Below are 57,445 nucleotides of genomic sequence, written 5' to 3'. Positions count from 1 at the left end.
GATCAGGGCCGGGTAGACCGCGGCGGTCACCTCCGCCGCCACGGCCGGGTCGACCGCCCACAACGTCGCCACCACGTGCCGGTAACCGGTGTAGCTCAGCGCGGCGGCCAGCGTGATCGCCTCGTCCGGGACGTGCAGGCCGCCGGTCGCGGTACGGCACGCCGAAAGGAAGGCGAAGTCGCCCGCGTAACGGTTCGCGCTGAGCCGCAGGACGGTCAGCGTCCCGTCAGACAGTTCCAGGCCGGCCATGGACGGGTCGGTGATGTCCTGGTAGCCGTGGCAGCTCAGGTGGACCCAGCGGTGCTCGGCCATGGCCTGCTGGACGGACCCCATGGTGGCGTTCCGGCCCTCGACGACGGTCAGGCCGCCGGGGAACCGCTCGTTGAGGAAGTGGTGTTCGCGCGCCACGTCTTCGACCAGTTGCAGCTGGTCGGGCACGTCGGGCACGCCCACGAACAGCAGCCGGTCAGGCCCGGGAGCCGTCTCGGACGGGGACGGTCGGAGTGCCTCGCCGAGCGCCCGCAGTGTCGGAGTGTAGGAGGAGACGACATGATCGAGAACCGCGCGGCCGTCGGCGGCTGCGTGGTAGCCGGCGCCGTGCAGCGGTAGCAGGGTCAGCAGACCGGTCGGGCACCACCACAGGCGGGGCGGCACTTGGCCAGGGGCGACGGGAGAAAGCCGGAGAGCCGTCAGGACAGGGCCGGCCACGCTGTCCCACAGCCACTCCATCGTGGAGCGCAGGACGTCGTCACGCTCACGAAGGGCACGCGCCCGCGCTTCGAGGGCCGCCGTGAACGGCAGCGTGGGGTCGAACTGCCCCTCGGCCTGGAGAACTCGCAGGTAGTGGAATGTGCGCCGGGACACTTCGTCGGCGGTGAGGCCAGGCAGTTCGACCACGCGAACGCCGTCCGGCCTGACGACGAGCGCGTCGCACCGCCATCGGCTCACGTTGACGACGACCACTGGCCCGTGCCTGGCCGCGCTTAGCAGAGAGCCCGGTGATGGCGGGCGCAGGAAATCACGGAACTCGTCGAGCTGCCGCACGCGCTCGACCAGGCCGTCCCATTCCCTGGCCAGCGCTATCCGCCGGTCGGCTTCTCGCGTATGGCGGTTTCCCGTATCAGCGGTCACTCGTCAGGTCCGCCCGTTCCGGTTTCCGTTCCAACCTCGATAACGTACTGTACGACGGCACCGGCGGCCGTCGTCAGCGGGAGAATCCCATGGACCTGCAGTCTGATCAGGATCTCATCGGCGACATCCCGCTCTATCTGACGCCCGCCAGCAAGTCGGTGGAGTCGGCGCCCAACAAGATCGCCCTGGGCTTGATCAAGCTACGCAAGTGGCAGGTTCACCGCCTGGCACCGCTTGCCGCCGGCTTCGACCGGCAAGACGCCTACCTGGTGCGGGTCAACTACGAATTCGACATCGCGCCCGATGTCCCGCCTCCGCTGTGGGCCGAGGTGCAGTTCGAGTTCATGCTCGAGGAGGTCACCGTGGTCGACGCCATGCCGCGCGCGGTGACCGCCCCCGCCGCCGCCAGTTCGTGGACCCTCACCGGGGAACTGCAATTCGCCCGTCGCGACGGAGACGGCCACGGATGGCCGGCCGGCTCGCCGGCGGCCGCCATCGCTCTGCCCGCGATCTCGCCGGACATCGAATGTTTCGGCGTCGGCGGTGAACTGGTTCGCTGGCGGCACACCGGCAAGGTGCCTCCGGGCACGCACACCGGCGTGTTCGCGCTGCTCGTACCGGCACAGCACGACACACTGCCGGTGACGGCGGAAGGCACCTACTACGTGCGAACCCCTCCCGATCTCCAGCTGCGCCCCACCGGCCGCCGTGACGCCTTCGACGTCCCCCTGCGCTCACGGCATCGAGCCACCGGGACGTCCCCAGCCAAGGACGCCGGATCCCGAGGTCGCGGACCCCGGGTCTTCGTCTCCTACGCGCAGGAGTCGCGCGCCCACAAAGACGCCGTCCGCGATCTTTGTACGCTGCTGCTGGACCAAGGGCTGGACGTCCACTACGACCAGCAGGGCCTGGACAAGCGACGGAACTGGGACCGTTGGATCAATACGCAGATCCAGCGAGCCCACTACGTGATCGTTGTCGCCTCACCCGCCTATCGTGAGGCGGGGGACGGGTCCCTGCCCGAGGGGGTTCGTCTGGGCGTGCGGTTCGAATACGCGCGCCTGGCCGACCTGCTCCACCGATTCCCGGACGAGTGGACGGAAAAGATCCTGCCCGTCGTCCTGCCCGGGCGCTCTCACGAGGAGATCCCGCTGAGCTTCCTGCCGGGCCTCGCCGACTACTACCCGGTTACGGACATGACCGAGCAGGGCGCGCGCAAGTTGCTGCGCGTCCTGCTCCGTCAGGCCGACACGTCATGAGCCGTCCGGGGACGGGTGGCCCAGAGCGTTCAGCCGCTCCCTGACCACGGCGGCGCGGCGGTCCCCGATGTCCTCCAGCAGCTTCGCCGCGTGGCGCAGGTGGGTCCGCGCTTCGGTGACCCGCCGCGACAGCAGCAGCGCGCCGGCCAATCGTTCGCACGCCTCCGCCTCGTAGTATCGGTTGCCGACCGCGCGGTGCAGGCGAAAAGCGGCGCTGAAGTGTTCCACCGCCTCCTCCAGCCGGCCGAGCCCGGCCAGCGCGGTGGCCAGCGCGCTGCCGCTGTGGGCACGGCCGTAGTCGTCACCGAGCGCGTCGAACAGCCGCAGCGCGCGGCGATGATGGTCGACCGCCCGGTCCGGAGCCCCCGCGCCCAGCGCCGCGCGCCCCAGCAGATTCAGCGTGCTCGCCTGGCCGGCTCGGTCGCCGACGTGCTCGTATAGAGCCAGGGCGCGTGCGGCGCACTCGGCCGTCCGCGCGTGCCGGCCGAGTCGCACGTAGACCCCGCCCAGTCCGTTCAGCGCGTTGGCCTGGCTCTTCTCATCTCCATGCAGGCGAAGCGCGGCGTTGTACTCGCGGCAGGCGTCGTCGTATGCGCCCATCTCGTTGTAGGCACGCCCGAGTGACTGGCGCAGCCGTGCCTCGACGACGGTCTCACCGGCCTGTCGCGCGGCCCGGACGGCCGCCTCATGGGTTTCGGCCCAATCCGACCATCGTGCCGTCAGATAGGCGTAGTTGGACAACGTCCAGGGCAGCTGCCAGGCGTAGCCACGCCAATTCTCACGCTGGGCGAGTCTGGTCGCGGCGAGGAAGTTGTCATACTCGGCCGCGAACACGCCCATGGCATCGTCGCCATCGTGGAGCGGGGGCACCAGCTCTGGGCGTGCGCAGGGCGGAACGGGGATGTCCCGTCGATGGGAGTTGATCAGACGGTCGGCCCGATGAGCCAGGTGGAGGTAGTGGTTGAGCAGGCTGCCGAGCGCGATGGTGTGCCGGTCCCGCCGGGCCTTTTCCAGGCCGTATTCCCGGATGAGGTCGTGAAAGGCGAACCGCCCGCCTCCGGTCGGCGCCAGCAGGTTGCGGCGCACGAGATCCTCGAGCCCGTTTCTGGCCGCTTCGAGGGAGAGTCCGGTGAGCGCGGCCGCGGCCCGCACGTCGAGGTCAGGTCCCGGATGCCGCGCGAGCGTACGGAACATCCAGGCCGTCTTCGCGGGCAGCGCGTTGTAGGACAGGGACACGGCCACCCGGACGTCGGCTTCGCTCGCATCCGCCAGGCGCAGCGCGTCCAGCGCCGCGTTCGCGGCGTCAAGATCCCGCAACAGGGATCGCAAGGGCCGGGTGGGCTCCACGGCCGCCTTGGCGGCGACGATGCTCAGGGCCATCGGCAGTCCAGCGCAACGCCGTACCAGGCCGTCCATCGAGGCGCGGTCATCAGCCCGGTCCGGTCCGACGTAGCCGGCGATCAGCCGGCGGGACTCCGCGGCCGTCAGGAGGGGCAGGCGGCGCTGGTGCGCGCCGTGCCGGATGACCAGTCCGTCGAGCCTGTCCCGGCTGGTGACCAGGGTGAAGCACTCAGCGGATCCCGGCAGTAGCGGCAGGACCTGCGCGCTGTCGCGGGCGTTGTCGATGAGCAGCAGGATCCTGCGGCCGGCCAGCAGGCTACGCAGCAGGGCCGATCGGGCGTCCAGCTCCGCCGGGACGGCGCTCGCGGGGCCTTGCAGGGCCACCAGAACCATGTGCGCGGCGTCGGCCGGATCCACCGGTGGCCTGCGGCGGTCGAAGCCGTGAAGATCGACATAGATCTGGCCGTCGGGAAATCGATCCTTGACCCGGTGGCCCCAGTGCACCATCAGCGCGGTCTTGCCGATGCCCGGGGCGCCGTCGAGGGCGCAGATGGTCGCGGTGCCCGGTCGTCGATCGTCCACCAAGCCGGTGAGGAAAGCGATCTCGGCCTCGCGTTCCACGAAGTGACGTGTCGAGGGAGGCAGTTGACGCGCCACGACATGCTGGATCGGTGGGGCGCCGGTCAGGTGCAGGTCGCCATAGATAGCGCCGGATTGGACCACGACCCCGACCGACGAGGAGACGACGTTCGTGATGTCTTCCACAATGGCCTCTCCTTATGCAGCCGCGCACAAATCACCACGTCGGGAAAAGGGAATATAGATCACCATTTATGAAATCATGTCGTCGGTGCCCGGACCAGGGCACCGAATTCTGCGGCAATGCCGATGGTTTCTGTCACACCGGCTTGCGCACCTCGACACGAGGGTTATAGGAATAACGGTCAGGACAGGTGGTATGCGAGATGGCGATGTCGGGCGAATCGGAGCCGGAAAGGCTCGTCACCGCTCCGGACGCTGGCTCCGATGAGGCGGGCGAGCTGCTCGGCGAGTTATGGCACCGGATCGAGGCGGGTTCCGGTGGTGACGCCGGCGCCGTGCTGGACGAGACCGCGCTGCGTATCGCGGATCGTTTGCTGCGCGTGACGGCGACCTCGTCCGGGGAGACACCGGTGGAGGTGGTGCACGCCATCGCCATAATGCGGGTGATCCGCTTCCTGTCGGGGGCGGGTGATGACGAACGATCGCCGGCGCTTTCCCTGCTGACAGAGGTTTGGCGGGCCGTACCGGAACTGGTGTCTGACGATGTGTTCGCGGCGCTCGGTGCGCGAGCCGACGATGGTCTGGCGCTGCTCGGCAGTGAACTTCTCCAGCGGGCTCAGCTTTCCGCGGACCGGAGCCTGCTTGACCAGGCCGTCGACGTGCTGGAGGAGGCGGTGCGCGCCGAGCCGGCCGGCGACGAGCTCGCGGGGCGGCTGTCCAACCTCGGCCTGGCCTACCGGCTGCGGGCCGAAAGGTACGGCGTCGGCGACGACCTGCGAAGCGCGCTGGCCGCGGGTGAGCGGTCCGTCTCGGTCTGCCCCGAGGGCGCGTTCGAGCAGGCCGGGTGCCTGGCCAACCTGGCCGACTCCTTTCTCGCCCGGTTCGAACGCGACAGTGACCCGCGCGACCTGCGGCAGGCGCTGGCGGCCTACCGTGCCGCCGTGGTCGCCGCACGGGACGGCCACCCACTTGAGGTTGTGGTGGCCGGCAAACTGGGGATCGCGTTGAAGGAGCGTTTCGTGATGTCCGGCCACCAGGAGGACATCGACAGCGCCGTCGATCTGTGCGCTCGCGCGGCTGCCTCCGTCGCTCCGGGTGACGTTTTCTATGCCCAGTGCCAGACGAATCTGGGCAGCGCGCTGGCCGTGCGCGCCACCTGGAACAACCTCCGCGGTGACATCGAAGCCGCCGTCACCGCGTGCCGGAACGCTCTCGACGCCACCGCCCCGGGCGAACCGGCCGCGTCGGTCCGGTGGTCGAACCTGTCCGCTGCCCTGCACGACCGCTATGAGCTGCTCAGGGCTCGTGACGACCTGGACGACGCGGTCGCGGCCGCGCAGTCGGCTCTCGCCGGCGCGGGCCCGCACACCCCTGAACACCGGGCCCTGCTGTTCGCCAACGTGAGCAACATCCTGCGCATCCGCGGTGATCTGGACGACGACCGGGCCGACCTCGAAGGGGCGGTGGACAGCGCCAGGAGCGCGGTGAAACTATCCCCGACCGGACATGCGGAACGGGCAAATCGCCTCAATAACCTTGGTACGGCGCTGCTGAGCCGGTTCGAGGCCGAACAGCGACAGAATCCCGGCACGGGCGCCGCCGTCGACCTCCTCACCGAAGGCATCGCGGCGCTCACGGAGGCGACGCGGGACGACGCCCGCAACTCCAACCTCGTCGGCAGCCTCAGCACCTTGGGCCTGCTCCTGCTCAAGCGCTTCCAGCACGCCGGCGCGGCCGACGATCTCACCGCCGCGATCGAAGCCTCCAGCGCGGCCGTCGCGGCCTGCCCCGCGGAGCATCCCCTGCTCGCCGGCATCGCGTTGAACCTCGGCTCCGCCTGGCGGGAGGCTTTCGAGCACCGGGGAACCGACGCCGAACGCGCCGCGGCGATCCGTTCGTGGCAGTCCGGCACCGTCGCCGCCACCTCCCCTTCCGTGTTCCGCCTGGCGTGTGCCCGCCAATGGGCAGAACTCGCCGCCGAACAGCGTCTGTGGCACCTGGCGGCAGAAGGGTACGGTCATGCCGTCGCCCTGCTTCCGGTGGTCTCCTGGCGGGGCCTGCGGAGGCTCGACCAAGAGAACGAGCTGATGCGCCAGGCCACGGTGAGTAGGGACGCGGCAGCGGCACTGCTCGCCACGGCGGATCCGGCGACCGCTCTCGCGCATCTTGAGCAAGGACGCGCCGTTCTGTGGACGCAGCGACTCGACCTGCGAAGTGGCCCGGCGGCACTGCACCACACCGCACCCGAACTCGCTGAAGGTCTGGACCGGGTCCGGGCCGCGCTCGATGGTGTCAATGCCGTCGTGACGCCGTCGTTGCGGCAGCACTGACGGGTAGCTTCACGACATTTCTATTGTGAGGACTTCTTCCGGGGTGTCGGGCTGTCCTCGCCCGTGGCCGTCCATTGCCGGCCGATGGTTGCGAGGGACTTCGGGGGTGGCACCTGGGGCACCTCGTATCCGATGGCCTCGACCCGTTCCGCCTGTACTTTCGTCGTGGACACCCCGAACTGCCTGTCCCGCTCGGCGATCAGTTCCGGGTTCGACTGGCCGTCGCCGGTCAGGGACCACATCAGCAGCGGCTCGCCCAGGGGCACCGGGGTGGTCGGGTCGGGCCAGGTGTGCCACGTCTTGCCCCAGGTGGTGAGCAGGTTTGTCATGAAGTCCAGCTCTTCCTGGGGGGTCATGGCCGGGGCGACCAGTCCGCCGCCCAGCACCTCGTAGGTGTGCGGGTGCCAGTACTTCTTCTCCTCGTCCGGGAGGGATCGGAAAAGCTCGTCGGACACGATGTACTCGACGCCGAGCAGCTTCGCCCCTGGGCCTGCCGAGTCGTACAGGAGGCACTGGTGCATTCCGTGGTCGCCTTCGCCCCGCATCCCGCAGTAGTGCATGGTGGTCACCTGGACCTCGGGGTTGTTCTTGGCAACGTGGAAGCCGCAGAAGAAAAGGTCGTGGTTACTGATCGGGCCCATGACCTTGCCGGCCTCTTGACGGTTCATCTGGTATTCCCCCTCGAGAACGTGCCCCGGCTCTCGCCGGTCCGCTGTTCCTACCCCGGCCGGCGCATCTGACCCTGGTCAATCGAACAGCAGCCAGAAGAGGGCGATGAGCACGCAGATGACTCCGACGTATTTCTTGGTGGGTTCACGGCCCAGCCAGGCGCTCCAATTAGTAGGAATTATGTCCAGTTTGCTGGGTGAATACAGATGCATGATGCCGGAGGCTTCTCCGCCTTCCACGGAATGGAAACAGTGCGTACAGTCATAGTCACCAGGCGAGCGATGGAGGGACTGCGTGGGCAAGAGTGGCGGAGGGTCGTCCAGCGCCGCCGAGACCACTTCGAGCACCCCGCTGGTGGCGGTTGGCGACATCGGTTCCGAGGAGGCCTTCCTCGCCGCGATCGATGAGACCATCAAGTACTTCAACGACGGAGACCTCGTTGAAGGCACCGTCGTCAAGGTCGATCGAGACGAGGTCTTGCTCGACATCGGCTACAAGACCGAGGGCGTCATCCCCTCCTCCGAGCTTTCGATCAAGCGTGATGTCGACCCGGCCGAGGTCGTCGAGTTGGGTGAGCACGTCGAGGCCTTGGTTCTCCAGAAGGAGGACAAGGAAGGCCGTCTGATCCTGTCCAAGAAGCGCGCGCAGTACGAGCGCGCCTGGGGCACGATCGAGAAGATCAAGGACGAGGACGGCATCGTCGTCGGCACGGTCATCGAGGTCGTCAAGGGTGGTCTCATCCTCGACATCGGGTTGCGCGGCTTCCTGCCCGCCTCCCTGGTCGATATGCGGCGGGTCCGCGACCTGCAGCCCTACCTGGGCCGCGAACTCGAGGCCAAGATCATCGAGCTGGACAAGAACCGCAACAACGTGGTCCTGTCCCGCCGCGCCTGGCTCGAGCAGACCCAGTCCGAGGTGCGCCAGACCTTCCTCAACACCCTGCAGAAGCGTCAGGTCCGCAAGGGCGTCGTCTCCTCGATCGTCAACTTCGGCGCCTTCGTGGACCTCGGCGGCGTCGACGGACTGGTCCACGTCTCCGAGCTGTCCTGGAAGCACGTCGACCACCCGTCCGAGGTCGTCGAGGTCGGCCAGGAGGTCACCGTCGAGGTGCTCGACGTGGACATGGAGCGCGAGCGCGTCTCCCTCTCGCTTAAGGCGACGCAGGAAGACCCGTGGCAGCAGTTCGCCCGTACCCACCAGATCGGGGAGGTCGTGCCCGGCCGGGTCACCAAGCTGGTGCCGTTCGGCGCGTTCGTCCGCGTCGAGGAGGGCATCGAGGGCCTGGTTCCCATCTCCGAGCTGGCCGAGCGCCGCGTCGAAAGCCCTGAGGAGGTCGTCCAGGTCGGCGACGAGATCTTCGTGAAGATCATCGACATCGACCTCGACCGTCGCCGCATCAGCCTGTCGCTCAAGCAGGCCAACGAGGGCGTCGATGTCGAGTTCGACCCCACGCTGTACGGCATGGCGGCGACCTACGACGACCTGGGCAACTACATCTACCCCGAGGGCTTCGACGGCGAGACCGGCGAGTGGCTTGAGGGCTTCGACAAGCAGCGCGAGGAGTGGGAGCGGCAGTATGCCGAGGCCCAGGCCCGCTTCGAGGCGCACAGGTCGCAGGTTGAGAGGGCACACAGAACAGAAGATCGAGCCTACGGCAATGGCCAGGACTACGCGCCAGATGGGCCCCGCCATGCTTCAGAGGGCGATCACGCGGACACGTTGCCTTTCGCTGGCGCCGAGACTTGGGATATTGCGCCGCTAGATGTCGCGGATATTCCACGCGCGCTCGCTTTGGCTGTCGGCGGTCCAGAAGTGGCGGTCACCATACTAATGTCTGCACGAGCCCTCGAGTCGAGCTCGGAACATTCCGATTATGCCTACTCGAGGAAAATTCTCCGCGATATTCGCATTGCTATAGAGATGGCATCGGAATTGTGGGCTCCCAGCATAATACCCGTCTGGCTGCAATCTCATAATAGTTTTCTTGCGGGTGGGCGGCCGCTGGACGTCCTGCTTCGAGGCGGAATAGACGACGTACTGAATGCCTTGGATGCCGAGATATCAGGGACATTTTCCTGATGTTAGTATATCGCGTATTTCCGCAGCTGGCCGACGCCGACCCTGGCGGAGAGGGTCATGCACTGTATCTCCATAAAGATCAAGGCGCCGGAAGGCTGGATAATCAAGGCCATTATTCCGTATGGTATTTCGCGCTGGAACAAAGTGGCGCGATAGGCGAAGCGTTTGGCAATCTGTCGGCCTGGTCGGACGAAATGTTCTCATTTCCGAAGCTGGCGGGTAGTCAACGTTCACTAGCCACGTACGCGCTTCCCGACGACTCGTCATTGCTCGATCTTGACGACGCCCATAACCTTCTGAGCCGTGGTCTTCGGCCGACTCAAGTGATGGAGCGAAATCGCTCAGCGACCCAGAGTTGGGCGCTTCGGATATTTCTGGAACGCAACGGTAGCGGTAGCCGGTGCTGGGACGGGGTGCGCTGGTGGAGTTTCCATCGCCCATCATGGAGGATTGTCGGCTACTGGGGTGACGAGCCGCCACGGCTGGTCAAGGTTGAATCACTTGGCCTGGAACATGAGGCAGTCATCGACGCGGCGCGCGCCTTGAACAAGTTAATAACGTACAAGGACGCCGTCCCTTCAAGCGTTTCAGATTTGGGCCCTTCGAGCTTGATCGGCGAGCGGTGAAGGGCTTGATTTGTTAAGCAGCGCGGCTGAGCCCGGAAGGCTCACTCCCGGCGGCCGAACGGCGGCGTGTCCGTCAGCGACCATGTCACGCGGTGATGGAGCACTTCTCCAGGGGTCAGGCGGGTCAATGGTGACATGGTCTCGGCCTCGACCAGCCGGGCGGTGGGGCGCAGCCCGTCCAGGCCGTCAAGGTCATCGTCGGTCGGATACTGCATCCAGATGGCGATCTCGGATCCGCCGTCGGGGTATGCGGCTCCCTCCCGCACGTCGAATCTCTGGGTCAAAGTGATCCCGCCCGGGGCGACGACGGCCAGCCAGCCGGCAGTGCCCCCGACGCCGATCTTGCCGACCACGTCGCGAACCGGCACCCGCCCCAGCCCCGGGGAGACCCGCTCCAGGGCCGGCGCCCCGTCGGGGGCGAACAATGTCACCGGCGCCCGGTGCCGCTCGGTCAGCCCGATCCACACCCCGGACCGGTCGTCGCCGTGCGCCTGGAACGACTCCGTCTCGAACTGGGTCACCGTCCACGCCGCCCATCTCACCGGCCGGTCGCTGACGTTCTCCAGCTCGCTGTCGACCACGATCGTCGCCTCGTCCCGCGCCAGGGTGATGGTGCGGGTGATGGCCAGGCCGGTGCGGGGGTCGTCGCCGCTGCGCATGCGGACGCGCAGCTCGGTCCGCTCCAGCACGGTGTAGGCGCCGGCGTCCAGGACCGGGTCGGGCGGTCCCGCCCACTCCTGGTCCGACGCCCACCCCTGCGGGGCCGGCCACGTCTTGTCCCCGCCCCAATTCGCCCAGCTGCTGAAACCGGTCGGGGCGGGGAGCCGTGCGGCGGCATCGGTGAGCGAGAAGGCCGCGTCGAGCAGCTCGGGGTTGCGCCACAGCCACTCCCTGCCGCCCGCGTGCAGGGAGATCATGCGGCCGCCGAGACCCGGCAGGACGACCGCGCGTATCCAGGGACTGACGAGCTGGATCATCAGCTCGGCGAGGGGACCAGGCAGACCTTGCCGGTCCGCCCCGAATCAGCCAGGCGGTAGGCTTCGTCGGCCTTCTCCAGCGGCAGGATGTCGGTCACCAGCCGCTGCGGGCTGAGATCCCACCGGACCAGGCGGCAGGCGAGCTCCTCCATGGCCGGCAGGGAGGTCACCCAGGAGGCGTACAGGGTCAACTGGCGGTGCAGCAGCAGGTCGGAGACCTCCGTCTCCAGCCGGCCGCCCTCTCCCACGAGCGAGACCCGGCCCCACTCCGCCGCGCCGCGGATCGCGACGCCGCGGCCGGCCGCCGAGCCCGAGCAGTCCATGGTCACGGTGCAGCCGCGCCCCGCGGTCACCTCGTCCAGCGCCTCGGCGACGCCGTCGTCGGCGGTCAGGACCTCGTCGAACAACTCCAGGGAACGAGCGTGCGCGACGCGCTCGGGCGAGCGCTCCACGCCGATCACCCGCGCCGTGCCCAGCCCTCGGGCGATCATGGCCGCGGCCAGCCCGACCGGGCCGAGGCCGACCACGAGCAGGTCGTCGCGGCCGCTGACCCCGGTGCGCAGCAGCCCTTCGTAGGCGGTGCCGAACCCGCACGCGATGAGGGCGCCGTCGACGAACGACAGCTCATCGGGCAGCGGCACCGCCGTGCTCTCCTCGACGAGGACGTATTCGGCGTGGCCGCCGTCGCGCTGCCAGCCGTACGCCGACCGGTGCCGCGGGTCGGTGCAGCTGATCATGTATCCGCGGCGGCAGTTGGCGCACCGGCCGCAGCCCACGATGTGGTAGACGATGACCCGGTCGCCCACGCCGAATCGGCGGCAGCCCGGGCCGGCCTCCACGACCTGGCCGCTGGGCTCGTGCCCCGCGACGACCCCCTTGTAGGCGGGCCCCTCCTGCCCGGCGTGGGTCTTGTGGCCCCGATAGATGTAGGAGAGGTCGCTGCCGCAGATGCCGGACGCGCCCACCCGTACGAGCAATTGCCCGGGACCGGGGATCGGCACCTCCACCTCGCGCAGGACGGCGGTGAAGTCGCCGGGCAGGAAGACGCCTCGCATGCTCATGTGGTACGAACTCCGTTCCGCCGGGACAGCAGCACGTTGATCAGAACGGCGCCGACGATGATGACGCCGCGGACCACGTCCTGGAAGAAGGCGTTGACCCCGAGCAGGACGAGGCCGTTGCCGATGATGGTGATGAAGGCGACGCCCAGGAGGGTCCCGAGCAGCGATCCCTTGCCGCCGGCCAGGGAGGTGCCGCCGATGACCACCGCGGCGATGACGTCGAACTCCAGACCGACCGACGCCCCGCCGTTGCCGGACCCCAGGCGCGCGGCCAGCAGCAGGCCGCTGAGCGCGGCGAGCAGGCCGGTCGTCGCGAACAGGAGCACCCGGATCCGGAAGACGTTGATTCCCGCGAGGCGGGCGGCTTCGGCGTTGCCGCCGACGGCGAAGACCGAGCGGCCGTAGGCCGTACGGTTGGCCACGAAGAGGAACACGCCGAAAAGGATCGCCATGATGATGGCCGGGGTGGGGATCCCGAGGATGCTTCCGGCCAGCAGATCGAGGAACCCGTTGGACTCCATCGGCACCGGCAGGCCGTCGGTGATGTACTGCGCCAGCCCGCGCAGGCCACTCCACAACCCGAGGGTCGCCACGAACGAGGGGATGCCCCACCTGGCCCGCAGGAAGCCGGCGCCGGCGCCGAGGAGCAGGCCCACGGCGAGGCACAGCAGGACCGCGAGGGCGAACGGGACGTGCCACTCCCCGGCGGCTTTGGCCAGCAGGACGGAGGAGAACGCCACCGCCGGGCCGATGCTGATGTCGATCTCACCGGCCACGATGACGAGGGTCATGGCCCACGCCACCACGCCGATCGTCGCGGCGTCGCGCAACATGGCCAGCTGGTTGGTCACGGACAGGAACCCCGGCGCGGTGGCGGCGAGGATCACGAAGAGCACCACGATGGCCCCGATGAGGCCGATCTCGTTGAGCCGCTGCGTGCTGCGTCCCGCCCGGGTCTGCCGTTCGGCCACGGGCGGGGCTGTGGGCTTGGTCGTGCTCATATCTCTCATTCCTCCGCAATCGCGATGGCCAGGACGCGATTGAGCTCGATCTGTTCACCGCTCAGCTCGGCGACGGCGCGCCCGCCGCGCAGGACGACGACGCGGTCGCAGACGTCGGCCAGTTCCTCCACCTCACTGGAGACGAAGACCACCGCTCGCCCGTCGTCCGTCAGCCGGCGCATCTGGTCATAGATCTGGCGTTTGGCCTCCACGTCGACGCCGCGGGTGGGTTCGTCGAGCAGCAGCACGTCGCTTCCCGCGTGCAGCCACCGGGCCAGGACGGCCTTCTGCTGGTTGCCTCCGCTGAGGGTGCCGATCGGCGTGCCGGGCCGCGCCGTCTTGATCGCGAGGCGGTCGATGAGGGCCCGGGCGGCGCGGCGCAGGGCGCCGCGATCCAGCACGCCGTACCGGCTCACCTGCCGCAGGTCGCTCATGACGATGTTCTCGTCGACCCCCATCAGGGGCACGATGCCGTCCCGCCGCCGGTTCTCCGGCGTGATGCCCAGCCCGCGGCGAAGCATGGCGGCGAATGCTCCCAGTGGGACGGCCTGGCCGCGCAGGCGTATCTCACCGGCCTCCGGATGGTCGAGGCCGGCCAGCGCGTGCAGTGTCTCGGTACGGCCGGAGCCGAGCACCCCGGCGATACCGAGGATCTCGCCGGGGCGGATGTCGATGTCGAGGCCGTTCAGCTTGCCGGTGCGCAGGCCGCGCGCGGACAACACCGGCGCTGGGGCGCCGCTCCCGCACGGCCACGGCCTCCGGCGCCGTGCCGAGCATCATCGTCACGATCCCTTCGGTGGAGGCCGAGCCCACGGGCAGGGTCTGGACGATCCTGCCGTCCCTGACGACCGTGGCGGTGTCGGCCACCTGCCTGATCTCGTCCATCCGGTGGCTGACGTAGACGACCGCGACGCCCTGCTCCGCCACGTGCCGTACGACGCCGATCACCTGCCGGACCTCGTCGGCGGCGAGGGAGCTCGTCGGCTCGTCGAGGATGAGCAGCGCGGGCCGCTGGGCGATGGCGCGGGCGATCTCCACCAGCTGCTGGCCGGCGGCGCCCAGGGAGCCGACCGGGCTGTCGACGCCGATGTCGACGCCGATGCGCGCCATCGCCGCCTTCGCGTCGGCGCGCATGCGGCGCAGGTCCAGCGCGCCGCGAGTGCGGGGCCAGGTCCCAAGGAACAGGTTTTCCGCGACGCTCATCTCGGGGACGAGGCTGAGCTCCTGGTAGACGGTCGCGACCCCCAGGGCGGCGACGTCCCTGGTGCCGAGCCCCTCGATCGAGGTGCCCCCGATGAGTGCCTCCCCGGAGTCGAGTCGCTCGGCTCCGGAGAGGATCTTGATCAGGGTGGATTTGCCGGCGCCGTTCTTGCCCAGCAGCGCGCGGACCTCACCGCGTCGTACCGAGAAGTCGACGCCGTCGAGTGCGGTGACACCGGGATAGCGTTTGGTGCCGGAGCGCACCTCTGCGGCGACGTCGGCGTTCGACATGGGGAGCCTTCCTGGGGGTCTGTCGTGACGGGTTCTCCGTGCTGGGGCTTACGGGATTCCGTCGCTGTGCTCGGCCAGCCACTTCTCGTTCGTGGCCTTGTCGTCGGCCGTGTAGAGGATGGGCTCCACCGGGATGACGAACGCGTCGTTCTTGGCGCCCTCGGACGCCTTGCGTGCCGCCTGGTAGGCCAGGTTACCCACGGTCTGGGCGGGGACGTCGATCTCCGCCTTGAGGATGCTGCCGTCGACGAGGGCCTTGGCGATGTCGACGGTCATGTCACTGCCGAAGACGACCGTCTTGCCGATCCGGTCGCGCGTGGTGACGGCCTTGACACCGGCCAGCGTCCCGCCGCCCGCCACCGCGTAGAACGCGTCCAGCTCCGGGTTGGCGGTGATGATGTTCTCCGCGACCGGGGTGGCCTTGTCGACGATCGCGCCCTCCTGGTCGGCGACGTACTCGGCGCCCGGCACGGACGCGGCCAGGCCGTCCTTGAAGCCGCGCTTGCGCTCCTTGCAGACCTCCACGAAGTCGCAGTTCAGGACCGCGATCTTCGGCTTGTCGATCTTCTGCGCGGTGAAGTACGCGCCCGCCTGCTCACCCAGCTTCTTCCCGAAGACGTACGGGTCGGAGAGGACGTAGCCCCACACGTACTTCTTGGCGTCCTCGTCGTTGATGCACGTGTTGTAGCAGACGACCGGGATCCCGGCCTTGGACGCCGCCGCGATCGCCGGCGTGGACGCGGTGGCGGACACCGCCGAGGTGATGATGGCGTCCACGCGCGAGGCGACCAGCGTCGACATGAACGACGACTCCTTGGCCGCGTCGCCCTGCGCGTTGTTGCCCAGCAGCTTGAGCTGCGAGTCGGCGGCGGCGGCCGTCTCGATGCCCTTCTTGACGCCGGCGTAGAAGCCCTGCGAGTCCAGATAGATCACGCCGACGCGCAACTGCTTCTTCGCGTCCGAGGCGTCAACGGAGTCGGAGTCGGTGGCCTGGCCGCACGCGGCGAGTAGCGCGCCGGCGGCCAGGAAGGTGACGCACCGCTTCACCTTGAGTCGAACTGATGCCACGAATGGCCTCCCATGAGTCTGTCCCCGATCGGAGACGGGCGCCCTGCGCCACGTCCAGATGATGCGGTCGGCGTAACGTGGCTGTCAATAAATTGTCATATAAAAATACTTATCGTAGAGTGCCGGTGTGAGTATCCACCCCGGACAACCTTCGGGTTCCTGCGCGGTGGTGACCGGTGCCGCGTCCGGCATCGGCGCCGCCACCGCCCGGCTGCTGGGCGCGACCGGCATGCCCGTCCTCGTCTGCGACGTCTCCCCGGCCGGGGAGGAGATCGCCGCGGCTGTCGCCGAGGCGGGCGGCACGGCACAATTCCTGGCCATGGACGTCAGCGACGAGAGCGCGTGGAACGAACTGCGTCGCGTCGCCCACCGGGAGTACGGTCCGGTCCGGCATCTGGTCAGCAACGCCTACGTCGTGGACGCGCGGCCCGTGCACGAGCTGAGCCTGGCGTCCTGGAACCGCCAGCTGGAAGTGAACCTGACAGCCGCCTACCTGGCCTTTCGCACGCTACACGAGGATCTGAGGGCGACGTCGGGGGCGGTGGTCCTGGTCTCGTCGGTGCATGCCCTGATCGGCCTGGCCGGCCATCCGGCGTACGCGGCGGCCAAGGCCGCGCTGGTGGGCCTCGGCCGCCAGCTGGCCGTGGACTACGGCCCGGAGGTGCGCGTCAACACCGTGCTCCCCGGGCCGATCATGTCCCCGGCCTGGGACCGCGTGCCGGACGAGGACCGGCGCCTGAGCGTCGAGGCCACCGTCGCCAAGCGGTTCGGCGAGCCCGGCGAGGTGGCGGCGGCCATCCGCTTCCTGCTTTCCGATGAAGCGTCCTTTATCACCGCCACCACCCTCGTCGTCGACGGTGGCTGGAGCGCAACGAAGAAGTCCGCCTGAGGGGATTACCGGGAGAGCATGAGCACCTACAAAGGACGCGGCATCCACGGCCAGGTCGTCGAGATCATCGGCCGGCGCCTCGTCACCGGGGAGTTTCCGGAGAACGGCCGCATCGACCTGGTGGAGCTGGAAGCCGAGCTGCAGGTGTCCCGCACCGTCGTGCGTGAGGCGCTCAAGGTGCTGGCCAGCAAGGGGCTGGTCGACTCCCGCCAGAAGCGGGGCACGGTGGTGCGCCCGCGCGGCGAGTGGAACCTGCTCGACCCCGACGTCATCAGCTGGGAGTTCGAGAACCGGGGCAGCCAGATGCTCAGCCAGCTGGCCGAGGTGCGGCAGATGTTCGAACCGGCCGCGGCCGCCCTGGCCGCCGTCCGCCGCGGCGAGGCCGACCTCGCCGAGCTCGAGGGCGCCCTCCAGGACATGAGCGCGGCCCGGACTCCGGCCGAGGCGGCCTCCGCCGACCTGCGCTTCCACCGGGCCGTGCTGGCGGCGACGGGCAACGAGCTGCTGGTCCGCATGGAGGTCGTCGTGGAGTCGGTGCTCGCGGAACGGGACCGCATCGTCCACGACGTGGTGACCGCCGACGACCCGGTGCCGAGCCACCGCGCCCTGCTCGACGCCATCAGGGCGGGCGACGAGCAGGCCGCCAGATCCTGTGCGCTCGCGCTCCTCGACAAGGCCATGGCCGATGTCGACCGCGCCGCGCTCATTCGGGGAGACCGGTGAAGATAACGCGCGTCGAAACCTTTCTGGTCCCGCCGCGATGGCTGTTCTGCCGCGTCGAGACCGACGAGGGGCTTCTCGGCTGGGGCGAGCCGGTCATCGAGGGTCGCGCCCAATCGGTCCGGGCGGCCGTCCACGAGCTCGCCGAAGTGCTCATCGGCGCGGACCCGTTGCGCATCGAGGACCACTGGCAGGTCATGACCAAGGGCGGCTTCTACCGCGGCGGGCCCGTGCTCGCCAGCGCCGTCGCCGGCCTCGACCAGGCCCTGTGGGACATCGCCGGCAAGGCGCGCGGCGTCCCCGTGCACGAGCTGCTCGGCGGTCCCGTACGCGAGTACGTGCGCGCGTACGCCTGGATCGGCGGCGACGAACCGGAGCAGCTCCGGGAGGAGGCGCAGCGCCAGGTCGAGGCCGGGTTCTCCGCGGTGAAGATGAACGCCAGCGGCCGCATGTCACCGATAGCCGGCCCGGGTGAGCTGGACGCGGTCGTGGCCCGGGTCGCGGCCGCGCGCGAGGCGCTCGGTCCCGGCCGTGACGTCGCCGTCGACTTCCACGGCCGGGTGTCCTACCCCAACGCGCGGCGGCTGCTCACGCTGCTCGAACCGCTCGCCCCCATGTTCGTCGAGGAACCCGTGGTCCCCGAGTCCATGGCCCAGGTGCGCAGCCTCGTCGAGGCATCCAACATCCCGATCGCTCTGGGTGAACGCCTCTACTCGCGGTGGGACTTCCTGCCCGCCATGCAGGCGGGCGTCGCGGTGGCCCAGCCCGACCTCTCCCACGCCGGCGGCATCTCGGAGGTCCGTCGCATCGCCGCCCAGGCGGAGGTGTTCGGCGCCCTGCTGGCGCCGCACTGCCCGCTGGGGCCCATCTCCCTGGCCGCCAGCCTCCAGGTGGCGTTCGCCACGCCCAACTTCCTCATCCAGGAACAGAGCATCGGCATCCACTACAACGACGGCAACGAACTGCTGGACTACCTCGTCGACCCCGCGGTCTTCTCCTTCACCGACGGTCGCCTCGCCCGGCCGGTGGGCGCCGGTCTGGGCATCGTGGTCGACGAGGCCCGGGTGCGCGAGGCCGACCGGCGGGGCCACAACTGGCGCTCCCCGATCTGGCGCTATCCCGACGACTCCTTCGCAGAATGGTGACCGCTGTGGAACTGCTCGATCTTCTCCGGTCGCGACGGCTGCTGGCCATCGTCCGAGGAAGCGACCCGAAGGCGGCGCTGAGCGCCATCGACGTGCTCGCGGAGGAGGGCGTGACCCTGATGGAGGTCTCGCTCAGCGGCGCCGACGCCCTGACGGTCCTCCGGAAGGCCGCCGCCGGGCTGGCAGGCTCCGGCGTGCACCTCGGCGCCGGTACGGTCCTGACCGCGCGGGACGCCGTCGCGGCCAGGGACGCGGGTGCGGCGTTCATCGTCACCCCCGGGCTGGGAGACGGTGTGACCGAAGCGATCCGCCTCGGCCTGCCCGTGCTCGCCGGGGCGCTCACCCCCACCGAGGTCATGGCCGCGGTCAGGCAGGGCGCCGACGCCGTGAAGCTCTTTCCGGCCTCCGCCGGAGGCGCCCCCTACCTGCGCGCGCTGCGCGATCCCTTCCCCGCCGTGCCGTTCGTGCCCGTCGGCGGGGTCGGCCTCGACAGCGTCCAGGGATACCTGGAGGCCGGTGCCATCGCCGTCGGCCTCGGCTCGCCCCTGCTCGGCGACGCCGCGAACGGCGGCAGCCTGAGCGAGTTGCGCCGTCGCGCCGCAGCCGCGCTGGACCTGGTCGGCCCGCGGTGAGAGCCGAGGTCCTGACCATCGGCGAGGCGATGGCCGCCGTCCGCTGCGCCGGCCCGCTCCGCCTCGGCGGCGCTTCCCGGATCTCCGTCGCCGGCGCTGAGTTCAACGTCGCCATCGCCCTGGCCCGGCTCGGACACGCGGCGCGCTGGGCCGGGGCGGTGGGAGAGGACGAACCGGGCGAACTGGTCCGGCGCACCCTCCGGGCCGAAGGCGTCCTGACCGACGCCGTCATCCGGCGTACGGACGCGCCGACCGGCCTTCTGCTGCGCGACGTGGCGCCCGGAGGCCGCGCGCGGGTGAGCTACTACCGTACGGGTTCGGCCGCCTCGGCCCTCTCCTGGGAGGACATCCGGCCCGCCGCCGATCACGGTTTCGCGGGCCTGCACCTGACCGGCATCACCCCGGCCCTGGGACCGGCGCCGCTGGCGGCCGTCACCGTGGCCGCAGACCAGGCCCGCAATCGCGGATCCTGGGTCAGCCTCGACGTCAACCACCGCTCGCTGCTCTGGACCCGGGACGCGGCCGCGCGGGCGCTGCGCCCGCTGCTGCCGCAGGTCACCGTGCTGATCGCCTCCGACGACGAACTGGCCATAGTGGCGGACGGCGACGGCGAACGGGATCGGGTGGAGGCCCTCCTGGACGCCGGTGTCGAAGAGGTCGTGATCAAACGCGGCGCCGCGGGCGCGAGCTACCGCGACGCGCGGACGTCGCTGGACGCCCCCGCTCTCGCGGTGCCCGTCGTCGACGTCGTCGGCGCGGGCGACGCGTTCACCGCCGGATATCTGTCCGGACGCCTCGACGGGCTCGACGCGCACGGCCGGCTCGAACGGGCGACCCTGCTGGGCGCGGCCTGCGTGGCCTGCGACGGAGATTGGGAAGGCCTGCCCACCCGCGACGAACTACCCGCCCTCCGCCTGCGGGCCGGGGATACCCTGCGATGACTGTGACGCGACCCGTCATGCTGGTCGAAGCGGGCCTCGAACTCGGTGAAGGCCCCCGATGGCTCGGCGACCGGTTCGTCATCGTCGACATCCTCGACGGGGTGTTGTACGAGGTCCCCGGCGGACCCGGCGAACCGCTGCGGCCGCTGCTGCGCACCTCCGGCGAACCGCTGGGCGCGGTGGCTCCCATCGAAGGCCGCCCAGGGCACTGGCTCGCGGCCGTCGGCGACGGCATCGCCGTCCTGGACGGGGACGGGGCGGCCGACTGGCTGGCCCGCCCCGAGGCCGGCAAGAACGGGCGCTGCCGCATGAACGACGGTGCGGTCGACCCCAGCGGCCGGTTCTGGGCGGGCAGCATGGCCTATGACGGCACGCCCGGCGCCGGGAGTCTGTACCGGGTCGACGTCGACGGCACGGTCGTCGCCGCCCTGACCGGCCTGACCATCCCCAACGGACCCGCGTTCTCCCCGGACGGCGCCACGCTCTATCTGGCCGACAGCGCGAGGAGCGTCATCAACGCCTACCCGCTGGACATCGACACGGGCGCACTCGGCGCCCCCGAACCGCTCATCCAGCTGGACGACGGAAGCCCGGACGGGATGACGGTGGACGACGAGGGCTTCGTGTGGACAGCTGTCTGGGGCGGCTCCCGAGTACTCCGCGTCAGCCCGGACGGCACCATCGAGCGCACGATTCACCTGCCATGCCGCCAGCCGTCGTCCGTGGCGATCGGCGGACCGCACGGCACCCAACTGCTGGTGACATCCGCACGGCACGGCCTCGACACCCCTACGCCCGCCGACGGAGCGATCTGGACCTGCGACGCCGAGGTGACCGCCCCGCCCACACGTACGGCAGTCCTGCGACGAGAACCGCAGCTGCCGCAGAAGTAGCCCAAACCCTACGGCGGGCCCCAGCGGCGGACGCCACCTCACCCTCCACCGGCCGGTTGGGCCGACTGGTGGAACCGGAGGAGGTCTTCCGCCACTACGTCATCGACCGGCACGCCCTGCCCGTCTTCCGCTACGCCTCCGAACCCGCCAACCCCGGCCCCGAGCCCGGCGCCGACGAGTTGGCCGCCCAGCGCGCCTGCGATCACGGTCGCCTCCACTGGCCGCCCGGCCCGCTACTGCGGGACCGCCTGCGCCAGGCCGCCCAGGCCGCCCACCGCGCCCGCCGCCGGGCCACTATTTTCCGCAGGTGGTTACCGGGGCGGGTGCGCGGTCGGTCAGGACTGCTGTGTCCTGCCGCTAGGGCAGCGGGGTGACCCGGGAGTTCTGGAAGGTGCTTTGCAGCCACCGGCCGTCGCGCTTGACATAGACGTTGATGTTCCGCGTGAGCGAATCCTCGCGGCACTCCGTCTCCGCCACTGGCACAAAGCAGGTCTTCCGGACGATGACGGCGATATCGCGCTCGACCCAGTGGACGGGTTGTTCGTCGAGGACGCGAATCCGCGACTTCTCGATGTACTTGTCGAAGTAGTACTGCATGGCCTTCGCGATACCCTCCCTGCCGCTGAGGTGGTCCCCGTTGAAGGTGACCACGTCCGAGTCCTTGTGGAACGTCGCGGCGAACGCCGCCCCGTCCTCGTTGAACCAGGCCGCGTGCTGCTGGGCAAGGTTCTTGTCGATAGCGGCCTTGTCGGCATCGCGACGCTTGGTCTCAGCGGGCACATCGGTGGCGGTTGGTATGGACTGCTGAGCGGCTGCCGAAGCCGCCGCCGGCGATACCGCCAGAGCGGTGACCGCGATGCCCAGTGCGAGCAGATGCTTCATCTGACTCCTCCAGAGAATAGGTAGCCTATCTACGTGTAGGCAGTCTACCTATTGATTCCCCTGCCGCGGCGCGGCGGTGCGAATTGCCACGAAACTGTCAGTCCCGATTCGCCATCAGCTGTCAGCGCGCTGGTCATACCGCTCGTCATCGATCGCTCTGATCGCCGGGCGGCCTCTGCGGGAGTTGACCGATCGGGGCCTGATTCACACGGTGCCCGGCCGCGCCTGTTTCACTGGCCCCGCCGAGGCTGGGCATCCCCGTCCGCTCTATCAGCGGATCGCCGCGGAACTGGCCGGGCAGATCTTTTCAGGGGAGATCCAGATCAATCACCCGATCCCCGTACGCGAGGACCTGAGGGTGCGGCACGGCGTCTGTGATCACACCCTTCGCGAGGCCGTCGAGCTGCTGGAATCCCTTGGCTGGGTGATCTGTGTTCCCTACCGGCGTCCCGTGGCCGCGCCGCCCACCTGCTGGCCGGTGTCCCTGGACGGATCGGCCGTGCCGTGATCGGGTATGACGCTCACCAGAGGGATGACCTGGACAGCCTGAGTTGCCGCCTGTTGCCGGGACTGGGAACTGTCGTCGCAGCCGACCGCCACGAGGGCGGCCAGTGCGGTGATCGCCCACAGGGTGGTCGCCGCTTTGGTCGCTGTCCTGGTCATGTACGCTCCGCTATCCGCAACAGGACGGATACACCAGCAAATTTGCGTACATGCCAGCTCCCGCGAAGCAGGACGACATACTTTAGGGCGGATTTTCGGCGTCGTACTCGCCGGGCGGGCTGCCGCGCGGCAGCAGGTGTTTGGCCACCCGGGCGGTCGGCGTGCGGGGGAGCGCGTCCACCGCCTGCCAGAAGCGGGGCACCTTGAATGCGGCCAGTCGTTCGCGTGCCCACGCGTGGAGGTTGGCGAAGTCGAGTTCCCCGTTCGCGGGGACGATGAACGCTTTCACTTCTTCTTCGGACAGTTCCGACGGGACGCCGATGACCGCGCATTCGAGTACGTCCGGGTGGGCCGTCAGGACCTCCTCGATTTCCAGGGGGGACAGGTTCTCGCCGCGGCGGCGTAGGACCTCCTTGCGCCGGGATACGAACGTGTACACGCCGTCGTCGTTGACGGTCACCAGGTCGCCGGTGCGCAGCCAGCCGTCCTTGGTGATGACCTTGGCGGTTTCTTCGGGCATCTCCCAGTAACCCGGTGTCACCGCGGGGTTGCGGAGCAGTAGTTCGCCGTCGTCTAGGCGGGCGTGGTTGATCGTGCCGAGCGTGGGGTGCTGGCGGACCGTGCCGAGCGTGCCGTACGGGCGGGAGCCGCGTGGCCAGATGAGGCCGTAGGGGGACTCCGACAGGGCGTAGCCGACGACGATGCGCAGGCCGAAGCGGGTTTCGATCTCCAGCTGGCGGTCCTTGGCGGGGGCCGGGCCGGTGTAGCAGAGCCGGAGTGGGGTGTCGGCGTCGGCGGGGAGTTCGGGGCGGCGCATGAGGATCTCCAGCATGGCGCCGATCGCGTTGAACTCGGTCGCGCCATGGCGGCGGGCGGCGTCCAGGAAGCCGCTGGCCGAGAAGCGTTCCAGCAACACCAGCCCCGCCCCGCAGGCCAAAGAGCCGAGCACCGAGTAGGCGGGGGCGTTGATGTGGAACAGCGGCAGCGAGGTCATCAGGCGGTCCTCGCGGGTCAGGCCCATCCAGAACGGGAAGCCCTCGCCCGCCAGCGCGTACGCCCGATGGGTCTGCATCACCAGCTTGGAACGCCCGGTCGTCCCCGAGGTCGGGATCAGCGTGGCCAGGTCGTCCGGCCGGACGTCGACGCTGAGCTCCGCGCTGGTGCCGGTCAGGTCGCCGATGTCCAGCCGGGGCACGCCAAGCTCCCAGGGGCCGTCCGTGACGAGCGCCCGGGGGCGGGTCTGCGCGGCGATGCCCGCCAGCTCCGCCGTACTGCTCGCCGGGTTGACGAACACGGCGATCGCGCCCATCGACGTCAGCGCCAGCCAGCACAGCAGGTACGGCGGGGTGTTGCGCCCGGTGACCAGGACGAGATCGCCGCGCCCGATCCCGGCGGCGCGCAGCGCGGCGGCGGTGCCGGCCACCTGGCCCGCCGCCGCCTCGAAGGTGAGGGTCCCGGCGTCGGTGCGCAGCCAGACGCCGCCCGGGTCGCGGTCCGCCGCTGCCCACAGCAACCCGGGAATCGTGCCTACGCCGACCGCCGGATGTCCTCGATGATCGAATCGACCAGCACCGTCTGCACGGTGTGATCCAGCACGCCGTTCTCCCGCAGCTCCACCACGGCCGGAACCGGGTCAGGATCGGCGAACAGCTGCGGATCGCTGTAGTCGACCGGCCGCCCGGTCGGGTCGATCGTCCACCACGACGCCTCCAGCGCGATCCCGTTCGGGTCGCTGAAGTAGATCGACCGCAGGAAACCATGATCGATCACGTCGGTGACCTCGCAGTCATGCGCCTTCAGCCGATCGCGCATGCGCTCCAGCGCCGCCTCGTCCGGCAGGTACAGCGACAGGTGATCGAACTGCGAGGCCTTCTCGTACGGCACGCCGGCGGGCTTCGCGTAGGTGTCGAGATCTTTCCCGGTGAACTCGAAGAAGGCGATCGTGTTGCCCGGCGCCACCTCGAAGAAATAGTGCCGGAAGTCGGGGGTGGCCAGCGTGGTCACCAGTCGCGCGTCCAGAACCCCGTGCCAGAACCGCACGGTGGCGTCCATGTCCGGAGTGACCAGGGCGAGATGGTGCACGCCACGCCAATGCATGGTGTCGGGTGTCGCAGCCATGCTTCGACGCTACGCCGCCGCACACGATCTGGGGAGACGCAACCGGTAGAAATTTCAATCAAATCCGCGTCAGTTGGGTATGGGACCCTCCTCGGTGAGCGCCTCCAGCATCTCGGTGAGGTGGGCGACCTGGGTTTCGAGGCCGCGGACGCGCGCCTCCAGCTCGACGAGCGTGGGGGTCTGAAACGCGTTGCCGATCTGCCTGCTCATCGACCCTCCGGCGGTGCATATCGTAAGCACGCGGGGCAGCGTGCGCGGGATTCCCTATACCCCAAATATCCGCCTTCGCACCTCAAAGCGAAAGGTCAGGCGGTTGCGGGTTACGCTGGCTTCATGGTTGATCTCCCGTCGCGTGAATGGCGCGTCGCACCGTCGATCATCGTGCTCAAGGTCATCGGCGCCGCCCTGCTCGCCGCCCTGGCCCTCACCGCCGACGGTCGCGGCCTCTTCCTGGCCGGAATCGCCGCCCTCGGCGTCGCCGGCCTCGCCGTCCGCGACCTCCTGGCCCGGGTGCGCCTGGCCGCCGACACCCACGGCGTCACCGTCGTCACCGGCTTCTCCGGCCGCCACCACATCCCCTGGCCCCAGATCGAACGCATCCGCGTCGACTCCCGCGCCCGGTACGGCACCCGCATGCAACTCCTCGAACTCGACACCGGCGACAACATCCACCTGTTCAGCAAGTTCGACCTGGGCGAACCGGTCGTCCCCGTCGCCGAGGTCCTGATGCGCATGCGCCCCTGACTCAGCTCAGCCGGCGGCGTCGCGGAGTAGCGTGAATGCCCGGTCGGCGTCCGCGACGGCCTCCGGATACACGTCGTCGGCGGTTTGCCCGGCCACGATTCTTTGCCAGTTGGTCCGGGCGAGCACCCGTTCGACGGCGATCACTTGTGCCGCCTGGATTCGTGCCGTGATGTCACCGCCGAGGACGGCGGCCAGGGCCTCCTCGTTGTCGAGCATGTACTGGGTGACCCGTGCGGCCAGACTCGGTGTGGTGAACACCAGGCGGTGGAAAGCCAGAACCACGGGATGGTCGTTGAGGCCTGTGACGGGGTCGCGGCGGTCGAGGCCGGCCCGGAAGTCCCGGTGCAGTGCGGTCAGCGGTGAGATTCCGGGCTGGCGGTCGCGCGCCACCCGTGCGGCCTCACCTTGGTGATCGGCGATCCGGTGCAGGACCAGATCCTCTTTCGCGGGGAAATACCGGAAGAGGGTCGGCTTGGAAACCTCGGCGGCCGCGGCGATGTCGGCGACCGAGACCGGGTCGAAGCCGTGGGCGAGAAACAGCGAGATCGCCGCGTCGGCGATGGTGTCGCGGGTCCGCGCCTTCTTGCGGGCCCGCAGTCCAGTCGGTTCAACCACATGAACAGGGTAACATAAGTTACCGGGTTGCGTTTTTAACCGAGTAACGGTTTGATGCTCGCTATGACGGATGTTCTTGTGGTGGGCGCCGGGCCGACCGGCCTCACGCTCGCGTGCGACCTGGCCCGGCGTGGCGTCGCGGTCCGCATCGTCGATCGAGTGCCCGAGTTCCCTCACGGTTCGCGCGGCAAGGGGTTGAGCCAACGCAGCCTGGAGGTGTTCGACGACCTCGGCGTGGTCGACCGGCTGCTGGCGTTCGGGGGTACGCACCTGCCCCATCGCAAGTATCGAGGCGCGGAAGTCGTCGCCGAGATCGACCCGGAGGCCGACCGGGTGGCGACGCCGGACATCCCCTACCCGACCGGTCTGATGATCCCGCAGTGGCGGGTGGAGCGGACGCTGCGCGAGCGGCTCGCCGATCTCGGCGTCGCTGTCGAACTCGGCGCCGAGTTGCGTGCGATCAGCCAGGACGCCGACGGCGTGACCGCGACTGTGGGAGAAACGCGGATCCGGGCGCGGTACCTGGTCGGCTGCGACGGTGGCCGCAGCACCGTACGCAAGGCGATCGGCCTGCGTTTGCACGGCGAGACGCCGGACGTCCAGCTCATGGCGGTCGGTGACGTCGAGGTCGAGGGACTCGGCCGCGACGCCTGGCACCAGTGGCTCACCGGCGACGGCGGGATCATGCTCTGCCCGCTGCCCGGCACCGACGCCTTCCAGGTCCAGGCTTCGCACGAGCTTGGCCCGGACGGAATACCGCTGGAGCCGACGCTGGAAACCTTCCAGCGGACTTTCGACCGCATCGCCGGAATCCCCGGTGTGCGCCTGCACAATCTGACCTGGCGCTCGAGCTACCGCGTCAACGTCCGGATGGTCGACCGGCTCCGCGTGGACCGGGTGTTCCTCGCCGGAGACGCCGCGCACGTGCATCCCATCGCCGGTGGCCTCGGCATGAACAGCGGCATCCAGGACGCCTACAACCTCGGCTGGAAACTCGGCCTCGTGCTGGCCGGCAAAGCCAAGCCGGGCCTGCTCGACACCTACGACGAGGAACGGCTACCGACCGCGAGCTGGCTGCTCAACATCACCTCGGAGCTGCTCGACGCGGTCCTCGCCGCGATCAAGGAGTCCGGCGGCGGCATGGACGCCGTAGCTTCGCAAGAACTCACCCAACTCCAGCTCGGATACCGATGGAGCCGGCTGTCCCGCAACGCCGCGAGCCGACCCAACGGACCACAAGCAGGCGACCGGGCACCAGACGCCCCCTTCTCCGGCACGCCGAAACGCCTGTTCGACCTCTTCCGCGGACCCCATTTCACCCTGCTCGGCCTCGGCGAACGCTCCACCGCCGCACTCAACGACCTCAAGACCGACATCGTCAAGCCCTACCTGATCGGGCCAGGCGGCCTCATCGACGACGCTGGGCACGCGGCACACGCATACGGCCAAGACGCCCAGATCCTCGTACGCCCGGACGGATATGTCGGCCTGATCGCCGACGCGGGCGACACATCAGCGGTCGCCGACTACCTCCGCTCCCTGTAAAGCGGTCACGTTAGGAGGCCCTCGGCGGGAAGGTTCGCGCCGAGGGCCGGGTCCGGTCAGGCGGTTGTGCAGGTGGTGCCGTTGAGGGTGAAGGTGAGCGGGTTGGCGTTGGTGCCGGAGTAGCTCGCCTGGAAGCCGAAGGAGGCGGTGCCGCCGTTGGCGTTCAGGGTGCGATTGTGGTCGACGTTACGGGCGGTGACCTGCTGGCCGGACTGGGTGACGGTGGCGTTCCAGGCGTTGGAGATCTGCTGGTTGCCGGGGAAGGTCCAACCCAGGGTCCAGCCGGTGATGGTGGTGGTGGATCTGTTGGTGATGGTGACTTCCGCGGTGAAGCCGGTGTTCCAGGAATTGGGGCGATATGCGACCGTGCACCCGGTGGTCGGCGAAGGAGAAGGAGACGGGCTGGGACTTGGCGACGGCGACGGCGACGGCGAAGGTGAGGGGGAGGGGGAGGGCGAAGGTGACGGCGAGGGTGACGGGGATGGGGAGGGAGATGGGGAAGGCGAAGGGGAGGGGCCGCCGTAGGTCAGGCCGTAGCCCTGGGGGAAGAGTGGGGTTTTGCCGTCGCCCGCGTTGATCGGTTGCTGGCTGGCGGAGTTCATCCACGTCATGGGGAGTTTGCCCGTCGGGGCGTAGTCGCCGAACAGGACGTCCGCCACCCCGCGGCCTTCGGTGCCGGGAAGCCAGGCCGCGACCAGCGCCCGCCAGTTCGCGATCTGCGCGGCGATGTCCATCGGCCGTCCCGAGACCAGCACCACGATCACCGGGACGCCGGAGGCCTGGAGGCGTTGCAACGTCGTCAGGTCGGTGCTGTCCAGGCCCATCGCGCCGGTCCTGTCGCCGTTGCCCTCCGCGTACGGAGTCTCGCCGACGACGGCGATGGCCGCCCGGAAGGTCGAGTCGATGCCCGTCCCGGTCTGGTTGTACGTCACCTGGGTCCCGGATCCGACCGCGTCGCGAATGCCCTGCAAGATCGTGGTCCCCGGCGTCGTGTTCCCCGAGGAGCCCTGCCAGGAGATCGTCCAGCCGCCGCTCTGGTTGCCGATGTTGTCGGCGCTCTTCCCGGCGACGAAGATCTTCCCGCCGGTCTTGGCCAGCGGCAGGACGTTGCCCTGATTTTTCAGCAGAACCTGGGACTTGCGCACCGCTTCCCGGCCCAGGGTCCGATGCGCCGCGTTGCCGACGGTGCCGGTGAGGCTGCGGTCGGTCAGGGGACGCTCGAAAAGGCCGTACTCGAACTTCTTGGTGAGGATGCGGCGGTTGGCGTCGTCGATCCGGGACATGGGGATCCGGCCCGCCGTGACCTCCTGCTTGAGCAGCGTGATGAAGCGGCGGTAATCGGTCGGGACCATCACCATGTCGATGCCCGCGTTGATCGCCGTGGTGACCTCGGAGGCCGTGAAGCCGACCCCGCCCTCGATCTGGTCGATGCCCGCCCAGTCCGAGACGATGAACCCGGTGAAGCCCAGCTCGCCCTTGAGCACGTCGGTGAGCAGGTAACGGTGGCCGTGCAGCTTCGTGCCGTTCCAGCTGCTGTAGGACACCATCACCGAGCCGACCCCGTGCTGCACGGCGGCCTGGAACGGCGGCAGGTGGATCGCGCGGAGCTCGGCCTCGCTGATCTGGGTGTTGCCCTGGTCGTCGCCGCCGGTGGTGCCGCCGTCGCCGACGTAGTGCTTGGCGGTGGCCAGGATCCCCTTGCCCTGCAGGCCGGTGATGATCGAGGTCATCGGGCTGACGAGCGCGGGTTCCTCGCCGTAGGACTCGTACGTCCGGCCCCAGCGGTCGTCGCGCGCCACGCACAGGCAGGGAGCGAACGTCCAGTCGATCCCGGTTCCCGCCACTTCCTCGGCGGTCGCCTCACCGATGCGCCGCACCAAATCGGCGTCCCGGGTCGCGCCCAGGCCGATGTTGTGCGGGAAGATCGTCGCGCCGACCACGTTGTTGTGGCCGTGCACCGCGTCGATGCCGTAGATCATCGGAATGGCCAGCGGCGTGCCCAGGGCCTGCCGCTGGAAGTTGTCGTACATGTCCGCCCATGACGTGGCGTTGTTCGGCGTCGGAGCCGACCCGCCACCGGACAGGATCGAACCCAGTCGATATGTCGATATATCCGACACAGGGTTGATCGCGCCGCGGTCGGCCTGCGTCATCTGCCCGGCCTTGTCGTCCAGCGTCATCCTGGACAGCAGGTCGTTCACCCGGGTCGCCACGGGCAGGCTCGGGTCCTGGTACGGCAGCGCCGCCGCCGTCGCCACCCGGCTGGGCACGACGGTCAACGCCGAGCCCAGGAGCACGCTGACCAACGCCAGCCGTGCGAGGCGGAATGTCATGGATCCTCCCTAGATATCCCGAGGACCGTACGAACGCGGTAGTTAAGGGTCAATGAAGAGCGCGTTCCACTCGCGGTGACCTGCTGCTATCCCGGAAAGTTTCACGGCATGATCGGGGAATGCGCATCGTCGAGGTGGAGTCCACCGAGTTGTTCACCGAGGGCCCGCGGCAGATCGTGCGGATCACGCTGGCGGATGCCGTGCCCGGGGTGCCCGTGCGGGTGGCGGGAGCGGGGGTGGCGGGCGAAAGCCGTACCGGACAGGGGGAGACCGTCGAGGTGGCGGTCGGCGCCGAGCACCCGGTGGGGGCGCGGGTGCCGATCATGGTCACCGCCGGGGACGCGGAGGCGGCCGGGGAGCTGGTGGTCGCGGAGCCGGGGTGGACGGTGTGGATGGTGTCGCATTTCCACTATGACCCGGTGTGGTGGAACACCCAGGCGGCGTACACGGCGACCTGGGATCACGCGGGGGAGGCCGCGCAGGCCCACCGGTCGGGGTTCCAGCACGCCGGGTTCGAGCTGGTCAAGCTGCATCTGGCGACCGCGAGGCGCGAGCCCGACTACAAGTTCGTGCTGGCCGAGGTGGACTACCTCAAACCGTTCTGGGACGCGCATCCCGAACATCGGGCCTATCTGCGGCAGCTCGTCCAGGACGGCCGGGTCGAGATCATGGGGGGCACCTACAACGAGCCCAACACCAACCTGACCAGCGCCGAGTCCACGATACGGAACCTCGTGCACGGGGCCGGGTTTCAGCGGGACGTGCTCGGCGGGGATCCCAGGACGGCCTGGCAGCTGGACGCGTTCGGGCACGATCCGCAGTTTCCCGGGCTGGCCGCGGACGCCGGGCTGACGTCGAGCTCGTGGGCGCGCGGGCCTTTCCACCAGTGGGGGCCGATGCTCGGCGGCGGGGATCCGGCCAGGATGCAGTTCCCCGCCGAGTTCGAGTGGCTGTCGCCGTCCGGCCGCGGCGTGCTGACGCACTACATGCCCGGCCACTACAGCGCCGGCTGGTGGATGGACTCGGCCGCCTCCCTGGAGCTGGCGGAGGCCGAGGTCTACCGGCTGTTCCTGAAGCTCAGGACGGTCGCCGCCACCCGGAACGTGCTGCTGCCCGTCGGCACCGACTACACCCCGCCCAACCGCTGGATCATGGACATCCAGCGCGACTGGAACGCCCGCTACGTCTCCCCGCGCGTCGTCTGCGGTCTACCCCGCGAGTTCTTCGCCGCGGTACGGAACGAGCGCGATCACTTCACCCCGCAGACCCGCGACATGAACCCCATTTACACCGGCAAGGACGTGTCGTTCATCGACACCAAACAGGCGCAACGCCACGCCGAGGCCCAGCTCGTGGACGCCGAGAAGTTCGCCACCCTCGCCGCCGTGAGCGAGGGCGCCCCCTACCCGTACGCGGAACTCGACAAAGCCTGGCGCCAGCTGGTCTACGGCGCGCACCACGACGCGATCACCGGATCCGAGTCGGACCAGGTCTACCTGGACCTGCTCACCGGCTGGCGCGAGGCCCATGACCTGGGCCGGGACATCCTCGCCCGCTCCCTGACCGCGCTCAGCGCCGACCTGGACGGCGTCGTCGTCTGGAACCCGTCCTCCTGGCCGCGCACCGACCTGGTCCGCGCCCGCCTCACCCTGCCACCCGGCTGGCACGGCATCGCCGGAGACGTCCTGCTGGAGAACCCCGACTACCACGACGACGGCAGCCTGCGCGCCGTGGACGTCGTCTTCCTCGCCGAGGACGTGCCCAGCCTCGGCTACCGCACGTTCTCCTTCGCTCCGGGCTCCATCGCTCCGGGCTCCTTCAACGGCTGGACCGAACGGGAGGGAGACCGGATCGCCAATGCCACGCACACCATCGAGGCCGACCCCCGGCGCGGCGGCTGCGTCTCCAGCCTGCGCGTCGCCGGGCGCGAACTCCTGCGCCCCGGCCGCGTCGGCAACGAGCTCGTCGTGTACGACGAGTACCCGGCCCACCCCACCTTCCACGAAGGCCCCTGGCACCTGGTCCCCAAGGGCACCGCGACCGGCTCCGCCGACACCACCGCCGAGGTCACCGTGGCCGAGTGCGCGATCGGCCGCCGCCTCCTCGTCCGCGGCCGCGTCGGCCCCCTGACCTACCGGCAGGAGATCACCCTCTGGGACGGCCTGCCCCGCGTCGACCTGGTCACCCACGCCGACTTCGAGGGCTCCGACCAGCTGGTACGGCTACGCTGGCCGGTCCACGTCCCCGGCGCGCTCCCCGTCAGCGAGGTCGCGGGCGCCGTCGTCGGCCGGGGTTTCGCCCTCATCGACACCGACTCCGCCGAACATCCGTGGACCCTCGACAACCCCGCCAACCACTGGTTCGCCCTCTCCGCCACCTGCCGGATCGGCTCCCACGCCATCGGCGTCGCCGAGATCATCGCCGCCGCCGACACCCCCGCCGACCAGCTCCGCGCCCTCGCCACCGCCCTGGCCCGTCAGGGCGTCACCTCCACCTGCTCAACCGGCGCGGGCCCCCGCTACGGCAACCTCGCCGTCGACTCCAACCTCCCCGACGTACGCATCGCGATCGGCACCCCCGAGAGCAATCCCTTCATCGCCACCCTTCTCTCGTCCGCCCTTGCTGGGCGCCAGTGGATTCCCGCCGACGAGCCTCTCCAGAAGGTCTGGGTGCCCGGAGCCGACCTCTCGGACCCGCGCGCGCTCCCGGTCCTGGTCGTATCCGGGCCCGAGGACGTCGACGCCCTCATCGAGGACCTGGCGGACGCGGTTGTCGAGGTGCCGTCAGAAGAACCCGTCGACGATTACACCGTTGGCCTGATAAATCGGGGTATCCCCGGGTTCGCGGTGGATTCGGAAGGGGCGATGCATGTGTCGCTGGTGCGGTCCTGCACCGGCTGGCCGTCGGGGGTGTGGATCGACCCGCCGCGCCGTACCACTCCCGACGGGGCGAACTTCCAGTTGCAGCACTGGACCCACACCTTCGAATGCGCGCTCGTCGCCGCGCCCGGCGACTGGCGGGACGCCGGCCTGGTCCGGCACGGGCACGACGTCAACCACCCGCTGCTCCCGCTCGTCGCCGGTCCGGCGGGACCCGCCCGGTCGCGGTCGTTCCTGGCCACCGAACCCGGGGTCGTACTGGCCGCGATGAAGGCGACCGGCAACCCCATCGCCTCCGGGCGCACGCCGGACCGGGTCGCGGGCATCACCCTGCGGCTCTACGAAGCCCACGGGCGCGACACGTCCGCGCGGATCACCTCCGTGCTCGGCGGCTGGCAGCGGGCCGACCTGCTGGAGAACGTCACAGGCCCCGCCCCCGAGGTCCTGACCGGCATGGAGATCGTGACCCTCGTCGCCGGGGTGAACCCCACCGCGCCACCGCTGCCCGCGATCGAGCCCCACCAGCCGGTCTTCACCCGCTACTGGCTCGACAACACCGGTCCCGCCCCCACCGGAAACATGCCGATCGCCGTCCACCTGTCCGCCGCCGACCTCGACGGCCCTGGCGAGCTCTCCCTCTCCATCGCCTCCTCCCTCACCGAGGACACCGCCGAAGGCCTCGTGACCCTGCACGCCCCCAGTGGCTGGCTGGTCGAACCCGCGATCCGCCCGTACGTGCTGCCACCCGGCGGCCACGCCACCGTCCCCATCCGCTTCGCCCTGCCCCCGAGCGTCCGCGACGGCCTCTACTGGCTCCGCGCCCGCACATCCTTCGGCGACCAGGAGTACGAGGACGTCACCCGCGTCCACATCGGTGGCCGCCACCCCGTCGGCCTCGACGTCACGACAACCGGCTCCCTCTCCCTGAAATCCGGCGAGGAATCCGAAATCATCGTCCGCCTGAAGTCCGGCGCCCTCACTCCCGTCTCGGTACGAACCCAGCTGATCAGCCCATGGCCGACCTACGACATGTTCCCCACCTGGAACACCGGCGCCGTCGTCCCCGGCGAAGACGAGGCCGAAGTCCGCTTCCCCGTCATCGCCCGCCACCCCGGCCGCTGGTGGGCTCTGGTCAAGGTGGCCTGCGCCGGCTGGCTCCACTACACCGAGACCATCCAGGTAGAGGTACGCCCATGACCGCGAACACCCACGAAATGGACAGCGCCCAGGCGACCGCCGCCCTCGTCCGCCATCAAAGGATCACCATCCACGAGGTGAACACCCGCCTGGCCCTCCTCCGCACCGGCCCTCTGGCCGACCGCCTGCCCCATCCCGACAGCCCCGAAGGCAGGAACCTCCGCAGATGGCTGGTCCAACTGATGGCAGCCGAACTCATCGTCCACCAGGAGACGAACGCTTTTGCCCATGATCCCCCGACGCCGATCGACCTTGCCCAGAACGCGACTGCACCCATCGAGCAGGCCGCCGGTCGAGCCGCGGAGGCGCTTGCCGGTGTGGGTGGGCAGGAAGTAGCGGCCAGTGCCTGCGATCTGGGGCGAGCCGCCCGTCGAGACGAGGTGATCGGCCTGGACCTCGCGATGCGGACAGGGGGAGTGGCCGCGGCTGTGCTCGCGACTGTTGCGGGTCGTGCGCTCTTTGAACGGGTGATTGCCGGGGTCCATGTCGACGACGCCGAAATATCCAGCTATTACATGCGCAATCCGGATGAGTTCGCTGTGCCGGAGACGCGGTGGACGCGGGAGCTCGGTCCGATCCGGCGGGGTGAGCTGGCCGGGCCGATCGAGGACGCCGTCTTCGGGGTAGCCGGAGGAGATGCGGCCGAAGGGGACGTCGTCGGTCCCGCCGAAGGGGATGTCGTCGGGCCGGTCGATGGGCCTGGGGGGCCGTGGACGCTCACGATCGAGCGGATCGACGGGGGAGGACGCAAGCCGTACCAGATGGTGCGGGAAGGGATCGGGCGGGAGCTTGCGCTGGCGCGGCGGGAGCAGGTGTTCGGGCGGTGGCTGGAGGGCAGGATGGCCGCGTGGGTGCGGTTGTCGCCGGGGTTCGAGCATCCCGGCGATCCTCGGCAACCCGACGCCGTCCACCGGCACTAGGGTGAGCGTCATGGGACGGCAACTGAGCGCGCTGGACGCGCAGTTCCTCAACTTCGAGACGGCCGCCAATCTGGCGCACATCGCCGGGCTGACCGTGCTCGACCCCACGTCCGCCCCCGGCGGGGTGATCACCAAAGCCGGGATCATCGACCTGCTCAGGGAGCGGGCGCATCTCGCGCCGCCGCTGCGGCGCAGGCTGGTGGAGGTGCCGTTCGGGCTCGATCATCCGTACTGGGCGGAGGATCGCGAGGTCGACTTCGACTACCACGTGCGGGAGCTCGCGCTGCCCCCGCCCGGCAGCGACCACCAGCTCGGCGAGCAGGTCGCCCGGCTGCACGGGCGGCGGCTCGACCGGCGTAAGCCGCTCTGGGAGCTGTACCTGATCCACGGCCTCGCGGGCGGGCGGGTCGCCGTCTACACCAAGGTCCACCACGCCGCCATCGACGGCATCGAGGGCGCCGAGGTGCTCGCCGCGCTGATGGACCTGACGCCGGAGCCTCGCGAGGTCGAGCCCGATGTCGAGCCGCTGGAGACCGCGCCGGATCTGCCGGAGATGGTCACCCGGGGGTTCTCCCGGCTGCTCGACAACCCGTCCGCCGTGCTGCGGTTCGTGAGCAACGCGGTGCCCCGGCTCGACGAGCTGCCGGTCGTCGCGCAGATCCCGGGCGCGGGCCTGGTGGCGCGGCTCATCCGCGGGCTCGGCTGGACCGGCGACACGCCAGGACCGGAACTGCCCGACCTGCCCCGGCTGACCGTGCCGCGCACGCCGTTCTCCGGGCCGATCACCCCGCACCGGCGGTTCGCGTTCGGGCGGCTGCCGCTGGCCGACGTGAAGAAGGTCAAGAACGCGCACGGGGTCACCGTCAACGACGTGGTGATGGCGCTGTGCGCGACCGCGGTCCGCCGGTGGCTGGTCCAGCGCGACGAGCTGCCCGCGGAACCGCTGGTGGTGGGCATCCCGTTCTCCACCCGGGGCGAGGCCGACGACGACTCGATCGCCAACCAGGTGCTGCTGGCGACCACGACCATCCCGACGGACGTGGCCGATCCGAAGGCGCGGCTGTCGATCGTCAGCACCGCGATGGCCGCCGTGAAGGAGCGGTTCTCGGTCGCCCCGGCGACCTGGCTGCTGGAGTTCAGCCAGGCCATGCCCGCCGCGCTCAGCGGCCTCGCCGACCGGGCCGCGTTCCGCCTGGCCGCCAGGACCGTCCCGGCGATGAACCTGATGATCTCCAACGTGCCGGGGCCGCAGCTGCCGCTCTACATCTGCGGCGCGCGCGTGCTCGCCCAGTTCCCGGTCTCGGTGATCACCGACGTCAGCGGCGGCATCAACATCACCGTGTTCTCCTACGACGGCTTCCTGGACGTCGGCATCGTCGTCGACCGGGAAATGGTCCCCGACGTCTGGGACTTCATCGACTACCTCCACGACGCGCTGGCCGAACTAATGCCCTGAGCGCGTTGGGATCTTCCCGTGAACCATGATCTCCTCGCCGGTGGGCAGGTTGTCCCAGATCTGCCGCTGCTCGCCGAACGGGTCGCGTTCGAGACGCGATTCCACGTCGAAGATCATCGTGTGCCGGTCGGCGACCGAGTATGAGGTCCACTCGGGGATGCCGGGGTGGTTGGGGTCGCCGTCACGGGCGAACGCGATCCACGCGTCCGCCATTTGAGCGGCGACCGCGCGGCTCTGGGGGTAGTCCGCTGTCAGGGGTGAGAGATCGCAGTTGTCGGTCGTCAGTGGACCGCAGAGTGTGTGGCAGGACTGCGCATGGCCGTTCGCGGCGGGACTCTCCCAGGCCAGGAGATACATGAAGACGGGTGCGACCGAGCCGGCGAGCTTGCGCTCGGCCATCCTGATCGCCGGTACGCGCGTCATCTGGTCGCTGACGATGAGCGACCAGAGCTCAAGCGGCGACGCTGTGGGCCAGGTCGCCCAATAGGCGTCGACAACGTGATCGACATGCTCGCTCAACGTCAGACGCGCTCGCAGTGTCCTGTCGTCGATCGGATCGAAGTTCGGCATGAAGAAGTTCCACTCCTGACGAGTGGTGCCGATCATGATGGGCACCGTCGCTGATGCGCCGGCGCTCGTCGCGTCGCCTGGTTGGGCAGGGATGTGGTGACCGTCGATGTGCGGACTGAACCCGTGACCGGCGGCGAGTTCGCCACCGGCCCGCACCTCGAGCGCTCGCTGGGTCTTGAGCAGCCGGTCGACGGGAACGTCGGGCAACTCGCCAACGTTCATCCCGAGCTCAGAGACGAATGCCTTGGCGCGCGCGGTGGAGCGCGCGGCGCTGTCCAGTAACGACACCGGCGTGCTCTGGATGATTGCCCGATGGAACAGGCCGACTGCCTCGGGCATGGCCAGGAGGGTATGCACCGTCCGCCAGACCGCCCGTCCACACGTTGAGACGTAAGCAGTCTTCGCTTTGGGGGAGACCTCTCTCACCTAGGTCGCCACCGCCGATCGCGTTCTTGACGTAGAAGCCCTCGAGGCTCACTTGCGGGCATGACGGTCCGTAGTCATAGGTGTCTCGGACCCCTGTCCACCGTTCCGGAGGCGTAGGCGGCCTGAATCGCTGAGAGCCGTGCGTCGGTCCGCCATACGGAATGCCCTTGAAGACGTGGACACCCTCGGCAAACGCTCCGCGCACCCTTCCGGATCGAGTCTCCACGATCGAGTCAGGCATCGTTCGCTCCTGTCGCTCATATCTAAGAATAACTCTCACATACTCGCTATCCGAGAATCAAGTCTCGGTTAACCCTTGACTCTGTGTCACGCGTCCACCAAGGTGTCCATCAGTGTTCATCCAAAGTAAGAACGGGCTCTTACTTTGTCACCTCGGAAGGACACATGATGGCCAACATTGAGGCGAGCGCCGCCTTGCGTGTTGAGAACGCTCGCATGATCGACGGCACCGGTGCCGAACCGCTCCCCAACGCGGTGATCGTGGCTGACGAGAGCGGCCGCATCCAGTACGCCGGCCCAGCTGCGTCGGCACCGCCAAGGGTGCCGGGTGTGCAGGTGGTCGATGCCGGCGGCCGCACCGTACTGCCTGGATTCTTCGACTGCCATGTGCATCTGGGTCTCCCGGACGACAAGCAGAACTTCCTGATCGCCCGGCTGGTCGAGGATCCGTTGCTGACCAGCCTGCGCAGCACCCAGGTGCTCAAGAAGACGCTGGACTCCGGGGTGACCACAGCACGAGATCTCTGCGGATTGCCGGTCGCGTTCCGAACGGCGATAGAGCAGGGAGTGATCGAGGGGCCACGACTGCATGTGGCGATCACGTCGCTGAGCCACACCGGCGGCCATGGCGACTCGATGCTGCCCAGCGGACTCGCCCCGTTCACCGACGGCGCGCTGACTCCGTTCTCCGATGCGTGCACCCTGGTCGACACCGTCGACGAAGCGCGTGTCGCGACGCGGCGCCTGCTACGCGACGGCGCTGATGTGATCAAGGTGCACGCCACGGGTGGCATGGCTAGCCGAGGCGACGATCCTGACGATGAAGGGCTGACCGAGGAAGAGATCGCCGCGGTCATCGATGAGGCTCGCCGTCATCGAGGGCGCCCGGTCGCGGCGCACGCCCAGGGCCTGGCCGGCATCCGCGCGGCCGTTCGGGGCGGAGTGACGTCGATCGAGCACGGCTACGCCATTGACGCGGAATGCGTCGATCTGCTTGGCGAGCGGGGAGGCTTCCTGGTGCCGACACTGTCCACCCTCTACTTGGGCGTCGACAAGAAGAAGATGTCGGAATGGCATTACCAGAAGAGAATGCGCTGGGCGAGCATCACGAAGGAGAACATCGCCGCGGCGATCGCGCGGAAGGCGCCGATCGCATTGGGCACCGACTCGCCGGTCGCTCCGTTCGGTGAGTCGCTGAAAGAGCTGACCTTCCTGGTGGACCTGGGCATGGCTCCCATGGACGCGATCATCGCCGGTACCCGCTCGTCCGCGCGGCTGCTTGGCCTCGCCGATGACCTGGGCACCCTCGAGAAGGGGAAGCTGGCGGATCTCATCGTGTGCTCGGGCGACCCGCTTGGGGACATCACCGTGCTCGGTGATGCGGCCAACGTCGTACTCGTCGCGCAGCAAGGCGTCATCCGGAAGAACCTCCTTTCGCATGACGCCGTCACAACCCCGATCGCCTCCGCTTAGCAGAGGAGGCACAACGATGACTTCCGAATCTGTGCCGCCCGCACGCCGATCGCGGAAAGAAGTTCTCGCCGCCGTCATCGGTGCGACGGTCGAAGGGTATGACTGGGTCGCCTACGCGGTGCTCGCGCCGTACTTCGCGGTCTCCCTCTTTCCCGGCGACGACCCTGTGGCGCAGGTGATCAGCGCGTATCTCGTGTTCGCCGTGGGGTTCATCGTGCGCCCTGTCGGTGCCGTGGTGATGGGCCGGCTGGCCGATCGACGAGGCCGCAAGTTCGCGCTCGTGGTCAGTGTCGCGATGATGGCGTTCGGCTCGCTGATGCTCGCCGCCGTACCGGCGGCGGACCTGATCGGTTTCTGGGCCGCCGTCCTGGTCGTCCTCGCGCGTTGTCTGCAGGGCGTGTCGATCAGCGCCGAGCTGCCGACCGCGACCACCTACGCCATCGAAACCGCCTCGCCCCGCAGGCGCTACTTCGCCGGCTCACTCGTGTCCAGCGCGGCTTTCCTGGGCCACATCCTCGTGTACGGAACGCTGGCGATCCTCGTGGCGACGATCGGATCTGACGGGCTTGAGGCCGGCGGATGGCGGATCGGGTTCGCCGTCGGCGCGCTGCTTGGCCTGGTCGCCGTCTGGATCCGTCGCGGTGTGTCCGAAAGCCCTGTGTTCGAGAAGGCGGTAAAGAAGCAGCGTCCGCGTCCGTGGCCCATCCTGCGGGCGTATCGGCGGCAGATCCTCGCCGTCATGCTGCTCGCGATCGGCGGCACCACGGGTAACTACTTCCTGTCTGTATCGCTCCCTGTGTATCTCGATCATGCGGGCGTCATCGAGAAGGAGGCTGCGTCGGGGCATATGTCCTATTTGCTGGTCGTGCTCATCGCCGTGAGCGTTGCCGCCGGTGCGCTGGCCGACCGATTCGGCGGGCTGACGATGGCACGGACCGGAACGGTGTTCCTCGCGTTGGCGACGGTGCCGCTCACCGTGCTGATGGCGTCGGGAGTGCTGCCCTTCGTGCCCGGTGTGCTGCTCTACATCCTTGGGTACAGCCTTCTCCTCGGCCCGCTCCCGGCACTGCTTCCGCTCATCTTCCCGCCGGGGGTGCGCGTCGTCGCGGTCGCGGTGCCGAACACCATCGCCGTCTTGGCCGCGGGCGGCAGTCTCCCCGCCATCGTCGAAGCTTTGAACGCGGCCGACCTGCTCGACGTGGTGCCGTGGTTCATCGCCGCCACCGCTCTGTTGTCACTGGTTGGCGCCTTCATGATCCGGGCACGTGACCTTCAGCGCGTCGACACGGAGACCCTCGCACTCATGCGCACCGATGAGGTCGCATCGTGGTAAAACGTACAGAAGGAGCTGCGCTTGAGAGTCGATCCCATCGATCAGGTGATTGTCGCGGCTGATGACAGTCACTGAAGTCACGATCTCCGATGTCCGCGCCGCGGCCGAGAGGATAGCCGGATACGTTGTCCGCACACCCTTGCTTCCCGCCCCGTGGGCGCCGGGCGACCTGTGGTTGAAGGCCGAAAGCCTGCAGCCGATGGGCGCGTTCAAGCTCCGCGGCGCCACCAACGCCGTCCACCTCCTTGATCCCTCAGTACGGTCGAGGGGACTGCTGTCACACTCCAGCGGCAATCACGGCCAGGCGATCGCGTGGGCTGCCCGCGAGGTGGGCATACCGGCCACGATCGTCATGCCCGCCGCCGCCGCGACGATCAAGGTCGAGGCAGTCCGGGCACTGGGCGCCGATGTGGTGCTCGTCCCCAACGATGAGCGGGAGTCGACGGTGGACGCGTTACGCCTCGAGCGGGGAGCAGCGGTGATTCACCCGTTCGACGACGTCCGTGTGATCTCCGGGCAGGGCACGCTGGCGCTGGAGATCCTCGACGACCTCTCCGAGATCGACACCGTCCTGGTGCCGGTCGGCGGCGGAGGGCTGATCTCGGGGGTCGGGGTCGCGGTCAAGGCCGTCTCACCGTCGACCCGCGTGATCGGCGTGGAACCGGAGTTGGCCGCCGACGCGCGCGAATCGTTGTCGAGCGGGCGGCTGATCTCATGGGATCCGAGTCTGACCTACCGGACCATCGCTGATGGGACGCGGGCGCCGCAGCTGGGGAAAATCACGTTCCCGTTGATCCAGGAGACGGTCGACGAGATCGTCACCGTCACGGAAGAGGAGATACTCGCGGCTGTCGCCACGACGATACGTCGCGCCCGGCTCGTCGCCGAACCGAGCGGTGTCCTCAGCGTCGCCGCCTACCTCGCGGACCCGGGAAGATTCGGTCGCTCCGTCGCGGTCCTGTCCGGCGGCAATATCGACAGTGGGGTTCTGAAGCATGCACTGACGGTGTGATCGTCGTCGATTGCTCCGGGATCACACAAGTCGAGCGGTTGAGCTGGGTTCGTGCTGTGTGCCGTACAGGTCGAGCCCGAGCCCGCCAATCGCGCCCCTGTACACGGCGGTCAGATGTGACACGAGTTGCTCGTCGGTCATGCTCGTCGTCGCGCGAAGGTCGAGGATCTCACGCGAGTTCACCAGACTGTTGAAGATCCCGAGGGCGAAGGCGAGTCGCCTCTGACTTATGCCCTCTTCATCGAGCATTTGACTGATAGCACTTCCCCACACGGCTTTGATCGCGTTCGTATGTTTCTCGCCCGCCTCGAGACGTGTCAGGAACCCTTCACGCGAACTCACGTGAACCATTGCCGGACCGTACTCACGCAAGACGTCCAGCCATAGGCGGAGAATGTCCTTGAACCGCTCTGTGCCAGTGGAGTGCAGGTCTGCCGTCGCCTGCTGCAGTTCCTCGATGACACTGAGCATGAATCGACGGTTCAAAGCATCTAGTGTCGGAAAGTAACGGTATGCCGTTGCGAGTGAGAGGCCCGCCTGTTCGGCGACTGCCTGCATGGTCGCCATCGCAGGAGCCTCTCTAAGGAGAGTCCCGACAGCGGCGACCAGCTGTTTCTCGTTTCGGATCGCATCCCGCCGGAGCCGCCGTTTTCGCGGTGCCGGGGGCGGCTTCGCGAAGTCGTTCATGGCGGATCCTCCCTTCCAGATACTTCTCTACGTTATCCGAGCTGTAGCCCGCTCGAGATCGTTTTCGCGTCGAGCCAAGCCTCACGTCCTGGTGACGAGAGGTACGCAACGGGCCGATCGCCCCTCCGCGTCGAGGACGCGACCGAGTAGTTTGATCATCCTCAATACGACGGACCGGTCCTGGATGTGGAGCGCCGGCAGTGCTTGGCTCATCGTCAACTCAAGGTCGTGCACTTCGGCGATCGATCGCAATGACGCGTCGACGATCACGTTGAACGGCCCCGAGACGAAGCTGAACGCGCGGACTCCCGGCAACGCGCGGATCCGCTCTTCCGCGTTTCTCAAGTCGTGGATGTCCATCGAGCCGAAATACACCGCGGACACCGACCGACCTGAAAGCTGGGGCGAGATGTCGCAGCGGAAGGTGACAAGCCCCGCTTCTTGCATACGTGACAGCCGGCGACGCACGGACACCGGGCTGATACCGACATGCTCGGCAAGCCGCTCGAACGACATCCGGCCGTCGGTCTGCAACGCATTGACGATGCCGATATCGGTTTCGTGGAGGATGTCGCCCGCACCCGCCCGGCGCTGGTCGTTGGACCGCAGGCGACGTCGCTGCTCCAGGCTCAGCGCACCTTCCCTCCAGCGGCTGGCTTCGAGGGCCGACCGAGTGATCACGTGGCTGCGAACGCTCGCGATCCCCGGCACATGACCGACCACGTTCAGAAGGTAGTCAGCCAGCAGATCGAGGGTGGGCGCCTGCGCCAGCATGAGAATGTCCCGGCCGCCGCTGGCCAGTTTGACGGTGGCCGCCTGCGTGTCATCGGCGAGGACGTGCGCGACATCGATCGATCGCCCTGGCGCGCAGTCGACTTCCACCATCGCGCACGCGGGGGTCGCGCTTCCCGACAGATGAGCGGTCACCCAGGCAGCGCCCCCGGATTCCATCCTGGACCAGCGTCGGCCTACGGTCGCGGGATCGACGCCGAGCGGAGACGCGAGTTCGCGCCAGTTCGCGCGTGGAGCGGAGCGCACGGCATCCACGATGGCGATGTCGAGTTCGTCGAAGGATGCGGATGCCACGTGCGATGGACCCTTTCAAGCAGAACCAACGTACTGGATGGAGACTTCATGCAGATTTGAAGCCGGATCGAACAACCACCGTAGCTTTCTGGGAGGCATCCCGAGAACGGATGGAGAACAGGACGTCAATGCGGATCAACGACAGAACTCGTCTATGAAGGCACGCTCCACGTGTCCGTCGCGACGATCGCCGACTTGAGGGAGCGTGCGGACATGCGCCGGGCGTTCACGGCACGGCGTGCTGCGGCACTCGACCTGCTAGGGCAGCAGAGGCTGCTGCGAGTCGGCCGGTCAGGCCTTCGTCGAGCACCTGGCTGGGCGCTACTTGTTGAAGTACGTGCCCGGGACGTTTCTGCCCAGGACTCCGCCGACGCAGCGGTAGCTGCGGACGCCCCGGGCGAACTGTTCGGTCGACGGCGGTAGCACCGATAGCTGCCACTTGTCCGCCGTGTACCGTGCGGCCGTCGCGGACCGGGAGGCCATCAGCACGCTCATCGAGCACAGCTTGGCGACCGTGGGGTTCTGTTCGAGTTCGTTGAGGTTGCTGGTGAGCGCGTCCAGAGGTAGGGGCGCGATGGCGAAGGTCTCCCAGGCGTGCTGCGCCTCGCAGCCCACCCGGGGCGCGGTCACCGCGCCCGCGATCGAGACGATGCCGCTCCAGCATTCGGCTTCCTTGACGCAGGCTCCACCCTTGACGACCGTGGCCGCGCAGCCTTCGGTGTAGGTCGCCACCTCGATGGCGGGTTTCTCCTGGCCCGTGCCGATGGACTGGCCGATGCCGGGGTTATCGCCGTTGGATCCGACCTCGCCGGAAGTTGGGGGATCCTTCTCCATGACCAGGTACGCGATGCCGCCAGCCAGCGCAAGCGCGAAGATCGCGGCCACTACCGCGAAGATGATCGTGGAGTTCCGCGCGGGCGGCGTCGGCGGGGGCGCGATCTTCGGCGTGGTCGGGGCCCGATGCACGTCCGCCACGGGATGTTTTCCGCCGGGCGATGTCATCGCATAAGGAGTCGGAGGGGCGGCATATCCGGCTTGCCCCGGCGGTGGAGCGTACATGGGCGGGCCAGGAGGCGGAGCGTAGCCAGGCGGTCCGGGAGGCGGCCCCGCGTAGCCGCTCGGCCCGGGGCGCCCTGCGTGTTCGTGTGGCCCCGACGGCGGGAATGCGCGCGACCCTGGCGGGGGCGGCGGAAATTCGGGCGAGCCGGGTGATCCGGGTAATCCGGGCGACCCAGACCCGGGCGACCCGGAACCAGGTGATCCGGGTGGTGCGGCGTACTCGCGGTGCCGGTCGGCCGGATTCGCCAGGGCCGCTGGGGCAGGGCCCGCGCTGGTGCCGTCCACGGTGAGCAGGGTGAGGGCGTCGCGGAAACGCGCGGCCGTCGGGGTCCGGTGGGCCGGATTGCTGGCCATGGCCTCGCGGAGCACGTCCACCAAGGCCACTGGAACGCCCGCGATGTCCGGGATCGGCTGCCGGTGCAACGCCATGATCACGGCGATGTTGACCACGCCGTTCTGCGGGAACCTGGGCGGGCGTCCGCTCAGCAGCGCGTAGAGGGTGGCGGCCAGCGCGTACACATCTCCGGTCGCGGTCGGCTCGCTCAGGTCGAAGGCCTCCGGCGGCGCGTACGCGGGCGTCAGTGACTCCCGGGTCACCGACATCTCGGCGCCCTCACCCGCCGACGGCATCGTGGCCAGGCCGAAATCCGACAACGCCACCAGGCCGTACGAATTGAGCAGGATGTTGGCCGGTTTCACGTCCCGGTGCAGCACCCCGGCGGCGTGCGCGGCGGCCAGCGCGTCCGCGATCTTGATGCCGATGTCGCGCACCTCGCGCACGCTGAGCGGGCCGTGTTTCCGCAGCCGGTCGGCCAGCGATCCGCCGGGACACAGCTCCAGCACCATGTACGGACGCCCGTCCGGCATCACGCCCGCGTCGTACACATCGGCCACGTGAGGATGCCCGGACAGCGCGCCCGCCGAGGTGACCTCGCGCATGAACCGCCGCCGGTCCCGATCCGACACCAGCACCCGGTTGTCGATCTTCAGCGCGACCTCGCGCCCGACGGCCAGCTGCCTGGCCCGGTAGACGATGCCGAACCCGCCCTGCCCGAGGATGTCGAGCACCTCGTAGCCCTGCACCAGCGGGGCGCCCGCCTCACTCATGGCCTCCTCCTTGCCAGCGGCACCTTACCGCACCCGAAGGAGACCCGTTTATTCACTTTGCTCAGCTTTCACGCCCAGCAGTTTCTCGGCCTCCGTGTGCAGGGCGTGGATGAGAACCAGGCGCACGCGCAGCTCCGCGTCGCCCGGGTCCTGGGTCGTGTTGGGATCGTCCATTCCGGAATGTGGACGCTCCGTCAGGCCACGTGGTTTGCGCGTTATAACGGCTGTGTATACGGGTGGCTACTCCCCGAAGCGGGACAACCGGCCCTTTGTGCGGGCGTGGCGGAGGGTCAGGCCGTACAGCCAGAGGGCGAGCGCCACGTACACCACGTCGAGGAGCCCGGCGGCGGCGAGCGAGCCCCAGGGGATGGCGCCGCCGTCGAGGACGGTGCGCATGCCCTCGAAGACGTGGGTTGCGGGGATGACCGCGGCGATCGCCTGGAGGGGCTCGGGCAGGACCGACACCGGGTAGAAGACGCCCGCCAGGGGCTGGAAGACGAACACCAGGCTCCAGGCGATGACCTGGGCGCCCTCGCCGAAGCGGAGCACGCAGGAGATCGCCACGAAGGCCAGCGACCAGCCCATCACCATCAGGACGGCCATGAACGGCACCAGGCCGATGCCGATGGTGAACAGGCCGAACCCGTACAGGATGTAGGCGAGAAGCGCCATGAAGGTGATCCCGGCCGCGATCTTGGTGAGCGAGAAGAGCACCAGGCCGGTCATGTACTCGGCCGGGGTGACCGGGGTGACGTGCACGTTCAGCAGGTTCCTGCTCCAGATCTCCTCCAGGAAGCCGATCGCGACCTCGTTGGAGGCCCGGTGCAGCACCTGCCAGAGCAGGATCGCGCCCAGCAGCATGGAGACGACGAACGGCACCTTCTGGGCCTGCAGGAAGAGCGTCAGGTAACCCCACACGACCAGCTCGATCACCGGCCAGAAGACGATCTCGAACACCCGGATCGGGCTGCGCCGGAGTGCCGCCAGGTCCCGCACCACCACGCCGCCGACCCGCCTGCGCCGCGCGGCCATGCTCAACGGCGGGTACGCCACACCATCCACGGAAATATCGCGACTTATCGTCATGCGGGGACCGCGCCTTCCCTGGCGACCTTGAGGAATACCTCTTCCAGGTCGTCCACCCCGAAATCGTCCGCCAGTTCCGCCGCGGTGCCCTGGGCGATGATCCGGCCAGCGGACACGAAATGGATCCGGTCACACATGCGCTCGACCTCGCGCATGTTGTGCGAGGTGATCAGCAACGCGGTTCCGGTCTCCCGGGCGACCCGCACCAGCAGGCCCCTGATCCGGTCGCCCGCGTCCGGATCCAGCGCCGCCGTAGGCTCGTCCAGGATCAGCAGCCGGGGTTCGTTGATGAGGGCTTTGGCCAGCTGCACGCGGGTGTGCTGCCCGGACGACAGCTCGACCACCTTGCGCCGGGCCAACGACCCGATCTCCAGCAGGTCGATCATCTCGTCGACGCGCCGCCGGGGGTTCCGCAGACCGTACAGCCGCGCGAAGGCATCCAGCACCTCCCGCACATGCAGCACGCCAGGCAGCCCCAAATAGCTCGCCGAGAAATTGACCTGGCTCAACACCTCGGTCCGATGCCGCGCCAGATCGAGCCCGAACATACGAACAGTCCCCGAATCCGGAGTGATCAGCCCAAGCAACATATGCAGGGTCGTCGACTTCCCCGCCCCATTGGGCCCAAGCAGCCCCGCGATCTCCCCCTGCCCAACCCTGAGGCTGATCCCGTCGACGGCCTGAACGTTCCCGAACCGTTTGGCGAGATCTTCCGCCTCAAGAATCAGCACCCACCCAGCGTGAGCGCTCACCCTGCCACTCGCAACGCGTTTTCCAGCCGACCGACGACGAGGGCCTGGATCAGCTTCGTGGACGAGTTGGGAATTCTTGCTGGTGTGTCTAGGCGGCGGGTTCGGGGGCCGGTTTTGGAGGTGGTACGTGTTGCGGTGGGGTCACTGGGGGGTCGGAGTCGGGGGAGTGGCCCTGGGCGTTGTGGATTAGGGCGACGATTACGGAGGTTATGGGGGCGGCTAGGAAGGCGCCGACGATGCCTGCTAGGACGCTGCCGACGGCGAGGGCGACCAGGATGATGGCGCCGGGGAGGTCTAGGGCCTTGCCGTAGATCATGGGGGCCAGGACGTGGCCTTCGAGTTGCTGGATGAGGATTACGACGGCGATGACGATTAGGGCGACCAGCCAGCCCTGGGCGACGAAGGCGACGACGGCGGCGAGGAGGCCGGCGAGGAAGGCGCCGACGACGGGGAGGAAGGCGCCGAGGAAGGTGAGTACGGCGAGGGGGAGGGCGATGGGGACGCCCAGGATCCACAGGGCCAGGCCGATGAAGAAGCCGTCGACGAAGCCGACCGCGGCGACGCCGCGGATGTAGCGGCCGACCACGTCGAAGATGACGCGGCTGGTGTTGACAATGTGCGGGCGGCTGGGGCGGGGGGCGAGGTCGGCCACCCAGCGCAGCAGGACGTCGCCGCTGTGCACGAGGTAGATGGCCAGGATGATGGCGAGGACGGCGCCGATCACGATCTCGCCCGCGATCGTCACGCCGGTGAGGGCGCCGGTGGCGATCGTCTGGCCGCGTTCCTCGATGAAGGTGCGGGCCTGGGCGATCAGTTCGTCCAGGCGGGCCTGGTCGAGGCCGAGGGAGGCGGCGAAGGTCTGCAGGTCGGCGACCGCCGTGTCGACGCTCGCGCCGAGCTGGCCGAAGCCGCTGATGGTCGGGGGGACCAGGACGGCGATGAAGCCGGCGAACAGCGCCATGCCGCCGACGATGACGAGCACGGTGGAGAGGGTGCGGTTGAGGCCGCGGGAGCGGAGCCAGCGGGCCGGGGGATACATGAGAGCGGTGAAGAAGATGGCGAAGACCACCGTGATGGCCACGGTTCTGACCTGGTAGAGCACCCAGAGCACGACCGCCACCAGGGCGATCAGGATGAGGATGTGTTTGGCGGTGAGGCTTGCCCGGTAAAGGGCGCCTCCTCCGTTCTCGGCGTTCGCCGGCTTCATCAACGCTCCCTCACTCGTCTCAGGATCTGCCCGCAGATGATCGCAGATGATCGCAGGTCGGCGCGATGGGGGAATCACGCGAGGCAAGCCCGGCGCCCTGGGGTGTCACGTGGAGCCGGTGACTTCCAGGTCCCGGATTCGGGGGTCGTTCGCGTCGGCGTAGTAGTCCTCCGGGCGGGTCGCGTCGGGGCCGTCGGGGACCTTCGCGGTGCGGGCGATCCAGGTGCCGAGGGCGGCGACGGCCAGGTTCACGATCAGTGCCAGGAAGCCCGCGTAGATCGTCATCTTGGTGTCGAGGCCGAGCTTCTCCAGCGGGAACGCCGAGCCGCCGAAGTGGGCGTGGTCGATGGCGGGGTTGGCGATGTTGTAGAGCAGCAGCATGCCGGCCGACATGCCCGCGACCCATCCGGCGATCAGGCCCGCCCGGTGGAACCACCGGCTGAACAGCCCGAGCGTGATCGACGGCAGCGTCTGCAGGATGATCACTCCGCCGATGAGCTGCAGGTCGATGGAGAACTGCGGATCGATGAGCAGGATGAACAGCACCGCGCCGACCTTCACCACCAGCGAGGTGACCTTGCTGACCGAGGCCTCCTGGGCGTCGGTGGCGTCGGGGCGGAGGTACTCCCGGTAGATGTTGCGGGTGAACAGGTTGGCCGCCGCGATCGACATGATCGCCGCCGGCACCAGCGCCCCGATCCCCACCGCCGCGAACGCCACGCCCGCGAACCAGTCGGGGAACATCCGGTCGAACAGCTGCGGCACGACCGTGTTCACATCCCGCCCGATCGGGGTGACCCCGGCCGCGATGGCCATGTATCCGAGCAGCGCGATCAACCCCAGCAGCAGGCTGTAGGCGGGCAGCGCCGCCATGTTCCGCTTGATCACGTCCCGGTTCCTGGACGCCAGCACCCCGGTCACGCTGTGCGGATACAGGAACAGCGCCAGCGCCGAGCCCAGCGCCAGCGTCACGTACTGCAGCTGGTTGTTGGCGTTGAGCAGGATGCCGTCGCCGGGCGCGGGCGTCGCGTCGAACTTGGCCTGCGCCGCGTCGAAGATCGACCCCCACCCGCCCAGCCGGGCCGGGATGTAGATGATCGCCACCAGGATCACCACGTAGATGAGGATGTCCTTCACGAACGCGATCAGCGCGGGCGCCCGCAGCCCCGACTGGTAGGTGTAGGCCGCCAGGATCGCGAACGCGATGATCAGCGGCAGATCCCCGGACACCCCCATCGTCTTCAGCACGGCCTCGATCCCGACCAGCTGCAACGCGATGTACGGCATCGTGGCCACGATCCCCGTGATCGCCACCAGCAGCGCCAGCGACGGCGACCCGAACCGCGCCCGGACGAAGTCGGCCGGCGTGACGAACCCGTGCACGTGCGACACCGACCACAGCCGGATCAGGATCAGCAGCACCATCGGATACACGATCACCGTGTACGGCACCGCGAAGAACCCCATCGCCCCCGCCCCGAAGAGCAGCGCCGGAACCGCCACGAACGTATACGCGGTGTACAGATCACCCCCCACCAGGAACCAGGTGATCCACGCCCCGAAGCTCCGCCCGCCGAGCCCCCACTCATGCAGGCTGGCCAGGTTGTCGGCCCGCCGCCACCGCGACGCGACGAACCCCATGCCGCTCACCAGCACGAACAGCGTGGTGAAGATGACGATCTCGGTGATGTGCCCGCTCATGCCCGGGTCCGCCGATACACCAGGATCGTGATGGACACGCTGAGCAGGATGAACACCAGCTGCAGCCAGTAGAACAGCGGGATCCCGAACAGGCGCGGCTCGATCGAGTTGAACAGCGCGGGGATCAGCGGCACCACGACGGGGACGACCAGCAACCAGTACCAGGGGTTGCGATCGGAGCGGGGAGCGTCCATCGCGTCTTCCTTCCGGGAGGCCGGACAAGTTGTCGAATCGCAGCGTAAAGTGACCCGCGTCACAGGTGGCCGCACAGATCGATGAGCGGTGCCGTTAGCGCGGCGAACGGTCGCGCCGGGTCACTGATGCGGCAGCAGCACCGCCGACGGGCGCGTCGGATCGTGAAAGACCTCCTGGTCACTGGCCACCATCGGCCCGCCAGAGCCGAGCGGTTGCCCAGTGCCGGGATTGCGGGGAATGCGGGGATACGCTCCGCTGGCCACCTGCACCCGGATCTGGTGCCCGCGCCGGAACCGGTGCCCGATCGGCCACAGCTCGACCAGCACCCGCCGCACCCCGTCCGCGTCCGCGACATCGGCCGGGGTCAGGCGGCGCACACCCTCGCACACGTTCCGCGAAACCCCGTCCGGACGCACGTCGCACACCCGGACCACCAGGTCGGTGTGCTCCCGGCTGGTCCGCACGAACAGCTCGGCCGACACCGGCCCGATCACGTCGGTGTCGGCGGTCAGCACCGGCGAGGTGTAGACGAGCACGTCCCGCCGCGCCTCCAGCCGCCGGTTGTCCCGCGGCTCGGAGTTGCCGATCAGCACCGGCCCACCCAGCACCGGCGTCGGATATTTCGGGTCATATCGGTATCTGTCCGGGGAGGATGTTCCCGGACCCTCCGGACCCAGGTTGAACCCCGGCTGCAGATGCCACCGCCGCGTCCGCGTTCCCGGCACCGGCCAGTCCGGATAGTCGCGCCACTCGTTCGCCCCGGTCACGAAGATCCGTACCGGCTCGGCCCGCAACCCCGACGGATCCCCGAGCAGATGCGCCCGGAACCAGGCCAGCGCGTCCGCGTTGGCCGTGCGCCCGTGCCGCACGTCGGCGTGATACCACGGCCCGATCGTCAGGTACGGCTGCCGCCCCGCGGCCCGCATCGCCGCGTAGTCCTTGAGCTGCCACGGCAGGAACACGTCATACCAGCCCCCGGTCATCGTCACCTCGGCCGCCACCCGCTCGACGGACGCCGAGAAATCCCGCTTCCGCCAGTACGGCGAGGCCACCTCCCCGTGATGGGCCAGCAGATCCTGGAAGAACGGCAGCGGCCGCCCGGCCGACAGCCGGTCCAGCTCGCCCAGCGGCCGTCCGGACAGCACCGCGCGCCGGGTCCGCCGGGGCGCCAGCAGCGCCGACGCGCCGCCGATCCGGCTCTCCATCCCGGCCGTCAGCGTGGTCCAGATCAGCGACGACTCCAGCGCGAAGGCGCCGCCCACGTACGCCGCCTCCCGGAAGGAGGACGCGGTCACCTGGGTCGCCATCGCGCGCAGATCGGGCGTCTCCGCCGCGATCGCCCACTGGGTGAAGCCCAGGTAGGAAGGGCCGTGCATGGCGAAACTCCCGCCATACCAGGGCTGGGCGCGCATCCAGGCGACGGTGGCCAGGCCGTCCTCGTGCTCGTCGCCGAGGGGGTCGAGCAGCCCGCCGGAGCCGAAGCCGCCCCGGCAACTCTGCACCACGACCTGGAATCCCTGGCGGGCGAAGCCCTTGCCGTACATCCAGCCGATCATGCCGCCCCGGCCGTACGGCGAGCGGATCAGGATGGTCGGCGGGCGGGAGACGCCGACGGGGGAGTAGAGGTCGGCGAGGAGGGTGACACCGTCGTGCATCGGCACGGGCAGGTCCCGCCGAACAGTAATGCGTGACATCACGTACTAATTGGTAACATATCGGACATCCGGATGTCACCTGCTGAATTGCTGATCGACGGCGGTCCGGCTATTGTGTCCGCATGCGAACTCCTCAGCAGTGGTGGCGCCGCTAACAGGCGGCAGTCGAACCCAGGGTTTCGCATTCGCGAGCAAGCACTGGCCGCCCCGGTTGGGCGGCCTTTTTGTGTTCGCCTCCGGGGCTCGATAAGAGATCAAGGGGCGAACGGTGGAGATCACCCGATATAGGACCGGCGGGGGCGTCGAGGTCGAGCGCGGCGTGCGCGAGGTGTCCGAAGCGGCGCTTGAGGAGATCGTGACCGCGCTCGGGGAGCGGCGCGGCGGGGCCTTCTCCTCGGGCATGGACTATCCGGGCCGATACAGCCGGTGGGCGTTCGGCTACGTGGATCCCTGCCTGGAGATCGTGGCGCGCGGGCGGAACATCTCCGCGCGGGCGCTCAACGCGCGCGGCCGGGTGGTCCTGCCCGCCGTGGCGGCCTGCCTGCTCGCGGCCGGCGAGATCGTGGGGGAACCCGCCGTGGACTGGGTCGAGGTGACCGTCGCCGAGTCGGCCGAGTTCCTGCCCGAGGAGATGCGCAGCCGCCGCCCGACCGTCTTCACCGCGATCCGCGAGGTCATCGCCGCCTTCAAGGGCGAGGACCCGCACCTCGGGCTGTACGGCGCGTTCGGCTACGACCTGGCCTTCCAGTTCGAGCCTATCCGGTACGCGTTGACCCGCCCCGAGGACCAGCGCGACCTGGTGCTCCACCTGCCGGACCGGCTCGTCGTCATCGACCGCGTCCGCGAGACCTGCGTCGAATACTCCTACGACTTCACCTTCGGCGGCACGTCCACCAAGGGCCTGCCGCGCACCGGCGACGCCTACCCCCTCCGCAAAGCCACCCATATCCCGAAAAATCCGGAAAAAGGTGGCTATGCGGATGTGGTGGCCAAGGCCAAGGAGAAGTTCAAGCGCGGCGACCTGTTCGAGGTCGTGCCCGGCCAGGTCTTCCACGCGCCCTGCGACGACCCCGCCGCCTTCTATCGTTCCCTTCGGGTCAGCAACCCCGCGCCGTACGAGTTCCTGATCAGCCTCGGCGGCGGCGAGCACCTGGTCGGCGCGTCCCCCGAGATGTACGTCCGGGTCGCCGGGGACCGCGTCGAGACCTGCCCGATCTCCGGCACCATCGCCCGCGGCGCCAACCCGGTCGAGGACGCCGAGGCCATCCGCACGCTCCTGTCCAGCGTGAAGGAGGAGTCCGAGCTGACCATGTGCACCGACGTGGACCGCAACGACAAGTCCCGGATCTGCGTGCCCGGCTCGGTCAAGGTCATCGGCCGCCGCCAGATTGAGATGTACTCCCGGCTGATCCACACCGTCGATCACATCGAAGGCCGCCTGCGCCCCGAATTCGACGCCCTGGACGCCTTCCTCACCCACATGTGGGCCGTCACCGTCACCGGCGCGCCCAAGACCTGGGCGATGCAGTTCATCGAGGACCACGAGGCCACCACCCGCCGCTGGTACGGCGGCGCCGTCGGCTTCATCGGCTTCGACGGCTCGATGAACACCGGCCTCACTTTGCGCACCGCCCAGATCAGGGACGGCGTCGCCATGGTCAGGGCCGGCGCCACGCTGCTCTACGACTCCGACCCCGACGCCGAGGAACGCGAGACCGAGCTCAAGGCCAGCGCCCTGCTCGGCGCGCTCGCCACCGTCGGCCAGCCGGACCAGGCGGGCGCGCCGGGACCCGAGCGCGAGCAGCCGGGCGCCGGCCACAACGTGCTCCTGATCGACCACGAGGACTCCTTCGTCAACACCCTGGCCGACTATTTCCGCCAGCAGGGCGCCACCGTGGTCACCCTCCGGCACGGCTTCCCCATCGAGATGGTCGACCAGATCGCGCCCACCCTCGTCGTCCTGTCGCCCGGCCCCGGCTGGCCGTCCGACTTCGGCACCGACTCCCTGATCAAGGCCCTGTACGCCAGGGAGCTGCCGGTCTTCGGCGTCTGCCTGGGCCTGCAGGCCATGGTCGAGCAGGCCGGGGGGACGCTGGAGCTGTTGCCGTACCCGGAGCACGGCAAGCGCGGCCAGGTCAAGCGGGAGGGGGACAGCGCGCTGCTGGAAGGCCTGCCGGAGGCGTTCACCGCGGCCCGCTACCACTCGCTGCACGCCAAGCACCCGGGCGTGCACGGGTTCACCGTCACGGCGGCCACCGCCGACGGCGCGGTCATGGCCATCGAGGACGTGCCCAACCGGCGGTTCGCGGTGCAGTTCCACCCCGAGTCGATCCTGACCACCGAGGGCGGCGCGGGCGCCCGGATCATCGCCAATGTGCTGCGCCTGTGCGGGTTTAATGAGGAAAAGTCGTGATCTGGGCAGCCGCGGCGGTGAGTCGCCTGTTCGGTGGCCATGGGACGGGTTTCTGATTAATAAAACTGAGCGTGATCGGCGGACACGGAGGGTGACGGACTCTTAGAGTCCCTGGTGTCCCCGCACGTCATCGACAGAAAGGGCGGTCCGGCCGGGCCGCCCTTCTGGATTGGCAGGCCCGTGAACCTTCCCGACCAGGTCGCCGAAGCCCTGCTCGCCCCGCTCGTGGATCAGCACTGTCGCGGGGTACGCCGTGACGACCTGGTCAGGTCCACGTTCGAGACGCTGATCGCGGCGAGCGGGTCACCAGCGCCGCCGGGGACCACCCACTTCGACAGCCCGCTCGGGATGGCCGTGCGCCGCTGGTGCGCGCCCGTGCTCGGCCTGGAGCCCCACGTGCCGCCCGCCGTCTACCTGGCCAGACGCCTGGAGCTCGGCGCGGCGGAGGTGAACCGGCTGCTGCTGCGGGCGGCCGGGGTGGTGGCCTTCCTGATGGACGGTGGGGACGAGAGCGACGTGCTGTCGGTCGCCGAGACCGGACGGCTGGGCGGGGCCGCCGCCGACGAGATCGTCCGGCTGGAGCGGATCGAGGAGGAGATCGCGGCGGACGGGCTGCCGTCGCTGGACTATCTGGATCGGCTGGCGCACGAGGTGGGGGTGCGGGCTTCCCGGTGCGTCGGGTTCTCCTCGGTCGTCGCGTACCGGTGCGGGCTGGATTTCGAGCCGGGACGGCCGTCCCGGGGGCTGGTGCTGGCGGCGGCGGGGCGGCGGCTGGCCGACCCCAAGCAGCCGCTCACCGATCCGGTGCTGCTGCGCCACCTGCTCTGGATCGCCGTGGACGTGGCGCGGGAACGCGCCCTGCCGATCCAGTTTCCGTGCGGGAACGGCGGGGCCCGGCCACATCGCGGGGATCCGGCGCTGATGACCGGGTTCATCCGGGCGCTGCTGCCGCTCAGCGTGCCGGTGATCCTGCTGGACTGCTACCCGTTCCACCGGCAGGCGGCGCATCTGGCCGCCGTCTTCCCGCACGTGTACGTGGGCGAGGCCACGACGGCGGTGCTGGGCGAGTTGCTGGAGCTGGTGCCCTTCCACAAACTGCTGTTCGGCTCCGGGGGAGCGGGCGTGGCCGAAACCTGCTTTCTGGGTGCCCTAAATCACCGGCATGGCCTGGGCCGGGTGATCGCCGACCGGCTCGAATCAGGCGATTGGTCGGTGGCCGACGCGGTTCGCGTTGCCCACATGCTGGGGTCCGCAAACGCCCGCCGTATATATCGTCTTTAAGTAGGAGGACAAGAGGTGGATCTTGGGCAGATAATTCTTCCCGATGAGTGCTATTGAGATTAGAAACCTATCGAAATCGTTCGGGCTCGTCCGAGCCGTCGACGATGTCTCCTTCACCGTGGAGGCCGGGACCGTCACCGGATACCTCGGACCCAACGGTGCGGGCAAGACCACGACCTTGCGCTCGCTGCTCAGCCTGGTGACCCCCGACGCGGGGGAGGCCCTGGTGAACGGGCGGCGATACGCCTCACTCGAGCACCCCCTCACCGAGGTGGGCGCCGTCCTCGAGGCCACGAGTTTCCATCCGGGCCGCACGGCCCGCAACCATTTGCGCATCATGTGCACCGCGGCGGGGCTACCCGCCACCCGGGCCGACGAGGCGCTTGAGACGGTCGGCCTGGCGGACGCGTCGGGGAAGCGGGTCGGTGGCTTCTCCCTCGGCATGCGCCAGCGGCTGGCCCTGGGCTCCGCCCTGCTCGGCGAGCCCAAGATCTTCATCCTGGACGAGCCCGCCAACGGCCTGGACCCGGCGGGCATCCAGTGGCTGCGCGGCTTCCTGCGCCACCTGGCCCACGAGCGAGGGGCCGCCGTGCTGGTCTCCAGCCACGTGCTGTCCGAGGTGGAGCAGACCGTGGACAACGTTGTGATCATCGCGCGCGGCAAGCTGGTCCGGCAGGGCTCGCTCGCCGATCTGACCCAGAACGGCGACAGCGCCGTCCGGGTCAGGACCGGCGCCGACTTCCGGCCCGCGCTGGAGGCGGCCGGCGCCCGGGTGGACGAGGTCGAACCCGGCCTGCTCCGGGTGTACGGCCTGGACGCCGAGGCCATCGGGCAGCTGGCCCTGGACAACCGGGTCCTGCTGACCGAGGTCACCCAGGAGCGCTCGGACCTGCAGCAGGTCTTCCTCGAACTCACCGAGGACACCCCGGTCGCGGCGGAGGGCGTCAAATGAGCAACCTGATCCGCGCCGAGCTGCAGAAGCTCTTCAGCACCCGCATCTGGTGGGCGATGCTCATCGTGATGCTCCTGCTGACCGGCCTCAGCCTGACCTTCATCATGATCTTCGCCGGGGACCCCCCGCAGAACGGCGCCCCCGGGCTGCCCGCCCTGGACGACCCGGCCTGGCTGCCGATCGGCCTGTCCACCGCCTCCGGCGGCACCATCTTCACGATGATCCTCGGCGTCATCATGATGACCAGCGAGTACCGGTACCAGACCATCACCGGCACCTTCCTCACCACGCCGCAGCGCGGCCGGGTCATCGGGGCCAAGCTGGCCGCGGGCGTGCTCGTCGGCATGCTGTTCGCGGTGATCTCCGTGCTGGTCGTCGGCGCGGTCTGCGTCACCGCCGTCCTGATCGCGGGCGGCGAGGTCAGCCTGACCGGCAACCGGGTGCCGCAGATCATCATCGGCGTCTTCGCCAGCCTCGCCCTCTACGCGATGTTCGGCATCGGTCTCGGCGCCCTGATCCGCAACCAGATCGCGGCCCTGATCGGCGCGATCGTCTGGGCGTACGTGATCGAGTCCATCTTCGCGGCGATCCCGGCCCTGCAGGTCGTCGGCAAGTGGCTGCCCGGCGGCGGCTCGCAGGCGCTCATGAGCATCGACATCGACAGCGGCCTCGGCCGTCCCGACCTGCTCCCGGCCTGGGGCGGCGCGCTGCTCCTGGTCGGCTACGCGGTGCTGTTCGCCACCGTCGCCAACCTCACCACGACCAAGCGCGACATCACCTGAGCGGACGCGTGCCGGTACGGCGGTGCCGTACCGGCACGCGATCTTCTTCTAGGCTGAAGGT

Annotated in this window: 51 protein-coding genes and 1 pseudogene (1 of these 52 cut by a window edge); 24 read left to right on the top strand and 28 right to left on the bottom strand. The window is 68.9% G+C overall.

Annotation, left to right across the window (positions count from 1 at the left end):
• Positions 1-1,131 carry the 5' portion of a CHAT domain-containing protein gene (locus tag Aple_RS18415; RefSeq protein WP_170321546.1) on the bottom strand. It extends 123 nt beyond the left edge of the window, so 1,131 of the gene's 1,254 nt are visible here — the first part of the coding sequence; it begins with the start codon at positions 1,129-1,131; its stop codon lies beyond the left edge, outside the window.
• Positions 1,132-1,220: 89 nt separating this feature from the next.
• Between Aple_RS18415 and Aple_RS18410 the strand changes: the two genes are divergently transcribed.
• The gene (locus Aple_RS18410; RefSeq protein ID WP_170321545.1) at positions 1,221-2,390 is read left to right on the top strand and encodes a toll/interleukin-1 receptor domain-containing protein; all 1,170 of its coding nucleotides are present in this window, start codon (positions 1,221-1,223) and stop codon (positions 2,388-2,390) included.
• Here Aple_RS18410 and Aple_RS18405 read toward each other — a convergent pair.
• The gene (locus Aple_RS18405) at positions 2,385-4,496 is read right to left on the bottom strand and encodes an ATP-binding protein (RefSeq protein ID WP_155345849.1); all 2,112 of its coding nucleotides are present in this window, start codon (positions 4,494-4,496) and stop codon (positions 2,385-2,387) included. The genes Aple_RS18410 and Aple_RS18405 overlap by 6 nt on opposite strands.
• 206 nt (positions 4,497-4,702) lie before the next feature.
• Here Aple_RS18405 and Aple_RS18400 point away from each other — a divergent pair, with 206 nt between their 5' ends.
• Entirely contained in the window at positions 4,703-6,823 is a 2,121-nt protein-coding gene (locus tag Aple_RS18400) for a hypothetical protein (RefSeq protein WP_155345848.1), read from the top strand.
• A 20-nt stretch (positions 6,824-6,843) separates the two neighbouring features.
• Here Aple_RS18400 and Aple_RS18395 read toward each other — a convergent pair whose 3' ends face one another.
• Positions 6,844-7,491: a DUF1264 domain-containing protein gene (locus Aple_RS18395; protein ID WP_155345847.1), complete on the bottom strand. Its 648-nt coding sequence runs from the start codon at positions 7,489-7,491 to the stop codon at positions 6,844-6,846.
• Positions 7,492-7,786: 295 nt separating this feature from the next.
• Here Aple_RS18395 and rpsA point away from each other — a divergent pair.
• Positions 7,787-9,154, top strand: a pseudogene (gene rpsA / locus Aple_RS18390) (30S ribosomal protein S1); the annotation flags it as partial.
• A gap of 416 nt (positions 9,155-9,570) precedes the next feature.
• A complete protein-coding gene (locus Aple_RS18385; protein ID WP_155345846.1) occupies positions 9,571-10,197 on the top strand; it encodes an RES domain-containing protein in 627 nt (208 codons plus the stop codon).
• Positions 10,198-10,238: 41 nt separating this feature from the next.
• Here Aple_RS18385 and Aple_RS18380 read toward each other — a convergent pair whose 3' ends face one another.
• Genes Aple_RS18380 through Aple_RS18360 form a run of 6 tightly spaced genes read right to left on the bottom strand, consistent with a single transcriptional unit; the run spans position 10,239 to position 15,795 of the window.
• A complete protein-coding gene (locus Aple_RS18380) occupies positions 10,239-11,174 on the bottom strand; it encodes a DUF4380 domain-containing protein (RefSeq protein WP_155345845.1) in 936 nt (311 codons plus the stop codon).
• Positions 11,174-12,235: a zinc-dependent alcohol dehydrogenase family protein gene (locus tag Aple_RS18375; RefSeq protein ID WP_155345844.1), complete on the bottom strand. Its 1,062-nt coding sequence runs from the start codon at positions 12,233-12,235 to the stop codon at positions 11,174-11,176. The genes Aple_RS18380 and Aple_RS18375 overlap by 1 nt, the downstream gene beginning before the upstream one ends.
• A complete protein-coding gene (locus tag Aple_RS18370) occupies positions 12,232-13,236 on the bottom strand; it encodes an ABC transporter permease (RefSeq protein WP_155345843.1) in 1,005 nt (334 codons plus the stop codon). The genes Aple_RS18375 and Aple_RS18370 overlap by 4 nt, the downstream gene beginning before the upstream one ends.
• Positions 13,237-13,241: 5 nt before the next feature.
• Positions 13,242-13,871 carry an ATP-binding cassette domain-containing protein gene (locus Aple_RS54485; protein WP_246264580.1) on the bottom strand — a complete coding sequence of 210 codons (630 nt, stop codon included), beginning with the start codon at positions 13,869-13,871 and terminating at the stop codon, positions 13,242-13,244.
• Positions 13,804-14,727, bottom strand: a complete 924-nt coding sequence (locus Aple_RS54480) for an ATP-binding cassette domain-containing protein (RefSeq protein WP_246264578.1) — start codon at positions 14,725-14,727, stop codon at positions 13,804-13,806. Before Aple_RS54480 ends, Aple_RS54485 begins: the two co-directional genes overlap by 68 nt.
• Before the next feature lie 48 nt (positions 14,728-14,775).
• Positions 14,776-15,795 carry a substrate-binding domain-containing protein gene (locus Aple_RS18360; protein ID WP_218038392.1) on the bottom strand — a complete coding sequence of 340 codons (1,020 nt, stop codon included), beginning with the start codon at positions 15,793-15,795 and terminating at the stop codon, positions 14,776-14,778.
• 127 nt (positions 15,796-15,922) lie between these two features.
• Between Aple_RS18360 and Aple_RS18355 the strand changes: the two genes are divergently transcribed.
• The 7 genes from Aple_RS18355 to Aple_RS18325 all read left to right on the top strand — a co-directional run bounded on the left by Aple_RS18355 (position 15,923) and on the right by Aple_RS18325 (position 21,389).
• Positions 15,923-16,684 (top strand): SDR family NAD(P)-dependent oxidoreductase, encoded by a 762-nt coding sequence (locus Aple_RS18355; RefSeq protein ID WP_246264576.1) that lies wholly within the window; start codon positions 15,923-15,925, stop codon positions 16,682-16,684.
• A gap of 18 nt (positions 16,685-16,702) precedes the next feature.
• The gene (locus Aple_RS18350; RefSeq protein ID WP_155345842.1) at positions 16,703-17,407 is read left to right on the top strand and encodes a FadR/GntR family transcriptional regulator; all 705 of its coding nucleotides are present in this window, start codon (positions 16,703-16,705) and stop codon (positions 17,405-17,407) included.
• Positions 17,404-18,549: a galactonate dehydratase gene (dgoD, locus tag Aple_RS18345; RefSeq protein WP_155345841.1), complete on the top strand. Its 1,146-nt coding sequence runs from the start codon at positions 17,404-17,406 to the stop codon at positions 18,547-18,549. The genes Aple_RS18350 and dgoD overlap by 4 nt, the downstream gene beginning before the upstream one ends.
• Positions 18,543-19,181 carry a bifunctional 4-hydroxy-2-oxoglutarate aldolase/2-dehydro-3-deoxy-phosphogluconate aldolase gene (locus Aple_RS18340; protein ID WP_218038391.1) on the top strand — a complete coding sequence of 213 codons (639 nt, stop codon included), beginning with the start codon at positions 18,543-18,545 and terminating at the stop codon, positions 19,179-19,181. Before dgoD ends, Aple_RS18340 begins: the two co-directional genes overlap by 7 nt.
• Positions 19,178-20,122, top strand: coding sequence for a sugar kinase (locus Aple_RS18335; RefSeq protein WP_218038390.1), 945 nt, complete (start codon positions 19,178-19,180; stop codon positions 20,120-20,122). Before Aple_RS18340 ends, Aple_RS18335 begins: the two co-directional genes overlap by 4 nt.
• Positions 20,119-21,015, top strand: a complete 897-nt coding sequence (locus Aple_RS18330; protein ID WP_155345840.1) for an SMP-30/gluconolactonase/LRE family protein — start codon at positions 20,119-20,121, stop codon at positions 21,013-21,015. The genes Aple_RS18335 and Aple_RS18330 overlap by 4 nt, the downstream gene beginning before the upstream one ends.
• 68 nt (positions 21,016-21,083) lie before the next feature.
• Positions 21,084-21,389 (top strand): hypothetical protein, encoded by a 306-nt coding sequence (locus Aple_RS18325; protein WP_155345839.1) that lies wholly within the window; start codon positions 21,084-21,086, stop codon positions 21,387-21,389.
• Here the strand turns inward: Aple_RS18325 and Aple_RS18320 are convergent.
• A complete protein-coding gene (locus Aple_RS18320) occupies positions 21,373-21,897 on the bottom strand; it encodes an SgcJ/EcaC family oxidoreductase (RefSeq protein ID WP_155345838.1) in 525 nt (174 codons plus the stop codon). The two genes, Aple_RS18325 and Aple_RS18320, sit on opposite strands and share 17 nt — an antisense overlap.
• A gap of 76 nt (positions 21,898-21,973) precedes the next feature.
• Here Aple_RS18320 and Aple_RS56295 point away from each other — a divergent pair, with 76 nt between their 5' ends.
• Positions 21,974-22,405, top strand: coding sequence for a GntR family transcriptional regulator (locus tag Aple_RS56295; protein ID WP_155345837.1), 432 nt, complete (start codon positions 21,974-21,976; stop codon positions 22,403-22,405).
• Here Aple_RS56295 and Aple_RS52100 read toward each other — a convergent pair.
• From Aple_RS52100 to Aple_RS18300, 4 genes are all read right to left on the bottom strand, one after another.
• Positions 22,336-22,560 carry a hypothetical protein gene (locus Aple_RS52100; protein ID WP_170321540.1) on the bottom strand — a complete coding sequence of 75 codons (225 nt, stop codon included), beginning with the start codon at positions 22,558-22,560 and terminating at the stop codon, positions 22,336-22,338. The genes Aple_RS56295 and Aple_RS52100 overlap by 70 nt on opposite strands.
• A gap of 82 nt (positions 22,561-22,642) precedes the next feature.
• A complete protein-coding gene (locus Aple_RS18310; RefSeq protein WP_155345836.1) occupies positions 22,643-24,073 on the bottom strand; it encodes an AMP-binding protein in 1,431 nt (476 codons plus the stop codon).
• Positions 24,074-24,087: 14 nt separating this feature from the next.
• A complete protein-coding gene (locus Aple_RS18305; protein WP_155345835.1) occupies positions 24,088-24,678 on the bottom strand; it encodes a VOC family protein in 591 nt (196 codons plus the stop codon).
• 69 nt (positions 24,679-24,747) lie between these two features.
• Positions 24,748-24,888 carry a hypothetical protein gene (locus Aple_RS18300; protein ID WP_155345834.1) on the bottom strand — a complete coding sequence of 47 codons (141 nt, stop codon included), beginning with the start codon at positions 24,886-24,888 and terminating at the stop codon, positions 24,748-24,750.
• Between the two features lie 123 nt (positions 24,889-25,011).
• Between Aple_RS18300 and Aple_RS18295 the strand changes: the two genes are divergently transcribed.
• Positions 25,012-25,422, top strand: coding sequence for a PH domain-containing protein (locus Aple_RS18295; protein ID WP_155345833.1), 411 nt, complete (start codon positions 25,012-25,014; stop codon positions 25,420-25,422).
• Positions 25,423-25,428: 6 nt separating this feature from the next.
• On the opposite strand, the gene Aple_RS18290 is transcribed toward Aple_RS18295, so the two are convergent.
• Complete coding sequence (locus tag Aple_RS18290; protein WP_155345832.1) at positions 25,429-26,037, bottom strand: TetR/AcrR family transcriptional regulator; 609 nt, start codon at positions 26,035-26,037, stop codon at positions 25,429-25,431.
• A gap of 63 nt (positions 26,038-26,100) precedes the next feature.
• Here Aple_RS18290 and Aple_RS18285 point away from each other — a divergent pair, with 63 nt between their 5' ends.
• A complete protein-coding gene (locus Aple_RS18285; RefSeq protein ID WP_155345831.1) occupies positions 26,101-27,582 on the top strand; it encodes an FAD-dependent oxidoreductase in 1,482 nt (493 codons plus the stop codon).
• Positions 27,583-27,638: 56 nt separating this feature from the next.
• Here Aple_RS18285 and Aple_RS18280 read toward each other — a convergent pair whose 3' ends face one another.
• Positions 27,639-29,915 carry a glycoside hydrolase family 3 N-terminal domain-containing protein gene (locus Aple_RS18280; RefSeq protein WP_155345830.1) on the bottom strand — a complete coding sequence of 759 codons (2,277 nt, stop codon included), beginning with the start codon at positions 29,913-29,915 and terminating at the stop codon, positions 27,639-27,641.
• A 119-nt stretch (positions 29,916-30,034) separates the two neighbouring features.
• Here Aple_RS18280 and Aple_RS18275 point away from each other — a divergent pair, with 119 nt between their 5' ends.
• Genes Aple_RS18275 through Aple_RS18265 form a run of 3 tightly spaced genes read left to right on the top strand, consistent with a single transcriptional unit; the run spans position 30,035 to position 36,367 of the window.
• Complete coding sequence (locus tag Aple_RS18275; RefSeq protein WP_155345829.1) at positions 30,035-33,991, top strand: glycoside hydrolase family 38 N-terminal domain-containing protein; 3,957 nt, start codon at positions 30,035-30,037, stop codon at positions 33,989-33,991.
• The gene (locus tag Aple_RS52095; RefSeq protein ID WP_170321543.1) at positions 33,988-34,911 is read left to right on the top strand and encodes a peptidylprolyl isomerase; all 924 of its coding nucleotides are present in this window, start codon (positions 33,988-33,990) and stop codon (positions 34,909-34,911) included. The genes Aple_RS18275 and Aple_RS52095 overlap by 4 nt, the downstream gene beginning before the upstream one ends.
• A 10-nt stretch (positions 34,912-34,921) precedes the next feature.
• Entirely contained in the window at positions 34,922-36,367 is a 1,446-nt protein-coding gene (locus Aple_RS18265; RefSeq protein ID WP_155345828.1) for a WS/DGAT/MGAT family O-acyltransferase, read from the top strand.
• On the opposite strand, the gene Aple_RS18260 is transcribed toward Aple_RS18265, so the two are convergent.
• Positions 36,356-37,282: a carboxylesterase family protein gene (locus Aple_RS18260; RefSeq protein ID WP_373869597.1), complete on the bottom strand. Its 927-nt coding sequence runs from the start codon at positions 37,280-37,282 to the stop codon at positions 36,356-36,358. The genes Aple_RS18265 and Aple_RS18260 overlap by 12 nt on opposite strands.
• On the bottom strand, positions 37,167-37,604 hold the full coding sequence (locus Aple_RS56280) for a carboxylesterase family protein (protein ID WP_155345826.1): 438 nt from the start codon (positions 37,602-37,604) through the stop codon (positions 37,167-37,169). The genes Aple_RS18260 and Aple_RS56280 overlap by 116 nt, the downstream gene beginning before the upstream one ends.
• A 164-nt stretch (positions 37,605-37,768) precedes the next feature.
• On the opposite strand from Aple_RS56280, the gene Aple_RS18250 reads away from it, so the two are divergent.
• From Aple_RS18250 to Aple_RS18240, 3 genes are all read left to right on the top strand, one after another.
• Positions 37,769-39,076 (top strand): metal-dependent hydrolase family protein, encoded by a 1,308-nt coding sequence (locus Aple_RS18250; RefSeq protein WP_246264574.1) that lies wholly within the window; start codon positions 37,769-37,771, stop codon positions 39,074-39,076.
• On the top strand, positions 38,982-40,409 hold the full coding sequence (locus tag Aple_RS18245) for an MFS transporter (RefSeq protein ID WP_155345825.1): 1,428 nt from the start codon (positions 38,982-38,984) through the stop codon (positions 40,407-40,409). Before Aple_RS18250 ends, Aple_RS18245 begins: the two co-directional genes overlap by 95 nt.
• 61 nt (positions 40,410-40,470) lie before the next feature.
• Positions 40,471-41,421, top strand: a complete 951-nt coding sequence (locus Aple_RS18240; RefSeq protein WP_155345824.1) for a threonine ammonia-lyase — start codon at positions 40,471-40,473, stop codon at positions 41,419-41,421.
• A 21-nt stretch (positions 41,422-41,442) separates the two neighbouring features.
• On the opposite strand, the gene Aple_RS18235 is transcribed toward Aple_RS18240, so the two are convergent.
• The 10 genes from Aple_RS18235 to Aple_RS18195 form a co-directional block, all read right to left on the bottom strand.
• A complete protein-coding gene (locus Aple_RS18235; RefSeq protein ID WP_155345823.1) occupies positions 41,443-42,108 on the bottom strand; it encodes a TetR/AcrR family transcriptional regulator in 666 nt (221 codons plus the stop codon).
• Between the two features lie 81 nt (positions 42,109-42,189).
• The gene (locus Aple_RS18230; RefSeq protein ID WP_155345822.1) at positions 42,190-43,194 is read right to left on the bottom strand and encodes an Lrp/AsnC family transcriptional regulator; all 1,005 of its coding nucleotides are present in this window, start codon (positions 43,192-43,194) and stop codon (positions 42,190-42,192) included.
• A 321-nt stretch (positions 43,195-43,515) separates the two neighbouring features.
• Complete coding sequence (locus Aple_RS18225; protein ID WP_155345821.1) at positions 43,516-45,360, bottom strand: serine/threonine-protein kinase; 1,845 nt, start codon at positions 45,358-45,360, stop codon at positions 43,516-43,518.
• Positions 45,361-45,408: 48 nt separating this feature from the next.
• Entirely contained in the window at positions 45,409-45,534 is a 126-nt protein-coding gene (locus Aple_RS55555) for a hypothetical protein (RefSeq protein WP_281361574.1), read from the bottom strand.
• Between the two features lie 66 nt (positions 45,535-45,600).
• Positions 45,601-46,446 carry an ABC transporter permease gene (locus Aple_RS18220; RefSeq protein WP_155345820.1) on the bottom strand — a complete coding sequence of 282 codons (846 nt, stop codon included), beginning with the start codon at positions 46,444-46,446 and terminating at the stop codon, positions 45,601-45,603.
• Positions 46,443-47,177 carry an ABC transporter ATP-binding protein gene (locus tag Aple_RS18215; RefSeq protein WP_155345819.1) on the bottom strand — a complete coding sequence of 245 codons (735 nt, stop codon included), beginning with the start codon at positions 47,175-47,177 and terminating at the stop codon, positions 46,443-46,445. The genes Aple_RS18220 and Aple_RS18215 overlap by 4 nt, the downstream gene beginning before the upstream one ends.
• A 109-nt stretch (positions 47,178-47,286) precedes the next feature.
• Complete coding sequence (locus tag Aple_RS18210; RefSeq protein WP_155345818.1) at positions 47,287-48,405, bottom strand: AI-2E family transporter; 1,119 nt, start codon at positions 48,403-48,405, stop codon at positions 47,287-47,289.
• Between the two features lie 105 nt (positions 48,406-48,510).
• Positions 48,511-50,106, bottom strand: coding sequence for a monocarboxylate uptake permease MctP (gene mctP, locus Aple_RS18205; protein ID WP_155345817.1), 1,596 nt, complete (start codon positions 50,104-50,106; stop codon positions 48,511-48,513).
• Positions 50,103-50,300, bottom strand: a complete 198-nt coding sequence (locus Aple_RS18200; protein ID WP_155345816.1) for a DUF3311 domain-containing protein — start codon at positions 50,298-50,300, stop codon at positions 50,103-50,105. Before Aple_RS18200 ends, mctP begins: the two co-directional genes overlap by 4 nt.
• 120 nt (positions 50,301-50,420) lie before the next feature.
• The gene (locus Aple_RS18195) at positions 50,421-51,995 is read right to left on the bottom strand and encodes a CocE/NonD family hydrolase (protein WP_218038389.1); all 1,575 of its coding nucleotides are present in this window, start codon (positions 51,993-51,995) and stop codon (positions 50,421-50,423) included.
• Positions 51,996-52,224: 229 nt separating this feature from the next.
• On the opposite strand from Aple_RS18195, the gene Aple_RS18190 reads away from it, so the two are divergent.
• From Aple_RS18190 to Aple_RS18175, 4 genes are all read left to right on the top strand, one after another.
• Positions 52,225-54,369, top strand: a complete 2,145-nt coding sequence (locus Aple_RS18190) for an anthranilate synthase component I (RefSeq protein WP_155345815.1) — start codon at positions 52,225-52,227, stop codon at positions 54,367-54,369.
• A gap of 180 nt (positions 54,370-54,549) precedes the next feature.
• Complete coding sequence (locus tag Aple_RS18185) at positions 54,550-55,650, top strand: amidohydrolase (RefSeq protein WP_246264572.1); 1,101 nt, start codon at positions 54,550-54,552, stop codon at positions 55,648-55,650.
• A gap of 43 nt (positions 55,651-55,693) precedes the next feature.
• The gene (locus tag Aple_RS18180; RefSeq protein ID WP_155345814.1) at positions 55,694-56,602 is read left to right on the top strand and encodes an ABC transporter ATP-binding protein; all 909 of its coding nucleotides are present in this window, start codon (positions 55,694-55,696) and stop codon (positions 56,600-56,602) included.
• Complete coding sequence (locus tag Aple_RS18175; protein ID WP_155345813.1) at positions 56,599-57,384, top strand: ABC transporter permease; 786 nt, start codon at positions 56,599-56,601, stop codon at positions 57,382-57,384. Before Aple_RS18180 ends, Aple_RS18175 begins: the two co-directional genes overlap by 4 nt.
• Positions 57,385-57,445: the final 61 nt, after the last annotated feature.

This window comes from Acrocarpospora pleiomorpha, from assembly GCF_009687885.1.
In the GTDB taxonomy this organism is placed as follows: Bacteria; Actinomycetota; Actinomycetes; order Streptosporangiales; family Streptosporangiaceae; genus Acrocarpospora; species Acrocarpospora pleiomorpha.
This window is presented reverse-complemented; position numbering and strand designations above follow the sequence as displayed.

Coding starts and splice junctions, on each gene's coding strand:
- Aple_RS18200 (WP_155345816.1), bottom strand. CDS start 50,300: ATGGACGCTCCCCGCTCCGATCGCAACCCCTGGTACTGGTTGCTGGTC.
- Aple_RS18295 (WP_155345833.1), top strand. CDS start 25,012: ATGGTTGATCTCCCGTCGCGTGAATGGCGCGTCGCACCGTCGATCATC.
- Aple_RS18220 (WP_155345820.1), bottom strand. CDS start 46,446: ATGACGATAAGTCGCGATATTTCCGTGGATGGTGTGGCGTACCCGCCG.
- Aple_RS18225 (WP_155345821.1), bottom strand. CDS start 45,360: ATGAGTGAGGCGGGCGCCCCGCTGGTGCAGGGCTACGAGGTGCTCGAC.
- Aple_RS18275 (WP_155345829.1), top strand. CDS start 30,035: ATGCGCATCGTCGAGGTGGAGTCCACCGAGTTGTTCACCGAGGGCCCG.
- Aple_RS18240 (WP_155345824.1), top strand. CDS start 40,471: ATGACAGTCACTGAAGTCACGATCTCCGATGTCCGCGCCGCGGCCGAG.
- Aple_RS18285 (WP_155345831.1), top strand. CDS start 26,101: ATGACGGATGTTCTTGTGGTGGGCGCCGGGCCGACCGGCCTCACGCTC.
- Aple_RS18180 (WP_155345814.1), top strand. CDS start 55,694: ATGAGTGCTATTGAGATTAGAAACCTATCGAAATCGTTCGGGCTCGTC.
- Aple_RS52095 (WP_170321543.1), top strand. CDS start 33,988: ATGACCGCGAACACCCACGAAATGGACAGCGCCCAGGCGACCGCCGCC.
- mctP (WP_155345817.1), bottom strand. CDS start 50,106: ATGAGCGGGCACATCACCGAGATCGTCATCTTCACCACGCTGTTCGTG.
- Aple_RS18410 (WP_170321545.1), top strand. CDS start 1,221: ATGGACCTGCAGTCTGATCAGGATCTCATCGGCGACATCCCGCTCTAT.
- Aple_RS18175 (WP_155345813.1), top strand. CDS start 56,599: ATGAGCAACCTGATCCGCGCCGAGCTGCAGAAGCTCTTCAGCACCCGC.
- Aple_RS18330 (WP_155345840.1), top strand. CDS start 20,119: ATGACTGTGACGCGACCCGTCATGCTGGTCGAAGCGGGCCTCGAACTC.
- Aple_RS18235 (WP_155345823.1), bottom strand. CDS start 42,108: ATGAACGACTTCGCGAAGCCGCCCCCGGCACCGCGAAAACGGCGGCTC.
- Aple_RS18300 (WP_155345834.1), bottom strand. CDS start 24,888: ATGAGCAGGCAGATCGGCAACGCGTTTCAGACCCCCACGCTCGTCGAG.
- Aple_RS54480 (WP_246264578.1), bottom strand. CDS start 14,727: ATGTCGAACGCCGACGTCGCCGCAGAGGTGCGCTCCGGCACCAAACGC.
- Aple_RS18195 (WP_218038389.1), bottom strand. CDS start 51,995: ATGTCACGCATTACTGTTCGGCGGGACCTGCCCGTGCCGATGCACGAC.
- Aple_RS18375 (WP_155345844.1), bottom strand. CDS start 12,235: ATGAGCATGCGAGGCGTCTTCCTGCCCGGCGACTTCACCGCCGTCCTG.
- Aple_RS18305 (WP_155345835.1), bottom strand. CDS start 24,678: ATGGCTGCGACACCCGACACCATGCATTGGCGTGGCGTGCACCATCTC.
- Aple_RS18320 (WP_155345838.1), bottom strand. CDS start 21,897: ATGAAGCATCTGCTCGCACTGGGCATCGCGGTCACCGCTCTGGCGGTA.
- Aple_RS55555 (WP_281361574.1), bottom strand. CDS start 45,534: ATGGACGATCCCAACACGACCCAGGACCCGGGCGACGCGGAGCTGCGC.
- Aple_RS18210 (WP_155345818.1), bottom strand. CDS start 48,405: ATGAAGCCGGCGAACGCCGAGAACGGAGGAGGCGCCCTTTACCGGGCA.
- Aple_RS18350 (WP_155345842.1), top strand. CDS start 16,703: ATGAGCACCTACAAAGGACGCGGCATCCACGGCCAGGTCGTCGAGATC.
- Aple_RS18340 (WP_218038391.1), top strand. CDS start 18,543: ATGGTGACCGCTGTGGAACTGCTCGATCTTCTCCGGTCGCGACGGCTG.
- Aple_RS18385 (WP_155345846.1), top strand. CDS start 9,571: ATGTTAGTATATCGCGTATTTCCGCAGCTGGCCGACGCCGACCCTGGC.
- Aple_RS18380 (WP_155345845.1), bottom strand. CDS start 11,174: ATGATCCAGCTCGTCAGTCCCTGGATACGCGCGGTCGTCCTGCCGGGT.
- Aple_RS18265 (WP_155345828.1), top strand. CDS start 34,922: ATGGGACGGCAACTGAGCGCGCTGGACGCGCAGTTCCTCAACTTCGAG.
- Aple_RS18280 (WP_155345830.1), bottom strand. CDS start 29,915: ATGACATTCCGCCTCGCACGGCTGGCGTTGGTCAGCGTGCTCCTGGGC.
- Aple_RS18370 (WP_155345843.1), bottom strand. CDS start 13,236: ATGAGCACGACCAAGCCCACAGCCCCGCCCGTGGCCGAACGGCAGACC.
- Aple_RS18395 (WP_155345847.1), bottom strand. CDS start 7,491: ATGAACCGTCAAGAGGCCGGCAAGGTCATGGGCCCGATCAGTAACCAC.
- Aple_RS56280 (WP_155345826.1), bottom strand. CDS start 37,604: ATGCCTGACTCGATCGTGGAGACTCGATCCGGAAGGGTGCGCGGAGCG.
- Aple_RS52100 (WP_170321540.1), bottom strand. CDS start 22,560: ATGACCAGGACAGCGACCAAAGCGGCGACCACCCTGTGGGCGATCACC.
- Aple_RS18400 (WP_155345848.1), top strand. CDS start 4,703: ATGTCGGGCGAATCGGAGCCGGAAAGGCTCGTCACCGCTCCGGACGCT.
- Aple_RS18245 (WP_155345825.1), top strand. CDS start 38,982: ATGCGGCCAACGTCGTACTCGTCGCGCAGCAAGGCGTCATCCGGAAGA.
- Aple_RS18250 (WP_246264574.1), top strand. CDS start 37,769: ATGATGGCCAACATTGAGGCGAGCGCCGCCTTGCGTGTTGAGAACGCT.